The following is a 53,526-nucleotide window of genomic DNA, read 5'->3' as shown; positions in this document are numbered from 1 at the left end:
ACCACCCCCCGGGTCATGGGCGACAGGGGGACATAGTCATGCCGGGCCAGAAGGCCGGGAGCCCCAAGATCGGGGCCGTCTAGAAGGTAACGGGGTCGGTCTCCGTCTTCTTGGGTGGGTGGTGGTGTCTGTCATTGGTCGAGGAGGCCGTGGCGGATTGCGTGGGTGACGGCGGCTGTGCGGTCGGTGACGCCGAGTTTGCCGAAGGCGCGCAGCAGATGGGTCTTCACCGTCGACTCGCCGATGAACAGGCGTCGGCCGATCTCCGCGTTCGTGCAGCCCTCCGCGACCAGCCGCAGCACGGACGTCTCCCGTTCCGAGAGCCGGGGGCGCTCCGGCCTGGCGCGGAGCTGGTCCACCAGGCGGGCCGCCACCGACGGGGCGAGGACCGTCTCGCCGCGCGCCGCCGCCCGTATCGCCTCCGCCAGTTCGGCGCGCGGCATGTCCTTGAGCAGATAGCCCGCCGCGCCCGCCTCGACCGCGCGCAGGATGTCCCGGTCCGTCTCGTACGTCGTCAGGACGATCACCCGGCACGGCAGATCCGCCTCGCCCATCCGCACGATCGAGTCGACGCCCCCGCCGCCGGGCATCCGCAGGTCCATCAGGACGATGTCGGGCCGCAGTTCCGCCGCCAGCGCCTCCGCCCGCGGCCCGTTCGCCGCGTCGGCGACCACCTCCAGATCCGGCTCGGCGCTGAGCATCGCCCGCAGACCCTCCCGTACGACGGGATGGTCGTCGGCGAGGACGATCCGGATCATCGAGCGCTCCTCACGGGCGAGATGGGCAGGCTGACCGTCACCGTCGTGCCGTCCCCCGGTGTGCTGCGGATCCGTGCGCTGCCGCCGACCTCGGTGGCCCGGGCGCGCAGCCCCGCCAGGCCGTAGCCGGCGCACGGCGTGCCGGGTTCGAATCCGCGGCCGTCGTCCCGCACGGAGAGGGTCAGGGTGTCGTCGGCATAGGTCAGCGCGATACTCACCATCGCCGAACTCCCGGCGTGCTTACGGGCGTTGGCGAGGGCCTCCTGGCAGGAGCGCAGCGCGACGACCTCGGGGCCGGCCGGCAGCGGCCGTACCGGACCGGTCACCACCAGCGTCGCCGCGTGGCGGGCGGCGAGGCGGCTGAGGGCGTCCGGCAGGGACGCGCCGTCGAGGTCGGCGGGGGCGGTCCCGGCGACGAGGGCACGGGCCTCGGCGAGGTTCTGCCGGGCGGTCTCGTCCATCAGGGCGAGGTGGCGGCGGGCCTGCGGAAGGTCGTGGTCGAGTTCGGCCTCCACCGCCTGGATCAGCATCAGCAGACTGGTGAAGCCCTGCGCGAGGGTGTCGTGGATCTCCCGGGCCATGCGCTCCCGCTCGGCCAGGGCGCCATGGGCGGCCGACAGCCGGGAGACCTCGTGCCGGCTGGCGTCCAGCCCGGCGATCAACTCGGCCCGCTCCACGCTCTGTTCGATGATGCGGATGATCCAGCTGCCGATCACGATCGAGAAGACCAGCATCATCCCGGAGAACAGGAAGTTGGAGAAGACCTGTTCGCCGCTCGGCCGCCGCAGCAGGGCCCAGCCCACCACCGGCGCCAGGTTGATGAAGGACACGGTGACCAGGGCCCAGCGCATGCGCAGGGTCATGAAGCACTGCGGGATCAGCGCGAACGCCACCAGCCGCGTCTCGTCGACCAGGATCGCCGACGGCAGGAACAGCGCCATCGCCGCGGCCAGATAGCGCAGCGCCCGCCCCTGCTCCGGCGGATCCTCCTGGATCAGCGCCCGGCCCACCCCCACGTACAGCGGCACCAGCGGGACGAGCAGCCCGACCGCGACCAGTCGCACGGTCCAGCTCTGCTGCGCCGCGCCCAGCACGAAGGCGGCCGTGGCCACCCAGGCGAGGGCGAAGTACAGATCCCAGAGCCGGACCGAGCGGTCCCAGGCGTGCGCCTCGGGCGCGGCACCCGGCAGGGTCATCCCGTGCGCCGGTCCTTCCAGCGGAACGTCAGCAGACACAGCACCAATCCTCCGACGGACCAGGCGGCCAGCACCAGCGCGACCTTCCCGAACTCCCAACTCCCCGCCTGTTCCAGGACCTTCGCGGAGTCCGGCAGGAACACGCCCCGCAGCCCCTGGCACAGCCACTTCAGCGGGAACAGGGCACCGATGTTCAGCATCCAGTCCGGAAGGGTGTCGATGGAGATGTACACCCCGGAGATGAACTGCAGCACCAGGAACGGCAGGACGACCACCGAGCTGGCGCTCTTCGCCGACCTGGGCACCGAGCTGATCGCGATGCCGAGCAGCGCGCACCCGGTCAGGCCCAGCACGAAGATCCAGGCGAAGTCGAACCACCGGGAGGCGTCGGTGGGCAGATCGACGTCGTACAGGGTGGTGCCGACGAGCAGCAGGATCGCCGTCTCCACCACACCCGTGAACAGCACCAGCCAGATCTTGCCCAGGAAGTAGGCGGACGGCGGCATCGGCGTCCCGCCCAGCCGGCGCAGCACCTTCTCGTCCCGTTCGACGGCGATCGAGATGCCCAGGGACTGGAAACTCGTCGACATGATGCCGGAGGCCATCATCGCGGGCACGTACAGCTGCGAGGCGTCGACCCCGGTGCCGGGCACGCCGTCGCGGAAGATCGACGCGAACAGGAACAGGAAGACGACCGGGAAGCAGAAGGAGAACACCACCTGGTCGCGCTGCCGGAAGAACTGCCTGATCTCCAGCCCGCCGCGCCGCATGCCCAGACCCCACGCCCCGGGCAGCCGCTCCGCGGGCGCCTCGGTCCGGCTCCGTACGGTGGTCGTCGTCATCGCGCGTCCTCCTGTCCGGTCAGCCGGAGGTAGACGTCCTCCAGCGTGGGGCGGGTCACCCTGAGGCCCGGGATCTCGCCGTCGAAGCGGTGCGTCAGTTCGGCGACCGTCCGGGTCGGCGTGTGCGTGCGCTCGGTGCGCGTGACGCCGTCCGGCTCGGTCCACTCGACGGTGGCCTCCGTGCCGTGGCGCCCCCTCAGGGCGGCCGGTTCGCCCTCGGCGACGACCCGGCCGCGCGAGACGATCGCGAGCCGGTCGGCGAGCGCCTCCGCCTCCTCCAGATAGTGCGTGGTCAACAGGATGGTGGTGCCCTCCTCGGCGAGCAGCCTGATCAGGTCCCAGAACTGCCGCCGGGCCGCCGGGTCGAAGCCGGTCGTCGGCTCGTCCAGAAGCAGCAGTTCGGGGTCGCCGATCACGCCCAGCGCCACGTCCAGCCGTCGGCGCTGACCGCCCGAGAGCGCCTTGATCCGGCTGTCCGCCTTCGCCTCCAGACCCACCAGGCGGATGACCTCCTCAGGGTCGCGCGGACTCGGGTAGTAGCGGGCGAAGTGCCGTACGGTCTCGCGGACCGTCAACTCCGCGGGCGCCGATTCGTCCTGCCAGACGATTCCCACACGGGACCTCCACGCGCGCGTGGAGGCCTCCGGATCCGAACCGAGCACCGACACCTCGCCCCCGTCCCGGGAGCGGTTGCCCTGGAGGATCTCCACCGTCGTGCTCTTGCCCGCGCCATTGGGTCCGAGCAGGCCGAACACCTCACCGCGCCGGATGCCGAGATCGACGCCGTCCACCGCGGTGACGTCCCCGTACCGCTTGCGCAGCCCCCGGACATCCACCGCGAGTTCGTACGCGTGTGCTGTCATGCGTCGAGCATCGTCCGGAACCGAACGCACGGGGACGACCGTGCGTACTTCCTTATGTCCACCGAACGGTGGACAGGGGCCGCGGTGCGGCACAATGGCCCCTGCCCGAAGAACGTCCCCCTCCTCAGCAGACGGAATCGACGTGATGAGCAAGACCACAGTCAAAGACGTCTCCACCGAGCCCGAGCCGAACAGCGCGGCCCCCGGGGCGCGCACGCTCGGCGGCAGCCGCGCCTTCGCCCTGCTGCTGATCATCACCGGGGCGGCCGGCCTGCTGGCCGCGTGGGTCATCACGATCGACAAGTTCAAGCTTCTCGAGGCCAAGGTCGAGGGCAAGACCTTCACCCCGGGCTGCAGCCTCAACCCGGTCGTCTCCTGCGGCAGCGTCATGGAGTCCAAGCAGGCCGCCGCCTTCGGGTTCCCCAACCCGATGCTCGGCCTGGTCTGCTACGGCATCGTCATCTGCGTCGGCATGAGCCTGCTGGCCCGCGCCCGCTTCCCCCGCTGGTACTGGCTGACCTTCAACTTCGGCACGCTCTTCGGCGTGGGCTTCTGCACCTGGCTGCAGTTCCAGTCCCTGTACCGGATCAACGCGCTGTGCCTGTGGTGCTCGCTGGCCTGGGTCGCCACGATCACCATGTTCTGGTACGTCACCTCCTTCAACATCCGTAACGACTTCCTGCCGACCCCCCGCTGGCTGAAGAGCTTCTTCGGCGAGTTCACCTGGGTCATGCCCGTGCTGCACATCGGCATCATCGGCATGCTGGTCCTCACGCGCTGGTGGGACTTCTGGACCAGCTGACATCGCCGGCCGCGTTGTCAGTGCCGTGATTTAGGGTTTCAGCGTGGAGCCCGACCTGTTCACCGCCGCCGCAGAAGAACGCCAGGAGAAGGATCCGGCAGGAAGCCCCCTGGCGGTACGGATGCGCCCGCGCACCCTCGACGAGGTGGTGGGCCAGCAGCACCTGCTCAAGCCCGGCTCACCCCTGCGCCGCCTGGTCGGCGAGGGCGCGGGCGGCCCGGCCGGACCGTCCTCGGTGATCCTCTGGGGCCCGCCCGGCACCGGTAAGACGACTCTGGCGTACGTCGTCTCCAAGGCCACCGACAAGCGCTTCGTCGAGCTCTCGGCGATCACCGCGGGCGTCAAGGAGGTCCGCGCCGTCATCGACGGCGCCCGCCGCGCCACCGGGGGATACGGCAAGGAGACCGTCCTCTTCCTGGACGAGATCCACCGCTTCAGCAAGGCCCAGCAGGACTCCCTGCTCCCCGCGGTCGAGAACCGCTGGGTCACCCTGATCGCGGCCACCACCGAGAACCCGTACTTCTCGGTGATCTCCCCGCTGCTGTCCCGCTCCCTGCTGCTCACCCTCGAACCGCTCACCGACGACGACATCCGGGGCCTGCTCAAGCGGGCGCTCGGCGACGAGCGCGGCCTGAAGGACGTCGTCACCCTCCACGAGGACACCGAGGACCATCTCCTGCGCATCGCCGGCGGCGACGCCCGGCGCGCCCTGACCGCCCTGGAGGCCGCCGCGGGGGCCGCCCTGGACAAGGGCGAGACGGAGATCGCGCTGACGACCCTGGAGGAGGTCGTCGACCGGGCGGCCGTCAAGTACGACCGCGACGGCGACCAGCACTACGACGTCGCCAGCGCCCTCATCAAGTCCATCAGGGGCTCGGACGTCGATGCCGCCCTGCACTACCTGGCCCGCATGATCGAGGCCGGCGAGGACCCCCGGTTCATCGCCCGCCGCCTGATGATCTCCGCGAGCGAGGACATCGGCCTGGCCGACCCGAACGCGCTGCCGATCGCGGTCGCCGCCGCCCAGGCCGTCGCCATGATCGGCTTCCCCGAGGCCGCCCTCACTCTCAGCCACGCCACCATCGCCCTCGCCCTGGCCCCGAAGTCCAACGCCGCGACGACCGCGATCGGCGCCGCCCTGGACGACGTACGCAAGGGGCTGGCGGGCCAGGTGCCGCCGCACTTGCGTGACGGGCACTACAAGGGCGCCGCCAAGCTCGGGCACGCGCAGGGGTACGTCTATCCGCACGACCTGCCCGAGGGCATCGCCGAGCAGCAGTACGCCCCGGACACCGTCAAGGACCGCGAGTACTACACCCCGACCCGGCACGGAGCCGAGGCACGGTACGCGGACGCCGTCGAATGGACCAGGAAGCACCTGGGTCGGAGGCGGTCCTGAGCACCCTGTAGAATCCGTCGGAGTGCCGAGTCCCGCGCAGTCAGAGCGGGACAGCCGGCCGGAACCCCCAGCGGGTTCCAGGAGCGTCGCGCACCGTCGAACGGTGTCGCGGGCAGCCCACCATCACTCGTCGCAGGACGGGACCGGTCGGTGGGCCACTCGCGTGCTGCACGTATGTGCCCAGACCAGGGGAGCGGCTGCCCACCCGGTCCGTAACGGACCAGGCGGGATTCCCCGGCTGCGGATGCGACCTCCCCTAACCCTGACAAGCCGAATATCAGAAGGAAGAAAGAGACAGTGGCGAACCAGTCCCGCCCCAAGGTCAAGAAGTCGCGTGCCCTCGGCATCGCGCTGACCCCGAAGGCCGTCAAGTACTTCGAGGCCCGCCCCTACCCGCCGGGTGAGCACGGCCGTGGCCGCAAGCAGAACTCGGACTACAAGGTCCGTCTGCTGGAGAAGCAGCGTCTGCGCGCGCAGTACGACATCTCCGAGCGCCAGCTGGTCCGTGCCTACGAGCGTGCCTCCAAGGTGCAGGGCAAGACCGGTGAGGCCCTGATCGTGGAGCTCGAGCGCCGTCTCGACGCCCTGGTGCTGCGTTCGGGCATCGCCCGCACGATCTACCAGGCCCGTCAGATGGTCGTTCACGGCCACATCGAGGTCAACGGCCAGAAGGTCGACAAGCCGTCGTTCCGCGTCCGCCCCGACGACGTCGTGATGGTCCGCGAGCGCAGCCGCGAGAAGACCCTCTTCCAGATCGCCCGTGAGGGTGGCTTCGCCCCCGACGGCGAGATCCCGCGCTACCTGCAGGTGAACCTCAAGGCCCTGGCGTTCCGCCTGGACCGCGAGCCGAACCGCAAGGAAGTTCCGGTCATCTGCGACGAGCAGCTCGTCGTCGAGTACTACGCCCGCTGATCACCGGCAGGCCGTAGCACCACCTCAGCCCGCCGTCTCCCCGCCCTTGTGGGCGCGGGAGGCGGCGGGCTGCTGCGTCAGCGAGCCCGCTGTCGTGTGCCGCACCGGTCCGCGCGGGGCGGGCAGTGCGCCCAGCGGCCGCTCCGTCGCCCGGGACACCGCCGCCTCCCACACCAGTCGCGCCCCTTCGCCCACGCACTCCTCGTACCGCTCGTCGCCCAGCCGCTCCCGGGCCGTCGCCTCGCACAGCTCGTGCGGGGCGTAGTAGTACGCCGAGCCGAACAGCGGCAGCCCCACCGACCGCCACATCCGGCCCGCCGCCCCCTGCAGCACCGCCGCCTCCGCGGCGTCGCCCTCCACCGCCGTGACCAGCGCCAGCAGCTCCACCGCAAGCACCGAGCCGAGCAGGTCGTGGAAGGCGTGGGCGCTGCCCAGACACTCGGTCAGCAGGGCGCGGGCCCGCGCGAGGTCGCCGTCGGCCCAGGCCGCGTACGCCAGGACGAACAGCGCGTAGGAGCGGGTCCACCGCTCGCCGTGGTCCTCGCACACCCGGCGCACGTCCTCGCACAACCGCACCGCGCCCGGCAGATCGTCCTGGAAGGCGCGGGTCATCGCCAGCTCGACCTGGCCCATCAGCACGTTGCTGTTGAGCTCGCCGATCTCGTGGTAGCGGTCAAGCGCCGAGCGCAGCAGCGTCTCCGCGCGGGCCATGTCGTCCGTGACCAGGGCCAGACAGCCGGTGCGGTGCTCGGCGTAGGCCACCGCCGTCGGGTCGCCGGAGCGCTCCGCCTCCTCACGGCATTCCTGGAGCGCGGCCAGCGCGGACACCGTGTCGCCCTGCAGGATCGCCACATAGCCGAGCACCCACAGCGCCTTCAGCCGGGACTGGTCGTGGCCCGAGTCCATCCGGACTACCTGCTCCAGCCAGTGCCGGCCCTCCGACAGCCGCCCGCAGCCCGCCCAGCAGAACCACAGCGAGCCCGCGAGGTACTGGCCCAGATGCGCCTCCTCCGGCTCGCTCAGGCAGTGCTCCAGCGCGCGGCGCAGATTCGGCAGCTCCGCCTCCACCCGCGCGGCCACCTCGGCCTGGCGCGGCGAGAACCAGTCCAGCTCGCACCAGGTCGCCAGCCCCAGGTACCAGTCCCGGTGCCGCCGCCGCAGCCGGGCCGCGTCGCCGCTCGCCTCCAGCCACTCGGCGCCGTACGCCCGCACGGTGTCGAGCATCCGGTAGCGCACCCCGGCCGGCGTCTCCTCGCGTGCGAGCACCGACTGCGCGAGCAGCTCGGTGAGTACGTCGAGGACGTCGTCGGCGTCCAGACCGTGCCCCGCGCACACGTACTCGACCGCTTCCAGGTCGAACCGGCCGGCGAACACCGACAGCCGCGACCACAGCAACCGCTCCCGCGGTGTGCACAGTTCATGGCTCCAGCCGATCGCCAGCCGCAGCGTCCGGTGCCGGGGGAGTGTGTCCCGCCCGCCGCCGGTCAGCAGCCGGAACCGGTCGTCGAGCCGCTCCAGCAACCGCCCCGGGGACAGTGCCCGCAGCCGCCCCGCCGCCAGCTCGACCGCCAGCGGGATGCCGTCGAGACGCCGGCACAGCGCGCGAACGTCCTGCTCGTCCGTGACCCGCACGCCCTGCAGGGCGGCACGCTCGGTGAACAGCTCCACCGCCTCGTCCTCGCCGAGCGGCCCCAGCGGGAACACCTGCTCTCCCGTCACGGCCAGCGGTCGGCGCCCCACCGCCAGGACCCTGAGCCCCGGCGCCTCGCGCAGCAACTCGCCCGCCAGCTCCGCACACGCCTCCACCAGATGCTCGAACCCGTCGAGAACCAGGAGGAGTTGGCGCTCGGCGAGATGGGCGAGCAGCGTCTCGCGCGGCAGCCGTGTCGTGTGATCCGTCAGGCCCAGCGCCTCCACGACCGCGTGGTCGACGAACTCCGGATCGCGCACCGGCGCCAGCTCCGCCCGCCACACCCCGTCACGCGGCGCACACCGCGCAGCGGCCCGGGCCGCCAGCCGCGACTTGCCGACCCCGCCGGCGCCGGTCACCGTCACCAGACGCGCGGAGTCGAGCGCCCGTGCGAGCCCGGCGAGTTCGGCCGAACGCCCCACGAACGCGTCGAGCTCCAGGGGCAGATTGCCCAGGACCGGGCTGTCGCCGCACTGATGATCCCGCATGGAACACGGAGCGTACTGAGTCGTGTTCAGTCCGTACAATCGCCGGGCGCAACTCGGCAGCGCGCCCGTCGGAATCCGGTACGGAGCGCCGTGCCCGGCGCGATAGGCTCGGTCCACTGCTGTTCCAATGGTTCCGATGTTCAGAGCAAGTTCAGGGAGCGGGTGCGCGTGGTGTCCGGTGGCGAGGTGGCCGGGATCCTGGTGGCCGTGTTCTGGGCGATCCTGGTCTCCTTCCTCGCCGTGGCGCTGGCGAGGCTGGCCCAGACGCTCAGGGCGACCACCAAGCTGGTGGCGGACGTGACCGACCAGGCCGTCCCCCTGCTGGCCGACGCCTCCGCGGCGGTGCGCTCCGCGCAGACCCAGATCGACCGGGTCGACGCGATCGCCACCGACGTCCAGGAGGTCACTTCCAACGCCTCCGCCCTGTCCACCACCGTCGCCTCCACCTTCGGCGGCCCCCTGGTCAAGGTCGCCGCCTTCGGCTATGGCGTCCGCCGGGCCCTGGGAGCCCGCCGCGAGGACGTGCCCGCCAAGGAGTCCTGGCGTACCGTGATCGTGGGCCGGACCGTGCCGGCGCCGCGGCGGGGCAAGCGGAAGAAGGACTGAGACCTAGCGATGTTCCGCCGTACGTTCTGGTTCAGCACGGGCGTCGCCGCCGGTGTGTGGGCCACCACCAAGGTCAACCGCAAGCTGAAGCAGCTGACCCCCGAGAACCTCGCGGTCGGCGCGGCCAACAAGGCGCTCGAGGCCGGTCACCGCATCAAGGACCGCGCGGTCGGCTTCGCGCTGGAGGTCCGCGACAACATGGCCCGGCGGGAGGAGGAGCTGGGCGAGGCCCTCGGCATCAACGCGGCCCCCGAGCTCCCCGCGCCCCGCCGGTACGCCGCCATCGAGAACCGCAACAACCCGAAGTACGTCGACGGTTCGACGTACCAGACGTACTCGTACAACCGGAATGAGGACCACTGATGGAGTCGGCCGAGATCCGCCGCCGCTGGCTGAGCTTCTTCGAGGAGCGCGGGCACACCGTCGTCCCTTCGGCGTCGCTCATCGCGGACGACCCGACTCTGCTCCTCGTCCCGGCCGGCATGGTGCCCTTCAAGCCCTACTTCCTGGGTGAGGTCAAGCCGCCCTTCGCCCGCGCCACCAGCGTCCAGAAGTGCGTGCGCACGCCGGACATCGAGGAGGTCGGCAAGACCACCCGGCACGGCACCTTCTTCCAGATGTGCGGCAACTTCTCCTTCGGCGACTACTTCAAGGAAGGCGCCATCAAGTACGCCTGGGAGCTGCTCACCACGCCCCAGGACAAGGGCGGTTACGGCCTGGAACCCGACCGTCTGTGGATCACCGTCTACAAGGACGACGACGAGGCCGAGCGCATCTGGCACGAGGTCGTCGGGGTGCCGAAGGAGCGCATCCAGCGCCTCGGCATGAAGGACAACTACTGGTCCATGGGCGTCCCCGGGCCCTGTGGCCCCTGTTCCGAGATCAACTACGACCGCGGCCCCGAGTTCGGCGTCGAGGGCGGCCCCGCCGTCAACGACGAGCGGTACGTGGAGATCTGGAACCTCGTCTTCATGCAGTACGAGCGCGGCGAGGGCATCGGCAAGGACAACTTCGAGATCCTCGGCGAGCTCCCCAGCAAGAACATCGACACGGGCCTCGGCCTGGAGCGTCTCGCCATGATTCTGCAGGGCGTGCAGAACATGTACGAGATCGACACCTCCATGGCCGTCATCAAGAAGGCCACCGAGCTGACCGGTGTCGCGTACGGCGACGCCCACGCCTCGGACGTCTCCCTGCGCGTGGTCACCGACCACATGCGTACGTCCGTGATGCTCATCGGCGACGGCGTCACCCCGGGCAACGAGGGCCGCGGCTACGTCCTGCGCCGCATCATGCGCCGCGCCATCCGCAACATGCGCCTGCTCGGTGCCACCGGTCCGGTCGTGCTCGACCTGGTCGACACCGTGATCGCCATGATGGGCCAGCAGTACCCGGAACTGGTCACCGACCGCGAGCGCATCGAGAAGGTCGCCCTCGCCGAGGAGAACGCCTTCCTCAAGACGCTGAAGGCCGGCACCAACATCCTCGACACCGCCGTCACCGAGACCAAGCAGGCCGGTGGCACCGTCCTCGCCGGTGACAAGGCGTTCCTGCTCCACGACACCTGGGGCTTCCCGATCGACCTCACCCTGGAGATGGCCGCCGAACAGGGCCTCTCCGTGGACGAGGACGGCTTCCGCCGCCTGATGAAGGAGCAGCGGGAGCGCGCCAAGGCCGATGCCCAGGCCAAGAAGACCGGGCACGCCGGCGCCGGCGCCTACCGCGAGATCGCCGACAAGACCGGCGAGACCGACTTCATCGGCTACGGCGACACCGAGGGCGAGACCACGATCGTCGGCATCCTCGTCGACGGCGTCTCCTCCCCGGCCGCCAGCGAGGGCGACGAGGTCGAGATCGTCCTGGACCGCACCCCCTTCTACGCCGAGGGCGGCGGCCAGATCGGCGACACCGGCCGGATCAAGGTCGACTCCGGTGCCGTCATCGAGGTCCGCGACACCCAGAAGCCGGTTCCGGGCGTCTACGTCCACAAGGGCGTCGTCCAGGTCGGCGAGGTGACGGTCGGCGCGAAGGCCCACGCCTCCATCGACGCCCGCCGCCGCACGGCCATCGCCCGCGCCCACTCGGCCACCCACCTCACCCACCAGGCGCTGCGCGACGCGCTCGGCCCGACGGCCGCCCAGGCCGGTTCCGAGAACCAGCCCGGCCGCTTCCGCTTCGACTTCGGCTCGCCCTCCGCCGTCCCGACGGCCGTGATGACCGACGTCGAGCAGAAGATCAACGAGGTCCTCGCCCGCGACCTCGACGTCCGCGCCGACATCATGGGCATCGACGAAGCCAAGAAGCAGGGTGCCATCGCCGAGTTCGGCGAGAAGTACGGCGAGCGGGTCCGCGTGGTGACCATCGGCGACTTCTCCAAGGAGCTGTGCGGCGGCACGCACGTCCACAACACCTCCCAGCTGGGCCTGGTGAAGCTGCTCGGCGAGTCGTCGATCGGTTCCGGTGTCCGCCGTATCGAGGCCCTGGTCGGCGTCGACGCCTACAACTTCCTCGCCCGCGAGCACACGGTCGTCGCCCAGCTCCAGGAGCTGATCAAGGGCCGTCCCGAGGAGCTTCCGGAGAAGGTCTCCGCCATGCTCGGCAAGCTGAAGGACGCCGAGAAGGAGATCGAGAAGTTCCGTGCCGAGAAGGTGCTCCAGGCCGCCGCCGGTCTCGCCGGGTCCGCCAAGGACATCCGCGGCATCGCCGTCGTCACGGGGCAGGTCCCGGACGGTACGACCCCCGACGACCTGCGCAAGCTGGTCCTTGACGTCCGCGGCCGCATCCAGGGCGGACGGGCCGCCGTGGTGGCCCTCTTCACGGTCAACAACGGCAAGCCGCTCACGGTCATCGCCACCAACGAACCTGCCCGCGAGCGGGGTCTGAAGGCCGGTGACCTGGTGCGCACCGCCGCCAAGACCCTCGGCGGCGGCGGTGGCGGCAAGCCGGACGTCGCCCAGGGCGGCGGCCAGAACCCGGCCGCCATCGGCGAGGCCGTCGACGCGGTCGAGCGGCTGGTCACGGACACGGCGAAGTGACCATGCGCCGAGGCCGACGGCTCGCCATCGACGTCGGGGACGCCCGGATCGGGGTCGCCTCCTGCGACCCCGACGGGATCCTCGCCACCCCGGTGGAGACCGTCCCCGGCCGTGACGTCCCGGCGGCCCACCGCCGGCTGCGTCAGCTGGTCGAGGAGTACGAGCCGATCGAGGTCGTCGTCGGACTCCCGCGCTCCCTCAAGGGGGGCGAGGGACCGGCCGCGGTAAAGGTTCGGGCCTTCGCCCAGGAGCTGGCCAAGGGCATCAAGCCCGTCCCGGTCCGTCTCGTCGACGAGCGGATGACCACGGTGACGGCCAGTCAGGGACTGCGCGCCTCAGGGGTGAAGGCCAAGAAGGGCCGCTCGGTGATCGACCAGGCAGCCGCTGTGATCATCCTCCAGCAGGCCCTGGAATCCGAACGGGTGTCAGGTAAAGCACCCGGCGAGGGCGTCGAAGTGGTCATCTGATCGCGATACGGTAACGTTCCGCGCGACTGCGCCGCTGATTCGAACAGCCGGTGCACAGCAAGAGGCGGAACGGTGAGCGGGCCCGACGAAGGCCACGTGATCGCCCCGCCTCGCGGCTCTAGGGGTTTGATGACTGAGTATGGCCGGGGCCAAGGCTCCGAACCGTGGCATCCGGAGGACCCGTTGTACGGGGACGACGGATGGGGTGGACAGCAGGCCCACGCGGGCCAGCAGTCCCCCTACGGCGGCCAGCCGCAGCATTATCCGGAGCAGCCGCAGCAGCAGCAGTACTACGACGGCGGCTGGGGCGAGGGCCAGCAGGCCCACTACGGTCAGGCGCAGCAGTACCAGCAGTACGACCAGCAGTACTACGCGGGTCAGGGACAGCAGCAGTCGTACGACCAGCAGGCCTGGGGCCAGGGCGCACATACACATGTCCAGTACACTGACCCCCAGGACCCCTACGCCCAGCAGGCGTCCGCCGGGTACGGCGGCGAGCACTCCGACTACTACGGCACCCAGGACGCCTACCCGCCGCCCGAGCCGCCGAGCCGCCGCCAGGCCGAGCCCGAACCGCCGCAGACCGACTGGGACCCGGGTCCCGACCAGGGCGAACACGCCTTCTTCGCCGGTGACGGCGACGGCGATGCGGACGAGGAGGACGAGGACGTCGACCCGGGTGAGGGTCGCAAGGGCCGCGGCGGGAAGAAGCCGAAGAAGAAGAGCCGCAACGGCGTCGCCTGTCTCGTCATCGTGCTGGTCTTCGGCGGCGGTGCCGCCGGTGTGGGCTATTTCGGCTGGCAGTTCTACCAAAATCGTTTCGGCCCGGCGCCGGACTACGCGGGCCAGGGCGACGGCGCCCAGGTCACGGTCGTCATCCCCAAGGGTGCCGGCGGCTATGTGATCGGGCAGAAGCTGAAGGAGGCCGGCGTCGTCAAGAGCGTCGACGCCTTCGTCTCGGCGCAGCAGTCGAACCCCGACGGCAAGAAGATCCAGGACGGCGTCTACACGCTCGAGAAGCAGATGTCGGCCGCCAGCGCGGTCGAACTGATGCTCAGCCCGAAGAGCCGCAGCAATCTGATCATCCGCGAAGGCCTGCGCAACTCCCAGGTCTACGCCCTGCTCGACGCCCGTCTGGGCTTGGCGGCAGGCACGACGGCGAAGGTCGCCAAGAACGACTACAAGAAGCTCGGCCTGCCCTCCTGGGCGCTGAACCACCCCAACCTCAAGGACCCGCTGGAAGGGTTCCTCTACCCCTCCAGCTACGCGGCCACGAAGGGCCAGAAGCCCGAGGCCGTCCTGAAGGACATGGTCACCCGGGCCAACGACAAGTACGAGGAACTGGGCCTGCGGACCAAGGCAAAGAGCCTCGGGCTCGACAGTCCCTGGCAGCTGCTCACCGTGGCGAGCCTGGTACAGGCCGAGGGCACGAGCCACGACGACTTCCGCAAGATGGCCGAGGTCGTCTACAACCGCCTCAAGCCCGGCAACCCCGAGACCTACGGCTCGCTTGAGTTCGACTCGACGTACAACTACGTCAAGAACCAGAGCAAGATCGACCTGAGCATCGCCGAGCTGCGCAAGTACAACAACCCGTACAACACGTACTACGTCAAGGGACTGCCGCCCGGCCCGATCGACAACCCCGGCGAGGAGGCGATCAAGGGCGCGCTCGACCCGACGCACGACGGCTGGTACTACTTCATCTCCCTGGACGGCAAGACCAGCAAGTTCACCAAGACGCTGGCCGAGCACGACAGGCTGGTCCAGGAGTTCAACGCGTCGAGGAACAAGGACTGATGGCAACACCCCACCGGGCGGCCGTGCTCGGCTCGCCCATCGCCCACTCCCTGTCGCCCCGGCTGCACACCGCGGCGTACCGGGCGCTGGGCCTGGACGACTGGTCGTACGACAGGTTCGAGATCGACGAGGCGGCACTGCCCGGTTTCCTCGGCGGGCTCGGTCCCGAGTGGGCCGGGCTGTCACTCACCATGCCGCTCAAGCGCGCGGTCATCCCGCTGCTGGACGAGATCACCGACACGGCGGCCTCGGTGGAGGCCGTGAACACCGTGGTCCTCCGTCCGGACGGGCGGAAGGCCGGCGACAACACCGACATCCCGGGTCTGATCGCCGCCCTGGAGGAGCGGGGCGTGGAGAAGGTCGAGTCGGCGGCCATTCTCGGCGCCGGGGCCACCGCGTCCTCGGCTCTCGCGGCCCTGGCCAGGCTGTGCAGCGGCGAGGTCACCGTGTACGTGCGCAGCGAGCGGCGCGCCGACGAGATGCGGCAGTGGGGCAGCAGGCTCGGTGTGCAGGTCCGCCCCGCGGACTGGGCCGAGGCGGTACGGGCCTTGGAGGCGCCCCTGGTGATCTCGACGACGCCCGCCGGAGGCACCGACCAGCTCGCCGCGTCGCTCCCCGACCGGGTCGGCACACTCTTCGACGTCCTGTACGACCCCTGGCCCACCCCGCTCGCCGCCGCCTGGCGGGACCACGGCGGGCAGGTGCTCAGCGGCCTCGATCTGCTGGTGCACCAGGCCGTCTTCCAGTTCCACCAGTTCACCGGGGACCCGCGTTCTCCGCTGGCCGCGATGCGCGAGGCCGCCAGGCAGGTCTGATCTGTCCGTCTGCCGGACTCGGATCTGAGCCGTCCCCGGGACGTGGGAGGATCGGAGGTGGCGGGCCGGATCCGCGCACCTGGTCGCGCCGTCGCCGTACGCGAGGACGCGCGTACGCGGCAGTACCAGGGCGCGAGCACTGAGGAGCACCGTTGAGCAGGTTGCGCTGGCTGACCGCGGGGGAGTCCCACGGTCCCGCACTCGTGGCGACGCTGGAGGGTCTTCCCGCCGGCGTGCCGATCACCACGGAGATGGTGGCGGACCACCTGGCCCGGCGCCGGCTCGGTTATGGACGCGGTGCGCGCATGAAGTTCGAGCGTGACGAGGTCACCTTCCTCGGCGGTGTGCGGCACGGTCTGACCCTCGGCTCGCCGGTGGCGGTCATGGTGGGCAACACCGAGTGGCCCAAGTGGGAGCAGGTCATGGCCGCCGACCCCATCGACCCCGAGATCCTCGCCGGGCTGGCCCGCAACGCTCCGCTGACCCGTCCCCGGCCCGGTCACGCGGATCTGGCGGGCATGCAGAAGTACGGCTTCGACGAGGCCCGACCGATCCTGGAGCGCGCCTCGGCGCGGGAGACCGCGGCCCGGGTGGCGCTGGGCGCGGTGGCCCGGTCGTACCTGAAGGAGACGGCCGGCATCGAGATCGTCTCCCATGTCGTGGAGCTGTGCTCGGTGAAGGCCCCGCAGGGTTCCTACCCCACCCCGGCCGACGTCGAGAAGCTGGACGCCGACCCGCTGCGCTGCCTGGACGCGGACACCTCCAAGGCGATGGTCGCGGAGGTCGACCAGGCCCACAAGGACGGCGACACCCTCGGCGGTGTGGTGGAGGTGCTGGCCTACGGCGTTCCGGTCGGTCTCGGTTCGCACGTGCACTGGGACCGCCGGCTGGACGCCCGGCTGGCGGGTGCGCTGATGGGCATCCAGGCGATCAAGGGCGTCGAGGTGGGCGACGGGTTCGAGCTGGCGCGGGTGCCGGGTTCGAAGGCGCACGACGAGATCGTGGGCACGCCCGAGGGCATCCGGCGTGTCTCGGGCCGTTCCGGCGGCACCGAGGGCGGTCTGTCCACCGGTGAGCTGCTGCGGGTACGGGCGGCGATGAAGCCGATCGCGACCGTGCCGCGGGCTTTGAAGACGGTGGACGTGGCCACCGGCGAGGCGACGCAGGCGCACCACCAGCGGTCCGACGTCTCGGCCGTCCCGGCGGCCGGTATCGTCGCCGAGGCGATGGTGGCGCTGGTGCTGGCGGACGCGGTGGCGGAGAAGTTCGGCGGTGACAGCGTGGCCGAGACCAGCCGCAACGTGCGCTCGTACCTCGACAACCTGGCCATCCGGTGAGCGGGCCGCTTCTCGTCCTGGTCGGTCCGATGGGCGTGGGCAAGTCCACCGTCGGGCAGCTGATCGCGGGGCGGCTCGGGGTGGGCTACCGGGACACGGACGACGACATCGTCGCCGAGCAGGGCCGCAGCATCGCGGAGATCTTCGTCGACGAGGGCGAGCCGGTCTTCCGGGCGGTCGAGAAGGCGGCCGTGCACCGGGCGCTCGGCGAGCACGAGGGGGTGCTGGCGCTGGGCGGCGGCTCGATCCTGGACGCGGACACCCGCGCGCTGCTGGCCGGGCAGCGGGTGGTCTACCTCTCGATGGACGTCGAGGAGGCGGTCAAGCGCACCGGGTTGAACGCGGCCCGTCCGCTGCTCGCGGTCAACCCGCGCAAGCAGTGGCGTGAGCTGATGGAGGCCCGGCGGCATCTGTACGAGGAGGTGGCCACCGCGGTGGTGGCCACCGATGGCCGCACGCCCGAAGAAGTCACCCAAGTCGCCCTGGACGCACTGGAGTTGAAGGAAGCATGAGCGAGGCAGTCACCCGGATCCAGGTCGGCGGGAGCGCGGGCAGCGACCCGTACGAGGTTCTGGTGGGCCGTCAACTGCTGGGCGAGCTGGCCGGGTTGGTGGGGGAGAAGGCCAGGCGGGTGGCCGTGATCCACCCCGAGGCGCTCGCCGAGACCGGTGACGCGCTCCGCGCCGACCTGGCCGAGCAGGGCTACGAGGCCGTCGCCATCCAGGTGCCCAACGCGGAGGAGGCCAAGACCGCCGAGGTCGCCGCCTACTGCTGGAAGGCACTCGGCCAGTCCGGGTTCACCCGCACCGACGTCATCGTCGGCGTGGGCGGCGGCTCGACCACCGACCTGGCCGGATTCGTCGCCGCGAGCTGGCTGCGCGGTGTGCGCTGGATCGCCGTCCCCACCACCGTCCTGGCGATGGTGGACGCGGCCGTCGGCGGCAAGACCGGCATCAACACCGCCGAGGGCAAGAACCTGGTGGGCGCCTTCCACCCGCCGGCCGGTGTCCTGTGCGACCTGGCGGCCCTCGACTCCCTCCCGGTCAACGACTACGTCTCCGGACTCGCCGAGATCATCAAGGCGGGCTTCATCGCCGACCCGGTGATCCTGGAGCTCATCGAGTCCGACCCGGAGGCCGCCCGCACCCCGGCCGGCCCGCACACCGCCGAGCTCATCGAGCGCTCGATCCGCGTCAAGGCCGAAGTGGTCTCCTCGGACCTGAAGGAAGCGGGTCTCAGGGAGATCCTCAACTACGGCCACACGCTCGGCCACGCCATCGAGAAGAACGAGCGCTACAAGTGGCGGCACGGTGCCGCGGTCGCGGTCGGCATGCACTTCGCCGCCGAACTCGGCCGTCTGGCGGGCCGGTTGGACGACGCGACGGCGGATCGCCACCGTACGATCCTGGAATCCGTCGGCCTCCCCCTCCACTACCGCTACGACCAGTGGCCCAAGCTGCTGGAGACGATGAAGGTCGACAAGAAGTCCCGCGGAGACCTCTTGCGCTTCATCGTCCTGGACGGCCTCGCCAAGCCGACCGTCCTGGAGGGACCCGACCCGGCCGTGCTGCTCGCCGCGTACGGCGAAGTGGGCGAGTAAGTCTCCCCACGCACCATCCGTCCGATCTGCCTTGCCCATAAGGGCACTTCACACCGCCCCCGGCCGTTCACCAAACGGCGGCCGGGGACGGTACCGTTCGGTAGGGAGCGGGGTGCCACCCCGCTGCCAGCGCCAATTTGCCTGACGAGACGGAGTGGCACCGGATGCAGCACGCAGTGGGTTCTCCGCTGCCGCCGCCCCACCAGCCGGGGCAGGGACCGGCCGTCGGCCGGCCACCGGCCGCACAGCACCCGGGCCACCCGAGCCCGCACCAGGGCTCGGCCCCCGTTCCCCCGCCACCCCCCGCCCGGGCCTTCCCCGGAGCACCCGCGGCCCCGGTCCCCCCGGCCCCGCACCACGCGCCACCGCCGCCGGACACCACGGGCCATGTCCCACTGCCCCCCGGTGCCCCGGTCGCCGTACCCAGCGCCCCGCCCACCACGGCGACGGCCCCCGACCCCACCGGCACGACGCTCGCCGTGCTGCTGATCGGGCCCGCGGGCGCAGGCAAGACCAGCGTCGCCAAGTACTGGGCCGACCACCGGCGCGTGCCCACGGCCCACATCAGCCTCGACGACGTCCGCGAATGGGTCCGCTCGGGCTTCGCCAACCCCCAGTCCGGCTGGAACGACAACTCCGAGGCGCAGTACCGGCTCGCCCGCCGCACCTGCGGATTCGCCGCCCGCAACTTCCTCGCCAACGGCATCTCCTGCATTCTCGACGACGCCGTCTTCCCCGACCGCCCGGTGGTCGGCCTCGGCGGCTGGAAGCGCCACGTGGGCCCCGGTCTCCTGCCGGTCGTCCTCCTCCCCGGCCTCGAGATCGTCCTGGAACGCAACGCGGAACGCTCGGGCAACCGCCGCCTCACCGACGAGGAGGTGGCCCGCATACACGGCCGTATGGCGGGCTGGTACGGCTCGGGCCTGCCGATCATCGACAACAGCCAGCTGGACATCCCCCAGACGGCCCGGGTCCTGGACGACGTCCTCGCCCGCTCGATCGCGAGCCCCCCGAGCTGGTAGACCGGGGGACGAGCCGATGCGCTGCCTCTCTCCCCGGCACCCGGTCCCCCGAACGGCACCCTCCCAACCGGCACAAATCGCCCACCCCTCCTACGCTCATCTCATGTCAGAGATGTACGCGATCCGCCGAAACCGGCTAAGGGAGCAGTGCAACGCCGCCGGCAACGCGGCAGCGATCGTCTCCCGCCCCGCCAACGTCCGCTACCTCGCGGGCCCCGCCCCGCGGGGCGCCGTCCTCCTGCTGGGCAGGAGCGAGGACGTCCTGGTCCGCCCCTACGAGGAGCGCGCGACCGACGGGCGTCCCGACGACAACCTCAGGCTCCACGCCCTGCCCGGCCCCGGCGATCCGGCGGTGGCCGCCGCCGGTCTGGCGAAGGCACAGGGCATCGACTCCCTCGCCCTGGAGGAACACCACCTCACCGTCGCCCGCCACCGCGAACTCCGCTCGGTCGTACCGAGGCTCCGCCTCGCGGACATCGGCGGCGCGGTCGAGCAGCTCAGGGTCGTCAAGGACGAGGAGGAGATCTCCTGCCTCCGCATCGGCGCCGAGATCGCCGACCAGGCCCTGGGCGAACTCCTGGAGTCCATCCTCGTCGGCCGCACCGAACGCCACCTCGCCCTCGAACTGGAACGCCGTCTCGTCGACCACGGCGCCGACGGCCCCGCGTTCCCCACCTCCGTCGCCACCGGCCCCAACGCCGGCCGTCGCGCCCACCGCCCCACCGACCGCCGGGTCGAGGAGGGCGACTTCCTCTCCGTCTGCCTCGGGGCGACCTACCGCGGCTACCGCTGCGAGATCGGCCGCACGTTCGTCATCGGCACCTCGCCCGCCGACTGGCAGATCCAGCTCTACGACCTCGTCTTCGCCGCTCAGCGCGCCGGGCGCGAGGCGCTGGCGCCGGGAGCCGCCCACCGTGACGTGGACCGGGCGGCTCGGCAGGTACTGGACTCCGCGGGGTACACCCAGGGCCTGCCCCCGCTGATCGGCCACGGTGTCGGGCTCGAAATCGACGAGGACCCGCAGCTGGCCCCTTCAGCCATGGGTAAACTGGACGCTTGCGTGCCGGTCACCGTCGAACCGGGGGTCCACCTCCCGGGCCGGGGCGGCGTCCGGATCGATGACACGCTCGTCGTCCGCCCCGAGGCGGACGGCGGACCCGAGCTACTCACCATCACGACCAAGGAGCTGCTCGCACTATAGGCAAGGTGCGTGCGCCGGGGTCGTCCACGTCAGTCCAGGAGATTCCGCAACCGTGGCTTCCACGAACGACCTCAAGAACGGCCTTGTGCTCAAGCTCGAAGGCGGCCAGCTCTGGTCCGTCGTCGAGTTCCAGCACGTCAAGCCCGGCAAGGGCCCGGCCTTCGTGCGCACCAAGCTCAAGAACGTGCTCTCGGGCAAGGTCGTCGACAAGACCTTCAACGCCGGCGTCAAGGTCGAGACGGCCACTGTCGACAAGCGCGACATGCAGTTCTCGTACATGGACGGCGAGTACTTCGTCTTCATGGACATGGAGACCTACGACCAGCTGATGGTTGACCGCAAGGCCGTCGGCGACGCCGCCAACTTCCTCATCGAGGGCTTCACCGCCACCGTCGCCCAGCACGAGGGCGAGGTGCTCTTCGTCGAGCTGCCGGCCGCCGTCGAACTCGTCGTCCAGGAGACCGAGCCGGGCCTGCAGGGCGACCGCTCCACCGGCGGCACCAAGCCCGCCACCCTGGAGACCGGCCACCAGATCCAGGTCCCGCTCTTCATCACCACCGGTGAGAAGATCAAGGTCGACACCCGGACCAGCGACTACCTCGGCCGGGTGAACAGCTAACCGTGGCCGCCCGCAACACGGCCCGCAAGCGCGCCTTCCAGATCCTCTTCGAGGGCGACCAGCGCGGAGTCGACGTCCTGACGGTCCTCGCGGACTGGATCCGGCTTTCCCGGGACGACCCCCGTCAGCCGCCGGTGAGCGAGTACACGATGCAGCTGGTCGAGGGCTACGCCAAGCAGACGAAGCGGATCGACGAGCTGATCGCGCAGTACTCGGTCGGCTGGACGCTGGACCGCATGCCGGTCGTGGACCGCAACATCCTGCGCCTGGGCGCCTACGAGCTGATCTGGGTCGACGAGGTCCCGGACGCCGTGGTCCTCGACGAGATGGTGCAGCTCGCCAAGGAGTTCTCCACGGACGAGTCGCCGGCGTTCGTCAACGGCCTGCTGGGCCGGCTCAAGGAGCTCAAGCCCTCGCTGCGCCGCGAAGAGGCGTAACAGAGGTACGGCATCGCCAGGGGGCCCGCAGCGTGACTGCTGCGGGCCCCCTGGCGTTCCGGGGCCGAAGCGGGCTCCGGGAGGCTGACAAAGCCGCCGGGGTGGCCGGAACCATGAAGTCCCGGCCACCCCGGCGGCACGTTTCTGCTAAGGAGCCGTGCGGCTCAGCCCTCCTCGTGGGAGGCCACCGCGCGACGCGCGTCGGCGTCCAGCACGCCCCAGCTGATCAGCTGCTCGGTGAGGACCGAGGGCGACTGGTCGTAGATGACGGCGAGTGTGCGCAGGTCGTCCTGGCGGATCGAGAGCACCTTGCCGTTGTAGTCACCGCGCTGCGACTGGATCGTGGCCGCGTAGCGCTGCAGGGGGCCCGCCTTCTCGGCCGGCACGGTGGCCAGCCGCTCCAGGTCGAGGACCAGCTTCGGCGGGGGCTCGGCCGCGCCGCCCGGCGTGGTGCCCGGCAGCAGCTCCTGAACGGGAACGCCATAGAAATCCGCCAGTTCGGCAAGACGCTGTACGGTCACCGCGCGGTCACCGCGCTCGTACGAACCGACCACGACCGCCTTCCAGCGTCCCTGGCTCTTCTCCTCGACACCGTGGAGGGAAAGGCCCTGCTGGGTGCGGATGGCCCGGAGCTTGGCCCCGAGCTGTTTGGCGTATTCGCTGGACATATAGCTCCCCGGACACTGTGTCGACGCGGCTGCGGAGGTTCCGCGGCCGCGCGTCTGGTAACTCACTGTGAGGTTACGCAGCGTGATTCTTCTGCGTCAAGCCGAATGGTCCACCCCGACTCTTCCGTGGTGGCGGTGGCCGACTGGGCCAGGGGGGTGATCAGGCGTGTCGTGGCGGCCTGCTACCGTTGATGGCGCAAACCCGACGTCCTTTAAGGTCCGTCCCGTGAGGCGGAGAAGGAGGTCCGTTTCGTATGGACACGCAGGACACGTCCGGGATTCCGGCGTCCGATGCCCGGCCCGTGCTCGAAGGCCCTGACATCGCGCGGGTACTGACCCGCATCGCCCACGAGATCGTCGAGCGCGCCAAGGGCGCCGACGACGTGGTGCTGCTCGGCATTCCGACCCGAGGCGTCTTCCTCGCCCAGCGGCTCGCCGCCAAGCTCGAGGAGATCACCGACCGCAAGATCCCGTGCGGTTCGCTCGACATCACCATGTACCGCGACGACCTGCGCATGCATCCGCCGCGTGCGCTGGCCCGCACCGAGATCCCCGGTGACGGCATCGACGGCAAGCTGGTCGTCCTCGTCGACGACGTGCTGTTCTCCGGCCGGACCGTCAGAGCCGCCCTCGACGCCCTGAACGACGTCGGGCGCCCGCGCGCGGTGCAGCTGGCGGTCCTGGTCGACCGGGGCCACCGCGAACTGCCCATCCGCGCCGACTACGTCGGCAAGAACCTCCCCACGTCGCTGCGGGAGACGGTCAAGGTCCAGCTCGCCGAGGAGGACGGTCGCGACACCGTCCTGCTCGGCGCGAAGCAGACCGCGCAGTAGCAATCCGGGTGCTCGGCCACCGCCGAGCCGTGCACCCGCTTGCCCGGCTGTGCCCTGTGGGGACACCCCCACACCCCCGCCTTCCCGAATTGCCTTACGGAGCCTGACAGATGCAGCGTCATCTCATCTCGGCCGCCGACCTCACCCGCGACGACGCCGTCCTGATCCTCGACACCGCCGAGGAGATGGCCCGGGTCGCGGACCGGCCGATCAAGAAACTGCCGACCCTGCGCGGCCGTACGATCGTCAACCTCTTCTTCGAGGACTCCACGCGCACGCGTATCTCCTTCGAAGCCGCCGAGAAGCGCCTCTCGGCCGACGTCATCAACTTCTCCGCCAAGGGCTCCAGCGTCTCCAAGGGCGAGTCCCTGAAGGACACCGCCCAGACCCTGGAGGCCATGGGCGTCGACGCCGTGGTCATCCGGCACGGCGCCTCCGGCGCCCCCTACCGCCTGGCCAACTCCGGCTGGATCGACGCGGCCGTCATCAACGCCGGCGACGGCACCCACCAACACCCCACCCAGGCCCTGCTGGACGCGTTCACCATGCGCCGTCGGCTCGTCGGCCGGGACGCCGGGCTCGGGCAGGACCTGTCCGGCCGGCGCATCACCATCGTCGGCGACATCCTGCACAGCCGGGTCGCCCGCTCCAACGTCGACCTGCTGCACACGCTCGGCGCCGAGGTCACCCTGGTCGCCCCGCCCACCCTGGTGCCGGTCGGCGTCGAGACCTGGCCCTGCGAGGTGTCGTACGACCTCGACTCCACGCTCACCAAGTCCGACGCGGTGATGATGCTGCGGGTCCAGCGCGAGCGCATGAACGCGGCCTTCTTCCCGACCGAGCGCGAGTACTCGCGGCGCTACGGCCTCGACGGCGACCGCATGGCGCGGATGCCCGAGCACGCCATCGTGATGCACCCCGGTCCGATGGTCCGCGGCATGGAGATCACCGCCGAGGTCGCCGACTCCGACCGCTGCACCGTCGTCGAGCAGGTCGCAAACGGAGTCTCCATCCGGATGGCCGTCCTGTACCTGCTGCTCGGCGGCGCCGAGCCCGCCGTCACCCACGCCCGTATCGAGGAGAAGTAAGACAGATGAGCAAGATCCTGATCCGTGGCGCGAAGGTGCTCGGCGGCGAGGCGCAGGACGTCCTGATCGACGGCGCCGTCATCGAGGCGGTCGGCAGCGGGCTGTCGGCCGAGGGGGCGGAGGTCGTCGAGGCCGACGGCAAGGTGCTGCTGCCCGGCCTCGTCGACCTGCACACGCATCTGCGCGAGCCGGGACGCGAGGACTCCGAGACCGTGCTGACCGGTACGCGCGCGGCCGCGAGCGGCGGCTACACGGCCGTCTTCGCCATGGCCAACACCTTCCCGGTCGCCGACACCGCCGGTGTCGTCGAGCAGGTCTACCGGCTCGGCCGGGAGCACGGCTACTGCGACGTACAGCCCATCGGCGCCGTCACCGTCGGCCTGGAGGGCAGGAAGCTCGCCGAGCTGGGCGCCATGCACGAGTCGGCCGCCGGGGTCACCGTCTTCTCCGACGACGGCAAGTGCGTCGACGACGCAGTTATCATGCGGCGCGCCCTGGAGTACGTGAAGGCCTTCGGCGGGGTCGTCGCCCAGCACGCGCAGGAGCCGCGGCTGACCGAGGGCGCCCAGATGAACGAGGGGATCGTCTCCGCCGAGCTGGGGCTCGGGGGCTGGCCGGCGGTGGCCGAGGAATCGGTCATCGCCCGGGATGTCCTGCTCGCCGAGCACGTCGGCTCCCGCGTGCACATCTGCCACCTGTCGACCGCGGGCTCGGTCGAGATCGTCCGCTGGGCCAAGTCCCGCGGCATCGACGTCACCGCCGAGGTCACCCCGCACCACCTGCTCCTCACGGACGAGCTGGTGCGCACCTACAACCCGGTCTACAAGGTCAACCCGCCGCTGCGCACCGAGCGCGACGTGCTGGCCCTGCGCGAGGCGCTGGCCGACGGCACGATCGACATCGTCGCCACCGACCACGCCCCGCACCCGCACGAGGACAAGGACTGCGAGTGGGCCGCGGCCGCCATGGGGATGGTGGGCCTGGAGACCGCGTTGTCAGTGGTGCAGGAGACCATGGTGGAGACGGGCCTGCTGGACTGGGCCGGGGTCGCCGAGCGCATGTCCTTCAAGCCCGCGCGGATCGGGCGGGCGCAGGGACACGGGCGTCCCGTCTCGGCTGGTGAGCCCGCCAACCTCACGCTCGTCGACACGGCATACCGTGGGTCGGTGGACCCCGCGGGCTTCGCCTCGCGCAGCCGGAACACCCCGTACGAGGGGCGTGAGCTGCCGGGCCGTGTGACGCACACGTGGCTCCGGGGCAAGGCCACGCTCGTCGACGGGAAACTCACGTGACACCAGTAACCCTGCTCGCCGCCTCACTCGCCGCCGAGAAGAAGTCGGCCGAGGTCACCGACTGGGCCGCGCGGGTCGGCTGGCTGGTCGGCCTCGCCCTCTTCGTCGCACTCGTCTACTGGCTCATGCGCGAGGGCTGGAAATGGCGCGGCACGCTCCAGGGGGACATCCCCGAACTGCCCGCGTCGCCGGAGGAGCCCGGCGAGGCCAGACTGACGATGAGCGGCCGCTACCACGGCTCCACGACCGCCGGTGAGTGGCTCGACCGCATCGTGGCGCACGGCCTCGGCACCCGCAGCCGGGTCGAGCTCACCCTGACGGACGCGGGACTGGACGTCGTGCGCCCCGGCGCGACCGACTTCTTCGTCCCGCTGGCGCAGCTGCGCGAGGCCCGGCTCGACAAGGGCATCGCCGGCAAGGTGCTGACCGAGGGCGGCCTGCTCGTGGTGACGTGGGCGCACGGCGAGAGGCTGATCGACTCCGGGTTCCGCTCGGACCACGCGGCCGAGCACACCGAGTGGGTCGACACCCTGAACCAGATGATCAACAAGACGGAAGGCGCACGATGACAACCTCCACCAGGGGAGCCACCCGGGTTCCCGCCGTACTCGTCCTGGAGGACGGCCGGACCTTCCGCGGCCGCGCCTACGGGGCCGTGGGGGTGACCTTCGGCGAGGCGGTCTTCTCGACCGGCATGACCGGCTACCAGGAGACCCTCACCGACCCGTCGTACGACCGCCAGATCGTCGTCGCGACCGCCCCGCAGATCGGCAACACCGGCTGGAACGACGAGGACGACGAGTCCAAGCGGATCTGGGTCTCCGGCTACGTCGTGCGCGACCCCGCGCGCGTGCCGTCCAACTGGCGCGCCAAGCGCTCCCTGGACGACGAACTTCTCGCGCAGGGCATCGTGGGCATCAGCGGCATCGACACCCGTGCCCTCACCCGCCATCTGCGCGAGCGCGGCTCCATGCGCGCCGGGATCTTCAGCGGCGACGCCATCGCCGCCGAGGACGAGCTCCTCGCGCGCGTGCAGGCCCAGCCTCAGATGAAGGGTGCCTCGCTGTACGAGGAGGTCGCCACCCAGGAGGCCTACGTCGTCCCGGCGGTCGGCGAGAAGAAGTTCACCGTCGCCGCGATCGACCTCGGCATCAAGGGCATGACCCCGCACCGCATGGCCGAGCGCGGCATCGAGGTGCACGTCCTGCCCGCCACGGCCACCGCCGACGAGGTCTACGCCGTCAACCCCGACGGGGTGTTCTTCTCCAACGGCCCCGGCGACCCGGCCACCGCCGACGGGCCGGTCGAGCTGATGACCGCCGTCCTGGAGCGCAGGACGCCGCTGTTCGGCATCTGCTTCGGCAACCAGATCCTGGGCCGCGCCCTCGGCTTCGGCACCTACAAGCTGAAGTACGGCCACCGCGGCATCAACCAGCCCGTGCAGGACCGTACGACCGGCAAGGTCGAGGTCACCGCGCACAACCACGGCTTCGCCGTGGACGCGCCGCTCGACAAGGTCACCGAGACGAGGTTCGGACGCGTCGAGGTCTCCCACGTGTGCCTGAACGACAACGTGGTCGAGGGCCTCCAGCTGCTCGACCAGCCTGCCTTCAGCGTCCAGTACCACCCCGAAGCGGCCGCCGGCCCGCACGACGCCGCCTACCTGTTCGACCGCTTCACGTCTTTGATGAGCACAGTCCTGATGGAGGGCCAGCGTGCCTAAGCGCACCGATATCCAGTCCGTCCTGGTCATCGGCTCCGGCCCGATCGTCATCGGCCAGGCCGCCGAGTTCGACTACTCCGGCACCCAGGCGTGCCGTGTCCTGCGGTCCGAGGGCCTGCGGGTCGTCCTGGTGAACTCCAACCCTGCGACGATCATGACCGATCCGGAGATCGCCGACGCCACCTACGTCGAACCGATCACCCCGGAGTTCGTGGAGAAGATCATCGCCAAGGAGCGGCCCGACGCCCTCCTGCCCACGCTGGGCGGCCAGACGGCCCTCAATACGGCCATCTCGCTGGATGAGAACGGCGTCCTGGCCAAGTACGGCGTCGAGCTGATCGGCGCCAACGTCGAGGCGATCCACAAGGGCGAGGACCGTGACCAGTTCAAGCTGGTCGTCGAGGCCGTCCGCCAGAAGATCGGGCACGGCGAGTCCGCCCGCTCGGTCATCTGCCACTCCATGGAGGACGTGCTCGCGGGCGTCGACACCCTCGGCGGCTACCCGGTGGTCGTCCGCCCGTCCTTCACCATGGGCGGCGCCGGCTCCGGCTTCGCGCACGACGAGGAGGAGCTGCGCCGCATCGCCGGCCAGGGCCTCACCCTCTCGCCGACCACCGAGGTGCTCCTGGAGGAGTCCATCCTCGGCTGGAAGGAGTACGAGCTGGAGCTGATGCGCGACAAGCACGACAACGTCGTGGTCGTCTGCTCCATCGAGAACTTCGACCCCATGGGCGTGCACACCGGCGACTCCATCACCGTCGCGCCCGCGATGACGCTCACCGACCGCGAGTACCAGATCCTGCGGGACATCGGCATCGCCGTGATCCGCGAGGTCGGCGTCGACACCGGCGGCTGCAACATCCAGTTCGCGGTGAACCCCGAGGACGGCCGCGTGATCGTCATCGAGATGAACCCGCGCGTGTCGCGTTCCTCGGCCCTCGCCTCCAAGGCGACCGGCTTCCCGATCGCCAAGATCGCCGCCAAGCTCGCCGTCGGCTACACCCTCGACGAGATCCCGAACGACATCACCCAGGAGACCCCGGCCTCCTTCGAGCCCACGCTCGACTACGTGGTCGTCAAGGCCCCGCGGTTCGCCTTCGAGAAGTTCCCGCAGGCCGACTCCACGCTGACCACCACCATGAAGTCGGTCGGCGAGGCCATGGCCATCGGCCGCAACTTCACCGAGGCCTTCCAGAAGGCGCTGCGCTCGCTGGAGAAGAAGGGCAGCCAGTTCACCTTCGTCGGCGAGCCCGGCGACAAGGGACAGCTGCTGCAGGCGGGGGTCCGCCCGACCGACGGCCGGATCAACACCGTCATGCAGGCCATCCGCGCGGGTGCCACGCCCGAGGAGGTCTTCGAGTACACGAAGATCGACCCCTGGTTCGTCGACCAGCTCTTCCTGATCAAGGAGATCGCCGACGAGCTGGCCGAGGCCGTGGAGCTCACGCCCGACCTGCTGGCCGAGGCCAAGCGGCACGGTTTCTCCGACCAGCAGATCGGCGAGATCCGGGGCCTGCGCGAGGACGTCGTGCGCGAGGTGCGGCACGCGCTGCGCATCCGCCCGGTCTACAAGACGGTCGACACCTGCGCCGCCGAGTTCGCGGCGAAGACGCCGTACTTCTACTCCTCCTACGACGAGGAGACGGAGGTCGCGCCGCGCGAGAAGCCGGCCGTGATCATCCTGGGCTCCGGTCCGAACCGCATCGGCCAGGGCATCGAGTTCGACTACTCCTGCGTCCACGCCTCCTTCGCGCTGAGCGACGCCGGGTACGAGACCGTGATGGTCAACTGCAACCCGGAGACCGTCTCCACGGACTACGACACCTCCGACCGCCTGTACTTCGAGCCGCTGACGCTCGAGGACGTGCTGGAGATCGTCCACGCCGAGCAGCAGGCCGGCCCGGTGGCCGGTGTCGTCGTCCAGCTGGGCGGCCAGACCCCCCTCGGCCTCTCGCAGGCCCTCAAGGACAACGGCGTGCCGATCGTCGGCACGTCCCCGGAGGCGATCCACGCCGCCGAGGACCGCGGCGCCTTCGGGCGCGTGCTCGCCGAGGCGGGCCTGCCTGCCCCCAAGCACGGCACCGCCACCACCTTCGCCGAGGCCAAGGCCATCGCCGACGAGATCGGCTACCCGGTCCTCGTGCGGCCGTCGTACGTCCTCGGCGGGCGCGGCATGGAGATCGTCTACGACGAGACCCGGCTCGCGACCTACATCGCCGAGTCGACCGAGATCAGCCCTTCCCGGCCGGTCCTCGTCGACCGCTTCCTCGACGACGCCATCGAGATCGACGTCGACGCGCTGTACGACGGCGAGGAGCTCTACCTCGGCGGCGTCATGGAGCACATCGAGGAGGCCGGCATCCACTCCGGCGACTCGGCCTGCGCGCTGCCGCCGATCACGCTGGGCGGCTTCGACATCAAGCGGCTGCGGGCCTCGACGCAGGCCATCGCCCGCGGGGTCGGCGTGCGCGGCCTGATCAACATCCAGTTCGCGCTGGCCGGCGACATCCTGTACGTCCTGGAGGCCAACCCGCGGGCGTCGCGTACGGTCCCCTTCACCTCCAAGGCGACCGCGGTGCCGCTCGCCAAGGCCGCCGCCCGAATCTCCCTGGGCGCGACCGTCGCCGAGCTGCGGGCGGAGGGTCTGCTCCCCGCCTCCGGCGACGGCGGCGAGCTCCCGCTGGACGCGCCCATCTCCGTCAAGGAGGCGGTCATGCCCTGGTCGCGCTTCCGTGACATCCAGGGACGCGGCGTGGACACCGTCCTCGGCCCGGAGATGCGCTCCACCGGCGAGGTCATGGGCATCGATTCGGTCTTCGGCACGGCGTACGCCAAGTCGCAGGCCGGCGCCTACGGCCCGCTGCCCACCAAGGGCCGCGCGTTCATCTCGGTCGCCAACCGCGACAAGCGCTCGATGATCTTCCCGGCGCGCGAGCTGGTGGCGCACGGCTTCGAGCTGCTCGCCACCTCCGGCACGGCCGAGGTCCTCAAGCGCAACGGCATCAAGGCCACGGTCGTGCGCAAGCAGTTCGAGGGCACCGGGCCGAACGGTGAGAAGACCATCGTCCAGCTCATCCACGACGGCGAGGTCGACCTCATCGTCAACACCCCGTACGGCACCGGCGGCCGCCTCGACGGCTACGAGATCCGTACGGCGGCCGTGGCGCGGTCGGTCCCGTGCCTGACGACGGTCCAGGCGCTCGCCGCCGCCGTCCAGGGCATCGACGCCCTCAACCACGGTGACGTGGGCGTCCGTTCGCTCCAGGAACACGCGGAGCACCTGACCGCGGCCCGCGACTAGCAGCCGACGAGGGGGACACCGGAAACGGTGTCCCCCTCCGCATGAGGACCCATTCGAGGACACGTCTGAGATGTACAAGCTTTTCTTCCGTCTGGTTTTCACACGGATGGACCCGGAGCGGGCCCATTACCTGGCCTTCCGCTGGATCCGCCTCGCCGTCCGCATTCCCGTGCTGCGCACCTTCGTCGCCGCCCTGGCCCCCCGCCACAAGGAGCTGCGCACCGAGGCCTTCGGGCTGCGCATGCACGGCCCCTTCGGGCTCGCCGCCGGCTTCGACAAGAACGCCGTCGCCGTGGACGGCATGTCGATGCTCGGCTTCGACCATGTCGAGATCGGCACGGTGACGGGGGAGGCCCAGCCGGGCAACCCCGGAAAGCGGCTGTTCCGGCTCGTGAAGGACCGGGCGCTCATCAACCGCATGGGCTTCAACAACGAGGGCTCGCTGGCCGTGGCGGCCCGTCTGGCGGCCCGTGAGCCGGTCTTCAGGACCGTCGTGGGCGTCAACATCGGCAAGACCAAGGTCGTCCCGGAGGCGGAGGCGGCCGGCGACTACGTGAAGTCGACCGAGCGGCTGGCGCCGTACGCCGACTACCTGGTCGTGAACGTCTCGTCGCCGAACACGCCCGGCCTGCGCAACCTGCAGGCCACCGAGGCGCTGCGGCCCCTGCTGAGCGCCGTCCGCGAGGCCGCGGACCGGGTGGTGCGCAGCCGTCGGGTACCGCTCCTGGTGAAGATCGCCCCGGACCTGGCGGACGAGGACGTCGACGCCGTCGCCGACCTGGCCGTCGAGCTCGGCTTGGACGGGATCATCGCCACCAACACCACCATCGCGCGCGAGGGCCTCGGTCTGACATCCGACCCCACCCTCGTGAAGGAGACCGGCGGCCTGTCCGGCGCCCCCCTGAAGGCGCGCTCCCTGGAGGTGCTGCGCCGCCTCTACGCGCGCGTGGGCGACCGCGTCACCCTGGTGGGCGTCGGCGGCATCGAGAACGCCGAGGACGCCTGGCAGCGCATCCTCGCCGGGGCCACCCTCGTGCAGGGCTACAGCGCGTTCGTCTACCAGGGGCCCTTCTGGAGCCGGGCCGTCCACAAGGGACTCGCCGCGCGCCTGCGCACGAGCCCCTACGCCACCCTCGCCGACGCGGTCGGCGCCGACGTGAGGAAGACGGTATGACCTCGTACGAGCCCTTCGGTGCCCGGCTGCGCCACGCCATGGACGAGCGCGGGCCCCTGTGCGTCGGCATCGACCCGCACGCCTCCCTGCTCACCGAGTGGGGCCTCAACGACGACGTGGCGGGTCTGGAGCGGTTCAGCCGCACCGTCGTGGAGGCGCTGGCCGACCGGGTCGCCGTCGTCAAGCCGCAGAGCGCGTTCTTCGAGCGCTTCGGGTCCCAGGGCGTCGCCGTACTGGAGAGGACCGTGGAGGAGGCCCGGGCGGCCGGCGCACTCGTCCTGATGGACGCCAAGCGCGGCGACATCGGCTCCACCATGGCCGCGTACGCCGAGGCCTTCCTGCGCAAGGACTCCCCGCTGTTCTCGGACGCGCTGACCGTCTCGCCGTACCTCGGCTACGGCTCGCTCTCGCCGGCGATCGCCCTCGCGCGCGAGAGCGGCTCGGGGCTTTTCGTGCTCGCCCTGACCTCCAACCCGGAGGGCGGCGAGGTGCAGCACGCGGTCCGGGCGGACGGCCGGAACGTCGGAGCGACGATGCTGGGCCACCTGGCGGCCGAGAACACCGGGGAGGAGCCCCTGGGGTCCTTCGGAGCGGTCGTCGGCGCCACGCTGGGCGACCTGTCGTCGTACGACCTGGCGATCAACGGCCCCCTCCTCGCGCCCGGCGTCGGCGCGCAGGGCGCGACAGCCGCCGATCTTCCCGGTGTGTTCGGGGCGGCCGTCCGCAACGTCGTCCCGAACGTCAGCCGGGGTGTGCTGCGGCACGGTCCGGACGTCGCCGCTCTGCGTTCCGTCTCGGACCGCTTCGCGGACGAGATCCGGACCGCTGTGACGGCCTCCTGACCACCGTCAGGGGTGTTCGAGCCGCTCGATCGAGTCCTCCGATGAGTGGTTCGAGGCCCGCTTGAGTCTGAATACATCCTCAAATCCGGGGCATTATGTCCTAAATGTCCGGCCTGGCGGAGGCTGACCAGGACTTTTCCGCTGTTCTCGCTGACTCTGGCGGAGTTGGCCGCTAGTCTCCGACGAGAGTCACCGGGCGAGCGTGTTGCTCGTGGCTCCCCAGGTGTGGGGCGACTAGGTTCCTCACCGGTCCGTATCCGACAGTTCGACATCCGAGGTGACGTAGGCGTGGCTCTTCCGCCCCTTACCCCTGAACAGCGCGCAGCCGCGCTCGAAAAGGCCGCCGCGGCTCGCCGGGAGCGGGCCGAGGTCAAGAATCGACTCAAGCACTCCGGCGCCTCCCTGCACGAGGTCATCAAGCAGGGCCAGGAGAACGACGTCATCGGCAAGATGAAGGTCTCCGCGCTGCTCGAGTCACTGCCGGGCGTGGGCAAGGTCCGCGCCAAGCAGATCATGGAGCGACTCGGCATCTCCGAGAGCCGCCGCGTGCGCGGTCTCGGTTCCAACCAGATCGCTTCCCTGGAGCGTGAGTTCGGCAGCACCGGCTCCTGAGGTCCGCAACCTCCGGACCGGGAGTCCCGGGCACTCCGGGATTGCTGGAATAATCGCTGCATGAGTGAACGTCCGCGGCTGACCGTGCTCTCCGGCCCCTCCGGGGTCGGCAAGAGCACGGTCGTCGCCCATATGCGCAAGGAACACCCCGAGGTCTGGCTCTCGGTGTCGGCGACGACCCGCAGGCCCCGCCCGGGCGAGAGGCACGGAGTCCACTACTTCTTCGTCACCGACGAGGAGATGGACAAGCTGATCGCCAACGGTGAGCTGCTGGAGTGGGCGGAGTTCGCCGGCAACCGCTACGGCACGCCGCGTGCGGCCGTGCTGGAGCGCCTGGAGGCGGGCGAGCCCGTCCTGCTGGAGATCGACCTCCAGGGGGCCCGGCAGGTCCGCGAGTCGATGGCCGACGCCCAGCTGGTGTTCCTGGCTCCTCCCTCCTGGGAGGAGCTCGTACGCAGGCTCACGGGACGTGGCACCGAGCCGCCCGAGGTGATCGAGCGTCGCCTCGACGCGGCGAAGGTCGAACTGGCGGCCGAGCCGGAGTTCGACATGACCTTGGTCAACACCTCCGTCGAGGACGTGGCGCGCGAGCTGCTAGCCTTGATGGATGTCGTGTGATCGTGCCTGACCGTTCAGGTGTGATCGTCCGCACTGATTCTTTCCCATCCATCGGAAGGTAGAGCGTGTCCTCTTCCATCTCCGCGCCCGAGGGCATCATCAACCCGCCGATCGACGAGCTCCTCGAGGCCACCGACTCGAAGTACAGCCTCGTGATCTACGCGGCCAAGCGTGCCCGCCAGATCAACGCGTACTACTCGCAGCTCGGCGAGGGCCTCCTCGAGTACGTCGGTCCGCTCGTCGACACCCACGTGCACGAGAAGCCGCTCTCGATCGCCCTGCGCGAGATCAACGCGGGTCTGCTGACGTCCGAGGCCGTCGAGGGCCCCGCGCAGTAGTACTTTCACATTGCAGTTGGCTTTTCCACAGGCCCGGCAGCGCGACTGTCGGGCCTGTGGTGTGTGATGGACCCGTACGTTGCCGAGCCGGGGAGAGACGGTGGACAAGCCCAAGGTCGTGCTGGGGGTCAGCGGTGGCATCGCCGCCTACAAGGCGTGTGAGCTGCTGCGCAGGTTCACCGAGTCGGGCCACGACGTCCGCGTCGTCCCCACCGCCTCCGCGCTGCACTTCGTCGGCGCCGCCACATGGTCCGCCCTCTCCGGCAACCCCGTCTTCACCGAGGTCTGGGACGACGTCCACGAGGTCCCGCACGTCCGTATCGGACAGCAAGCCGACCTGGTCGTCGTCGCCCCCGCGACCGCGGACACGCTGGCCAGGGCCGCTCACGGCCTGGCGGACGACCTGCTCACCAACACGCTCCTGACCGCCCGCTGCCCGGTCGTGTTCGCACCCGCGATGCACACCGAGATGTGGGAGCACCCGGCCACCCAGGAGAACGTGGCCACGCTGCGCCGACGGGGCGCCGTCGTCATCGAGCCCGCCGTCGGTCGTCTCACCGGTGTCGACACCGGCAAGGGCCGGCTCCCCGACCCCGCCGAGATCTTCGAGGTCTGCCGCCGTGTCCTCGCCCGGGGCGTGACGGAGCCCGACCTCGCCGGCCGGCACGTCGTCGTCAGCGCCGGCGGCACCCGCGAGCCGCTCGACCCCGTGCGCTTCCTCGGCAACCGCTCCTCCGGCAAGCAGGGCTACGCCCTCGCCCGCACCGCCGCCGCCCGCGGTGCCCGGGTCACCCTGATCGCCGCCAACACCGGCCTGCCCGACCCGGCGGGCGTCGACGTCGTCCAGGTGGGCACCGCCGTACAGCTGCGCGAGGCGGTGCTGAAGGCCGCGGCGGAGGCCGACGCGGTCGTCATGGCCGCCGCGGTCGCCGACTTCCGGCCGGAGACCTATGCGACCGGGAAGATCAAGAAGAAGGACGACCGCGACCCCGATCCCATCGTCCTCGTACGGAATCCGGATGTTCTCGCGGAGATCTCCGCCGACCGCGCCCGGCCCGGACAGCTCGTCGTCGGCTTCGCCGCCGAGACCGACGACGTCCTCGCCAACGGGCGGGCCAAGCTGGCGCGCAAGGGCTGCGACCTGCTGGTCGTCAACGAGGTGGGGGAACGCAAGACCTTCGGCTCCGAGGAGAACGAGGCGGTGGTGCTGGGGGCCGACGGCAGCGAGACGCCCGTACCCCACGGCCCGAAGGAGCATCTGGCCGAAATCGTCTGGGACCTGGTGGCGGAGCGCCTCACGTGAATGTTTCATTCGCTTCTCGGTCCCCTCAAACCTCTGCCACACGGGCGTGGCGACCCTGGTCAAGGCGCCGGTGCATTGGGCAGAATGCCCGTGCCGCAGGTCACGGCCCTCCCGAGAGGCGAGACAGGGAGGCCCTTGGCCGAGTACGACCGATAAACTGTTCTCGGACGGAGCCGGGCGCAGCCCCCGAGCCCGTCCGCCCATGATCAGCCAGCAGCCGCTGCAACCCCAGGGAGCGTTGTGTCCCGTCGCCTGTTCACCTCGGAGTCCGTGACCGAGGGTCACCCCGACAAGATCGCTGACCAGATCAGCGACACCATTCTCGACGCGCTGCTCAAGGAGGACCCGACCTCCCGGGTCGCCGTCGAGACGCTGATCACCACCGGCCTGGTGCACGTGGCCGGCGAGGTCACCACCAAGACCTACGCGGACATCGCGAACCTCGTCCGCAGCAAGATCCTCGAGATCGGTTACGACTCCTCCAAGAAGGGCTTCGACGGCGCCTCCTGCGGTGTCTCGGTGTCGATCGGCGCGCAGTCGCCGGACATCGCCCAGGGCGTCGACACGGCGTACGAGTCCCGGGTCGAGGGCGACGAGGACGAGCTGGACCGTCAGGGCGCCGGTGACCAGGGCCTGATGTTCGGGTACGCGTCCGACGAGACGCCCACCCTGATGCCGCTGCCGATCTTCCTGGCGCACCGGCTGGCCAAGCGCCTGTCCGAGGTCCGCAAGAACGGAACCATCCCCTACCTGCGCCCCGACGGCAAGACGCAGGTCACCATCGAGTACGACGGCGACAAGGCCGTCCGCCTCGACACGGTGGTCGTCTCCTCCCAGCACGCGAGCGACATCGACCTGGACTCCCTGCTCGCTCCCGACGTCCGCGAGTTCGTCGTGGAGCCGGAGCTGAAGGCGCTGCTGGACGAGGGCATCAAGCTCGACACGGAGAACTACCGTCTCCTGGTCAACCCGACCGGCCGCTTCGAGATCGGCGGCCCGATGGGCGACGCGGGTCTGACCGGCCGGAAGATCATCATCGACACGTACGGCGGCTTCGCCCGGCACGGCGGCGGCGCCTTCTCCGGCAAGGACCCGTCCAAGGTGGACCGCTCGGCGGCGTACGCGATGCGCTGGGTGGCCAAGAACGTCGTCGCCGCGGGTCTCGCCTCGCGCTGCGAGGTGCAGGTGGCGTACGCGATCGGCAAGGCCGAGCCGGTGGGTCTGTTCGTGGAGACCTTCGGCACCGCCAAGATCGACCACGAGAAGATCGAGAAGGCCATCGACGAGGTCTTCGACCTGCGTCCGGCCGCGATCATCCGCGACCTCGACCTGCTGCGTCCGATCTACTCCCAGACGGCCGCCTACGGCCACTTCGGCCGTGAGCTCCCGGACTTCACCTGGGAGAAGACCGACCGCGTGGACGCCCTGCGCAAGGCGGCGGGCCTGTAGGCCCCACCGCATGGCACGAGGCCCGGTTCCCTTCGGGGGGCCGGGCCTCGTCGTGTCCACGTGTCAGTGCCGTTTGGTAAGAATGCAAGGGTGAGCAGCGAGAACGGGCGGTCGGGCGGCGGGGCGGAAGGCGCTTCGGCCGAGCAGCTTGCGCTCATCCGGGAGACCGTGCGCAAGGCGGACGTGCCCCGGGCCAAGCCACGGACGTGGCGGGGGGCCGCGTTGGCCGAGGAGCTGCCGGTCGCGCGGGTGCTGGTGGACAAGGGGGTGCTGCATCTCGACCGGTACTTCGACTACGCCGTGCCCGAGGAGCTGGACGCGGACGCGCAGCCCGGGGTGCGGGTGCGGGTGCGGTTCGGGGCCGGGCGGCACCGGGTGCGGGAGGGGCGGCGCGAGGGCGGCGGGCTGATCGACGGGTTTCTCGTCGAGCGGCTGGCCGAGTCCGACTACTCCGGACCGCTGGCCGCGCTGGCCCAGGTCGTGTCGCCCGAGCGGGTGCTGAGCGAGGAGTTGCTCGGGCTCGCGCGGGCCGTCGCCGATCGCTATGCGGGCAGCCTCGCCGATGTGCTCCAGCTCGCCGTGCCGCCGCGCAGCGCGCGGGCCGAGCAGCGGCCCTCGCCGGAGCCGTTGCCGCCGCCGGGGAGGCCGGAGGCGGGGACCTGGGCACGGTACGAGCGGGGCACCGCGTTTCTGGAGGCGCTGGCGTCGGGCGGGGCGCCGCGCGCCGTGTGGAACGCGCTGCCCGGGCCCGAGTGGAGCGAGGAGATCGCCCGGGCCGTGGCGGCCACGCTGGCCTCCGGGCGCGGGGCGCTGGTCGTGCTGCCGGACGGGCGGGCGGTCGCTCGGGTCGACGCGGCGCTGACGTCCCTGCTGGGGGAGGGGCGGCATGCCGTGCTCACCGCCGACGCCGGGCCCGAGAAACGGTACCGGGAGTGGCTGGCCGTGCGCCGGGGAGCCGTGAGGGCCGTCGTGGGGACGCGTGCGGCCATGTTCGCGCCCGTCCAGGACCTGGGACTCGTCGCCATCTGGGACGACGGGGACGACAGCCACAGCGAGCTGCACGCACCGCAGCCGCATGCCCGTGAAGTGCTGCTGCTGCGGGCGGCCCAGGACAAGTGCGCCTTCCTGCTGGGCGGTTGGAGCTGCACCGTGGAGGCCGCGCAGCTCGTCGAGAGCGGCTGGGCGCGGCCGCTCGTCGCCTCGCGGGAGCAGGTCAGGGCGGCCGCGCCGCTGGTACGGACCGTGGGGGACGGGGATCTCGCACGCGACGAGGCGGCCCGTGCGGCCCGGTTGCCCACCCTCGCCTGGCAGGTCGTCAGGGACGGCCTGCGGCAGGGCCCGGTGCTCGTGCAGGTGCCCCGGCGGGGGTACGTGCCGCGGATGGCGTGCGCCAACTGCCGGGCGCCCGCCCGCTGCCGGCACTGCTCGGGACCGTTGGAGGGGCAGGACGGCGGATCGCTGCGGTGCGGGTGGTGCGGGCGCGAGGAGAGCGGCTGGCACTGCCCGGAGTGCGGCGGCTTCCGGCTGCGGGCCCAGGTCGTGGGGGCCCGGCGGACGGCCGAGGAGCTGGGGCGCGCATTCCCCGCCGTACCCGTGCGGACCTCGGGGCGTGAGCATGTACTGGACACCGTGCCGGGCGCGCCCGCGCTGGTGGTGAGCACACCCGGCGCCGAGCCCGTCGCCGAGGGCGGATACGCGGCGGCGCTGCTCCTGGACGGCTGGGCCATGCTGGGGCGGCCCGACCTGCGGGCCGGCGAGGACGCGCTGCGGCGCTGGATCGCGGCTGCCGCGCTGGTCCGGCCGCAGGGTGCCGGGGGTACGGTCGTCGCGGTCGCCGAGCCGACCCTGAGGCCCGTGCAGGCGCTGGTGCGGTGGGACCCCGTCGGTCTCGCGGTGCGGGAGCTCGGCGAGCGGGCCGAGCTGGGCTTCCCGCCGGTGTCGCGGATGGCCGCCGTCTCCGGGGCGCCGGAAGCCGTCGCGGAGTTCCTGCGCACGGTGGAACTGCCGGGCGAGGCCCAGGTGCTGGGCCCGGTCCCGATCCTGGTCACGACGTCCGGGCGCCCCCGACGGCCCGGCGCGCCGCCACCCGGGGAGCACTGGGAGCGGGCACTGGTACGGGTACCACCGGGAAGCGGCGCCGCGCTCGCCTCGGCGCTGAAGGCCGCCCAGGCGGCGCGGATGGCCCGGGGGGCCGGTGAGCCGCTGGTCCGGGTACGGATCGATCCACCGGACATCGGCTGAGCGGCCTGGGGGCACGGGTGACCGCTGGTGGTTGGGCGGGGCCGGTGCCTGGGGGCACGGGTGACCGCTGGTGGTTGGGCGGGGCCGGTGCCTGGGGGCACGGGTGACCGCTGGTGGTTGGGCGGGGCCGGTGCCTGGTGGATGGGTGGTGGCTGGTCGCCAGGCGGATCCGGTGCTTCGTGCACGGGTGACCCGCTGGTCCGCAGGTGGATCCGATGCCTCGTGCACGGCATGCGTATGCCCTCCCGGACGTGTGCCGGGAGGGTGAGAGGGCGTGGGTGGCTCAGCCGTTGCGGGGGCCGGGGAAAGCGGTTGGTCTGGTCTCCTCGCGGAGGACGGGGCTGCCCGCCGTCGGCTGGGTCGGCATCGAGCGGGCCGCGGGGACCGTCGGCACCGGGGGGATGCCGGTGCCGACGTTGACCGTCCGGGTGCCCGACGGCTCGGTCGCGCGCTCGGCCTCGGCGGCCGCCTGGGCCGCGGCCCGGCGCGCGCCGTAACGGCGGTGCACCGCCTGCTTGGTGACGCCCAGCGCGGAACCCACCGCGTCCCACGAGAAGCCGAGGGAGCGGTCGAAGTCGACCGCCGCCGTGACCAGGGTCTCGACACTGTCCCGCAGCTCCTGGGCGAGACGGACCGTCGGCGCGGGCGCGCGTCCGTAGACGACGAAGCCCGTGGACGGGCCGGAGCGGCGCGGGCGGTAGACGTTGCCCAACTGGGCGGTGAGCGTGCGCAGTGCGTCCACCTGCCGGCGGACCCGCTCGATGTCCCGCACCAGCAAGTGCAGGCTGGCCCGAGCCTGGGCGTCGTGGGTTGCGTGGTCGGCCATGAACAAGCCTCTCGAACCGGCGTGAAAAGGATCGGGCAGCGCCAATGCGGCCCTTGTGGTCAACTCTTTCTTGACCAACGCGGATTCGCTCCGCTGGTCACGCACAGGGGGCGTGAGGGCATATGCGCGCGCCCTGTGGAGGGAGGGCGCGCGGTGAGGGTGGTGTGCGGGTGGGTGCGTCGGCCGCGTTCTCATGACGGCGGACGGTCCGTCGGCCAACGCCGCCGGCGGCTTTCCCGTCGCTCCCGTCGAGGTCATAGACTTGTGCGTCGCCCGCAACCGTCGCCGTCCGAGAGGCCCGTAGCCACCCATGAAGCTCGTCTTCGCCGGGACCCCCGAGGTCGCCGTACCCGCTCTGGACGCTCTGCTCGCCTCCGGGCGGCACGAGGTGGCCGCCGTCGTCACGCGGCCGGACGCCCCGGCGGGGCGCGGGCGTCGGCTGGTCGCGTCCCCCGTGGCTCAGCGGGCGGAGGAGGCCGGCATCGAGGTGCTGAAGCCGCTCAAGCCGAGGGATCCGGAGTTCCTGGAGCGGCTGCGGGAGATCGCGCCGGACTGCTGTCCCGTCGTCGCGTACGGGGCGCTGCTGCCGCGCGTCGCCCTGGACGTCCCGGCGAACGGCTGGGTCAACCTGCACTTCTCGCTGCTGCCCGCCTGGCGGGGGGCCGCGCCGGTGCAGCACTCCATCATGGCGGGCGACGAGATCACGGGGGCGTCGACCTTCCTCATCGAGGAAGGGCTCGACTCCGGGCCCGTCTACGGCACCGTGACCGAGGAGATCCGGCCCACCGACACCAGCGGTGACCTGCTCACCCGCCTCGCCTTCGCGGGCGCCGGGCTCCTCGCGGCGACCATGGACGGCATCGAGGACGGCGCCCTCAAGGCCGTGCCGCAGCCCTCCGAGGGCATCACCCTCGCGCCGAAGATCACCGTCGAGGACGCTCACGTCGACTGGGCCGCACCGGCGCTCCGGGTCGACCGGGTCGTGCGCGGCTGCACCCCCGCCCCCGGCGCCTGGACCACCTTCCGCGGCGAGCGGCTGAAGCTGATCCAGGTCACGCCCGTACCCGAGCGGACCGACCTGGCGCCGGGGCAGCTCGCCGTCGGCAAGAACAGCGTCCACGTGGGCACCGGTTCGTACGGCGTGGAGCTGCTGTGGGTGCAGGCGCAGGGGAAGAAGCCGATGCGGGCGGCCGACTGGGCGCGTGGTGCGCGGATCGTCGACGGGGAGAGTCTCGGCCGCTGAGGCCGACGTACGCTGGGGGCGTATCCCTTGATTCCCCCAGGCGCATCCTCTGACCCCACAGGCGTATCGCCCGATCCCGCATCCGGAGCACCTTTTTCGTGAGCGACCAGCACCGTCGACCCGGCAAGCCCTACCGCAGGCCCAAGAAGGATCCCGTCCGCATCCTCGCCTTCGAGGCGCTGAGGGCCGTGGACGAGCGGGACGCCTACGCCAACCTCGTACTGCCGCCGCTGCTGCGGAAGGCGCGGGAGAAGGGCGACTTCGACGGGCGTGACGCGGCGCTTGCGACCGAGCTGGTTTATGGGACGCTGCGCCGGCAGGGGACGTACGACGCGATCATCGCCGCCTGTGTCGACCGGCCGCTGCGTGAGGTCGACCCGCCGGTGCTGGACGTGCTGAGCCTCGGTGCGCACCAGTTGCTCGGGACGCGCATCCCCAGTCACGCGGCGGTGTCCGCCTCGGTCGAGCTCGCCCGTGTCGTCCTCGGCGACGGGCGGGCCAAGTTCGTCAACGCCGTTCTGCGCAAGGTCGCGCAGGACGATCTCGACGGATGGCTGGCGAAGATCGCGCCGCCCTACGACGAGGACCCCGAGGACCATCTGGCCGTGGTGCACTCGCACCCCCGCTGGGTCGTCTCGGCGCTGTGGGACTCGCTCGGCGGCGGGCGCGCCGGCATCGAGGAGTTGCTGGCCGCCGACAACGAACGGCCCGAGGTGACCCTCGTGGCCCGTCCCGGGCGCGCCACCACCGAGGAGCTGCTCGCCGAGGAGTCCGCCGTGCCGGGGCGCTGGTCGCCGTACGCCGTGCGGCTGGCCGAGGGCGGGGAGCCCGGGGCCATCGAGGCCGTACGGGACGGGCGGGCCGGCGTGCAGGACGAGGGCAGCCAGCTCGTCGCGCTCGCGCTCGCGGGCGCGCCCCTCGACGGGCGGGACGAGAAGTGGCTCGACGGGTGTGCCGGACCCGGCGGCAAGGCCGCGCTGCTCGCCGCGCTCGCCGCCGAGCGCGGGGCCGTGCTGCTCGCCTCCGAGAAGCAGCCGCACCGGGCGGGCCTGGTGGCCAGGGCGTTGCACGGCAATCCCGGCCCCTACCAGGTCATCGCCGCCGACGGCACCCGACCGCCGTGGCGGCCCGGCTCCTTCGACCGGGTCCTGGTCGACGTGCCCTGCACCGGACTCGGCGCCCTGCGCCGGCGGCCCGAGGCACGGTGGCGGCGCCGCCCCGAGGACCTGGACGGGTTCGGCCCGCTCCAGCGCGGCCTGCTGAAGAGCGCGCTGGAGGCCGTACGGGTCGGGGGAGTCGTCGGCTACGCCACCTGCTCTCCCCACCTCGCCGAGACCCGGGCCGTCGTCGACGACCTGCTCAAACAGCACCCGGAGACCGAACTCCTGGACGCCCGGCCCCTGTTGCCGGGCGTGCCGGACCTCGGCGAGGGTCCGGACGTACAGCTGTGGCCGCATCTGCACGGGACCGACGCCATGTATCTGGCGCTCATTCGGAGGACTGGCTGACCTTCGCGCCGACCGCCTCCGCGGCGGAAGTCTCCCCGTCCGCGTGCGCCAGGTGGTGCGGCCACCACACCTTCTTACCCACGTCCAGGAAGAGCGACGTCACCAGCACGGAGCGCACCACGAACGTGTCCAGCAGGACGCCGAGGGCGACCGCGAAGCCGATCTCCGCGAAGCCGACCATCGGCAGGGTGCCCAGCGCGGCGAAGGTGCCGGCGAGGACCAGTCCCGCGGACGTGATCACCGCGCCGGTCGCGGCGAGGCCCGTGACCACGCCGGGGCGGGTGCCCTGGCGGATGGCCTCCTCACGGATCCGGGTGGTCAGGAAGATGTTGTAGTCGATGCCGAGGGCCACCAGGAAGACGAAGACGAACAGCGGGAAGGCCACGTCCTCGCCCGCGTAGTCGAAGACATGACGGAAGGCGAGGGCGCTCAGGCCCAGTGCGCTCGCCAGCGACAGGCACACCGTCCCGATCAGCAGGAGCGGGGCGACGAGGGCGCGCAGCAGCACGCCGAGCACCAGCAGCACGACGGCCAGGACGAGCGGGATGACCAGGTAGTTGTCATGGGTCTGGGCGTTCTCCATGTCCAGCAGGGCGGCCGTACCGCCGCCGACCTTCGCGTCGGCGCCGGGCACGGCGTGCACCGCGTCCCGTACCCGCTGCACGGTCGCCTTGGCCGCGTCGCTGTCGGAGGGCGCGCGCATGGTCGCCTCGAACAGCACCTGCCCGTCGTGCTCGGGCGCGGTGCCCGGCGGTACGCCGATGCTCTGCGGCACGACCCCGCGGTCCGCGGCGACGGCACGGCCCACCGAGACGGCCTGGGCCTTGTTGGAGACGATCACGAGCGGGTCTCCGGTGCCCGCCGGGAAGTACCGCGCCGACACCTTCTGCCCCACGATCGAGTCGGGCGTGTGGGTGAAGGCGTCCGCGTTGGCGATGCCCGCCGCGCGCAGCTGCAACAGGCCCATGGACAGGACGACCAGTACCGCGGCGGTGATGGCCCAGACCATGCGGGGACGGTGGGCGAAACGGCGGCCCATGCGGGCCCAGACGCCGCGCTCGACCGGATCGGCCGAGCCCTCGTGCGGGATGGCGGGCCAGAAGATCCAGCGGCCGAAGACCAGCAGCAGGGCGGGGAAGAGCGTCAGCATGGCCAGCAGGGCGACCATCACGCCGATGGCCGCCACCGGGCCCAGGCCCCGGGTCGAGTTCATCTCGGCGACCAGAAGGACCAGCATGCTGAGCACCACCGTCGCCCCGGAGGCGAGCACCGCCGGGCCCGCCCGGTTCATGGCGAGCTCCATCGCCTCGTGCCGGTCCGTGTGCCGGCGCAGCTCCTCCCGGTAGCGGGCGACCAGTAGCAGCGCGTAGTCGGTGCCCGCGCCGAAGACGAGGACCGTCAGGATGCCGGCGCTCTGGCCGTTGACGGTCAGGCCGGCGTGTTTCGCCAGCACGTAGATCAGCGCCTGCGCCGTGAACAGGGCCACCACCACCCCGACCAGGGGCACGAACAAAAGGGTCGGGCTGCGGTACGTGAACAGCAGGATCACGATCACGATCACCATCGCGGAGAACAGCAGCGTCGAGTCGATGCCCTCGAAGGCCTTGGAGAAGTCGGCGGACGTGCCGCCGGGTCCGGTGATGTGCACCGCGAGCCCGCCGCCGCCCCTGCCGACCTGGTCGCGGATCGAGTCGACCGCGGGCGCGATGCGCTGCCAGCCCTGCGCGTCCATCGTGATCGGCACGTAGATCTGGGCGGCACGCGGGGCCGTCGTACGGTCGTAGACCGGGCCGCGGGTCTCGGCGCCGCGGATGCCGTGGTCGTGCAGGGTCCTGAGCTGCCGGGCGTCCTCGGCGATCTGACGCCGGTCCTGGACCGTCAGTCCGCTCGCGCGCGCGTAGACGACGACCGCGGGGATCTGCTCCGGCCTGAAGTGCTCGGAAGCGTTCAGGACCTGGGTGGACTCGGCGGAGCCGGGCAGCCAGGACTGGGCGTCGTTGTCCTGGGCGCTGTTGAGCTTGGAGCCGAACGGCGCCGCGATCACCAGGACCACCAGCCACAGGATCACGATCAGCCACTTGGAGCGCCGTCCGCAGACGAACCGGATGGTGTTCCGCTTCCATGCGTCCAGTTGCCTCATGGCGACCCCCGTGGACGTACGTGGTGCCGGTGAGCGGCCCAGCATGGCACGCCGCGCCCGCGCACAACATCCGATGAACGGCTTAGGTCTGGACCGGCGCGAACAAACGTGCCCGGACATGGCAGGCTTGGGTCATGGCCGCGCAGATCAACCCCAGCATCCTGTCCGCCGACTTCGCCCGCCTCGCGGACGAGGCCAAGGCGGTCGACGGAGCCGACTGGCTCCACGTAGACGTCATGGACAACCATTTCGTCCCGAACCTCACGCTCGGTGTGCCGGTCGTAGAGTCCCTGGCCCGTGCGACGGACACCCCGCTGGACTGCCATCTGATGATCGAGGCCCCCGATCGGTGGGCGCCCCAGTACGTCGAAGCGGGTGCCGGTTCCGTCACCTTCCACGTCGAGGCGGCCACCGCTCCGGTCCGGCTGGCCCGGGAGATCCGGGCCAAGGGCGCCCGTGCCTCCATGGCGCTGCGGCCCGCGACGCCCATCGAGCCGTACGAGGACCTGCTGCCGGAGCTCGACATGCTGCTGATCATGACGGTCGAGCCGGGCTTCGGCGGGCAGGCGTTCCTCGACATCATGCTCCCGAAGATCCGGCGCACCCGCGAGTTGATCAGCAAGCACGGCCTCGACCTGTGGCTCCAGGTCGACGGCGGGGTCTCGGAGTCCACCATCGAGCGCTGCGCGGACGCCGGCGCGGACGTCTTCGTGGCCGGTTCCGCGGTGTACGGGGCCGAGGACCCCTCCGCGGCGGTCCGTGCTCTGCGCGCGCAGGCGGAGGGAGCCACGGCCAAGGCGTCCTGGGCATGCAACCACTGAGCCACAGGTCGGTGAACAGACGTGAACGGCGCCCATCAGGGCGGATCAAGTACGCCGAATCTGCAAGGATGAACGGCGAGTCCAGAGTGTGAACAGAAGTGAGGAGATCGCCGTGTCGGGTATGTCGGCGGGCCGGTCAGCAGTGCGGATGGGACCCGCTGAGCTGGTGCAGGCGGCGGCCATGGCCCGCCGCTTCTACCTCGAGGGCAAGTCCAAGATCCAGATCGCGGAGGAGTTCGGCGTCAGCCGCTTCAAGGTGGCCCGGGTCCTGGAGACGGCCCTCGAACGGGATCTCGTGCGCATCGAGATCCGCGTCCCGGCCGAGCTGGACGCGGAGCGCTCGGACGCGCTGCGCGCCCGCTACGGCCTCAGGCACGCCGTCGTCGTCGAGTCCCCGGCCGAGGCCGAGGACTCACCCGACCCGGAGAACCTCGGTGAGGTGGCCGCCGACCTGCTCGGCGAACTCGTCAATGAGGGCGATGTGCTCGGCCTTGCCTGGGGCCGCTCCACCATCCACATGGCCGCGGCCCTGGACAAGCTGCCGCCGTGCACGGTGGTGCAGCTGACGGGCGTGTACGACGCCGGGACCGCCGAGCGCGGCTCGGTGGAGGCCGTACGCCGGGCCGCCCAGGTCTCCGGCGGCGACGCCCACCCGATCTACGCGCCGATGCTGCTGCCGGACGCGGCCACCGCGGCCGCGCTGCGCAACCAGACCGGGATCGCGCGGGCCTTCGAGTACTTCGACAAGGTCACCGTCGCCTGTGTCTCCATCGGCTCCTGGGAGCCCGGGATCTCCACGGTGCACGACATGCTCAGCGACGAGGAGCGCGCACACTACGCCTCCCTCGGTGTCGCCGCGGAGATGTCCGCGCACCTCTTCGACGCCGAGGGGCGCCGGGTCGGACGGGACCTGGGGGAGCGGTGCATCACCGTCAAGACGGACCAGCTGCGCCGTATCCCCGAGGTCGTCGCGATCGCGGGCGGGGCGCGCAAGGCCGCCGCGATCGACGCGGTGCTGAGGTCGGGGCTGGTCACCAGCCTGGTGACGGACACGTCGGCGGCGGACGTCCTGATGACGGCCGGCCCGACACCGCGCTCGGCGCTCAACCGGGCGGACCCGGACGGCCCGTGACAGACGGTCGCGAGGGGACGGGCCGTGGCAGCATCACCTCATGCTGCTCCGGTCCGTCCCCCGCTTGCTTCTGTGTCTGCTGGTCTTCGTGGCGGGCTGCTCCGCCACCGGTTCCGGGTCCGTGTCCGCACGGGCCGACGGCACAGCGACCGTCCGGGTCGCCCAACTCCCCGCCGAGGCACGGCAGACGCTCGCCCTCATCGACCGGGGCGGCCCCTTCCCCTACGCCCGTGACGGTGTCGTCTTCGGCAACTTCGAGGGACTGCTGCCCCAGCACGAGCGCGGCTACTACCACGAGTACACGGTGCCGACGCCCGGCTCGCGCGACCGCGGGGCCCGGCGCATCGTCACCGGGCAGGGCGGCGAGATCTACTACACCGACGATCACTACAAGTCGTTCAGGGCGGTACGCAGATGACACAGCTGACGGTCACGCTGGACCTCGACGGGGTCACGGACAAGGCGGGCCTGATGGACCGGTGCGCCCGGGACCTGCGGCTGCCGGAGTACTTCGGCCGCAACTGGGACGCGCTGGCCGACGTCCTCTCCGACCCGGGTGTGTGGCCCGAGGAGGCGGCCGACAAGGGGCTGCTGGTCGTCGTGCACAACTGGCGACCGTACGCCGAGGCCCGTCCGGACGAGTGGGACACCGCGCTCGACGTGTTCGCGCACGCCTCCGCCGCCACGGTGGCCCTCGCCCTTGGAGGTTCCTCCCAAGACGCCTCTGACCTGCCTGGATGATTCTCCCGGGCAGTGCATTCCGGTCGGCATGGGACAATGAAGTACGTGCTCTTCCCCCTGGCTGACCTGTCCGGGGGCCACCTCTGATCGACTGGGATGTGCAGCACGTGCGTTTCCTCAACGACATCCAGCCCCCCTACGACCTGACGTACGACGACGTCTTCATGGTCCCGAGCCGCAGCGCGGTCGGCTCACGGCAGGGTGTGGACCTCAGCTCCCCGGACGGCACGGGCACCACGATCCCGCTGGTCGTCGCCAACATGACCGCCATCGCCGGCCGTCGGATGGCCGAGACGATGGCCCGGCGCGGCGGACTGGTGGTCATCCCGCAGGACATCCCGATCGAGGTCGTCACCGAGGTCGTCTCCTGGGTGAAGAGCCGGCACCTCGTCCTGGACACCCCGATCGTCCTCACCCCGCACCAGACCGTCGCCGACGCCCTCGCCCTGCTGCCCAAGCGGGCGCACAACGCCGGGGTCGTCGTCGACGAGGGGCACCGTCCGGTCGGTGTGGTCACCGACCGGGACCTGACCGGGGTGGACCGCTTCACGCAGCTCGAGGTCGTGATGTCCAAGGACCTGGTGCTGCTCGACGCCGACATCGACCCGCGCGAGGCCTTCAACCGCCTCGACGGGGCCAACCGCCGCTACGCGCCCGCCGTCGACAAGGAGGGCCGCCTCGCCGGCATCCTCACCCGCAAGGGCGCCCTGCGCGCCACGCTGTACACGCCGGCCGTCGACGCGAACGGCAGGCTGCGCATCGCCGCCGCCGTCGGCATCAACGGCGATGTTGCGGGCAAGGCCAAGCAGTTGCTGGACGCGGGCGTCGACACGCTCGTCATCGACACCGCGCACGGCCACCAGGAGTCGATGATCGGCGCGATCAAGGTGGTACGGGCCCTGGACCCGCAGGTCCCGATCGCGGCCGGCAACATCGTCGCCGCGGAGGGCGTCAGGGATCTCGTCGAGGCCGGCGCCGACATCATCAAGGTCGGTGTCGGGCCCGGCGCCATGTGCACCACCCGCATGATGACCGGCGTCGGCCGGCCGCAGTTCTCCGCTGTCCTGGAGTGCGCCGCCGAGGCGAGGAAGTACGGCAAGCACGTGTGGGCCGACGGCGGTGTCCGGCACCCGCGTGACGTGGCGATGGCGCTGGCCGCCGGGGCGTCGAACGTCATGATCGGTTCGTGGTTCGCGGGTACCTACGAGTCCCCGGGCGATCTCCAGCAGGACGCGAAGGGGCGTCTCTACAAGGAGTCGTTCGGCATGGCATCGGCCCGCGCCGTCCGCAACCGCACCTCCGAGGAGTCGGCTTACGACCGGGCCCGCAAGGCGCTGTTCGAGGAGGGCATCTCCACCTCCCGGATGTTCCTCGACCCGGCCCGCCCCGGCGTCGAGGACCTGATCGACTCGATCATCGCGGGCGTCCGCTCCTCCTGCACCTACGCCGGCGCCGGCTCCCTGGAGGAGTTCGCCGAGAAGGCGGTCGTCGGCATCCAGAGCGCCGCCGGCTACGCCGAGGGCAAGCCGCTGCACGCCAGCTGGAGCTGAGCCAAGTCCGTTGTCCGGGGCCCCCGTTGAAAAGCGGGGGCAACGGGCGTGCGCGAGGCTCTACGGTCGGGGCATGGAGATCGCCGTGTGCCGGCCGGAGGACGTCGAGGTCCTGGAGCGCTTCATGCCGTCGACGCTCGTCGACGGCAGTCATGCCGCCCGCTTCGCACGACAGGAGGCGGGCGAGAGCAGCTATCTCCTCCCGTGGATCGACGGAACTCCGGTGGGACACGCGGAAGTTCGCTGGACCGGCGGCCGGGCGCCCGAGGTCCGGGCCGCGCATCCGGACTGCCCGGAGATCAACGGCCTGTCCGTGTGGCCCGAGTCGGTCCGGTCCCTGGGCGTCGGCACGTCACTCATCCACGCCGCCGAGGAACTGGCGCTGCGGCGCGGTCCCGGGCTCATGGGCCTCGGCGTGGGGGAGGGCAACGCCCGCGCGGCGGCGCTGTACGCGAGGCTCGGCCATCTGCCCACCATGGTCTACCTGGACCCCCGTGCGCAGGTGGACGCGGAGGGCATCCGGCAGGAGTACGCCGAGCGGTGCCGGTTCCTGGTCAAGAAGCAGCGCTGAAGGGGCCGTTGCGACGGGACATGCGGACCGGGCGCAACGAATGGGCACTCGCCCGCGATGAACGCAAGGAACTTGCGCGGGTACGCAAGGTTGCTGCATTTCGTCTGCGAAGGGGCTGCCCGTAGGGTCATGCGCTGTACGTGGCGTGGCGGGGACCCCGCTCGGTGGGTCCCCGCAGGCGCGGGGGCGCCGCCGGTCCCCGCCGCCCGAACCGCCGTGACGAAGGAGTCAGCGCGTGCTGGACCAAGGCGCACCCCCGCGAAAGCGCACCCCGTCGGCCTCACCGTCCCCGGGCCTCGGTGCGCGTCTCATGCGGCGCAAGCCGGTGGAACACCTGGTCGCGGAGGGCGGCCAGGGCGAGGGAGGGAGCCTGAGACGCTCCCTCGGGCTGTGGCAGCTGACCATGATCAGCATCGGTGCCACTCTCGGCACCGGCATCTTCGTGGTGCTGGGCGAAGCCGTCCCCAAGGCCGGTCCGGCCGTCACCCTGTCCTTCGTGATCGCCGGGCTCACCGCCCTCTTCTCGGCCCTCTCGTACGCCGAGCTGGCCGGCACCATCCCGGTCTCCGGCTCCTCGTACTCGTACGCATACGCAACGATGGGCGAGCTGATCGCCTGGATCTGCGGCTGGTGCCTGGTCCTCGAGTACGGCGTGTCCGTGGCCGCCGTCGCCGTTGGCTGGGGCGAGTACCTCAACGAACTGCTCGACGGGACGATCGGCGTCACGATCCCGGACGCCCTGTCGGCCCCGCCCGGAGACGGCGGTGTCTTCAACCTGCCCGCGCTGATCGTCGTCCTGCTGGCCATGGCGTTCCTGCTGGGCGGTGCCCGTGAGTCGGCCCGCGCCAACACCGTCATGGTGTGCGTGAAGATCGCCGCGCTGGTGCTGTTCTGCGCCATCGGCATCCAGGGCTTCCGGTCCGGGAACTACACGCACTTCATGCCGCTGGGCATGGCGGGCGTCAGCGCCGCCGGGGCCACGCTGTTCTTCTCCTACATCGGCTTCGACGCCGCCTCCACCGCCGGTGAGGAGGCCAAGGACGCCCAGCGCGACCTGCCCCGCGCCATCATGCTGTCGCTGGTCATCGTCACCGCGTTGTACGTGCTCGTCGCGGCCGTCGCCGTCGGTGCCAAGCCCTGGCGGCGATTCAACGACTCCGAGGCCGCGCTCGCCCAGATCATGCGCGAGGTCACCGGTCAGAGCTTCTGGGGCACCCTGCTCGCCGCCTGCGCGGTCATCGCCATCGCCAGCGTGGTGCTGACCGTCCTCTACGGCCAGACCCGCATCCTCTTCGCGATGTCCCGCGACGGACTCGTGCCCAAGGTCTTCGCCAGGGTCCATCCGAAGACCGGCGCCCCCCGCGCCAACACGGTGATCGTGTCGCTGTTCTGCGGCGTCCTGGCGGCCGCGATCCCCCTCGGCCAGCTCGCCGACGCCACCAGTATCGGCACGCTCTTCGCCTTCGCGCTGGTCAACATAGCCGTCGTCGTACTGCGCCGGACCCGCCCGGGGATGCACCGCACCTTCCGCGTCCCGCTCTCGCCGGTGCTGCCCGCACTCGGCTTCGGGTTCTGCGTCTGGATGATGGGCAGTCTGTCCAGCGTCACCTGGGTCGTCTTCGGTGTCTGGATGGCCGTCGGGCTCGTGGTCTACTTCGGGTACGGCCATCGCCGCTCCCGTCTGGCAACACCGGAAAGCTGATCCACTCACCGTGCTGAACGATCTCGACGAACGCATCGTGCACGCCCTCGCCGAGGACGCCCGCCGCTCCTACGCGGACATCGGGCAGATCGTGGGCCTCTCCGCCCCCGCCGTGAAGCGGCGGGTGGACCGGCTGCGGGCCACCGGCGCCATCACCGGTTTCACCGTCCGGGTGGACCCCTCGGCCCTGGGCTGGGAGACCGAGGGGTTCGTCGAGATCTACTGCCGGCACAACACCTCGCCGGAGACCATCCGGCGAGGTCTGGAGCGGTACCAGGAGGTCGTCGCCGCCTCCACCGTCACTGGCGACGCGGACGCCATCGTGCAGGTCTTCGCCTCCGACATGCGGCACTTCGAGCGTGTGCTGGAGCGGATCGCCGGGGAGCCGTTCGTGGAGCGCACCAAGTCCGTCCTGGTGCTGTCGCCGCTGTTGCGCCGCTTCTCGTCGGGCTCACCCGGGTAATTCGGGGGACGGATCCGCCCGGCCCGCCTACCATCGGTGACATGACCTGGCGACATTGATCCTCCACCGCCGGCGCCCGCCGGATCATCACGACGCTGTACGGCTACGCGTTCCTGGACGACTTCGTCCTGCTCTACCCGGTGTACGCGCTGCTGTTCAGCGACAGCGGTCTGTCCGTCTGGCAGATCTCCTCGCTCTTCGTCATCTGGTCGGTGACCGGAGTCGTCCTGGAGGTGCCCTCCGGCGCCTGGGCCGACGCGGTCTCCCGGCGCCTGCTGCTCGTCCTCGGTCCGCTGCTCACCGCCGTCGGCTTCGCCCTGTGGGTGCTCGTGCCCTCTTACTGGGCGTTCGCCCTCGGCTTCGTGCTGTGGGGCGCCCGGGGAGCCCTGGTCTCCGGCGCGCTGGAGGCGCTCGTCTACGAGGAGCTGCAGCGGCTCGGTGAGAGCGAGCGGTACGCGCGCGTCATGGGCCGGTCCCGTGCGGCGGGGCTGGTCGCGGTGATGGCCGCGATGGGCCTGGCCGGGCCGGTCCTCGCCTGGGGCGGCTTCGCGGCCGTGGGTGCGGCGAGCGTGCTGGCGTGCCTGGCGAGCGCCGTCGTGGGGAGCCGATTCCGGGAACACCGGGCGGCCGCGGAGGGCGAGGCGGAGAGCTGGTTCGCGACCCTCAGGAGCGGGCTGGCGGAGGTCCGTCGCGAGCGCTCGCTGCGCGGGGCCATCCTGCTCGTCCCGGTTGTGACCGCCGTGTGGGGAGCGCTGGACGAGTACACGCCTCTGTTGGTGCGCGAGACCGGTGTGTCCGAGGCGCGCGTGCCCTATCTGCTGCTTCTGATCTGGGCGGGCGCCACGGCCGGCAGCCTGCTCGCGGGGCGCTGCGAACGGTTGGGGAGGAGGGGGCTCGCCCTGCTGCTCGGGGGAGCGGCCTTCGCCCTCGGGGCGGGTGCCGCGGCCGGGACGCCGGTCGCCCTCGGCCTGGTGGCCCTCGCCTTCGGCGGCTTCCAGCTGGCGACCGTCCTCGCCGACGTCCGCCTCCAGCAGCGCATCGACGACACCGGCCGGGCCACCCTCACCTCGGTCGCCGGCCTCGGCACGGAACTGCTCACCGTCGCCGTGTACGCCGGATACGCGGCGACAGCCACCCGAACCGACCACGCCACGGCCTTCACCCTGTTCGCCCTGCCGTACCTGCTGACGGCCCTCGTCCTGACGATCCGCGCCCGCGAGCGATAGCACCGGGCGCGCAGCGAATGCCCGCCGGACCGCCCGAGAGCCTGGTACGCCCGGGACGAGGGCTTTTGGAACACCTGCGCCCAGGGGACGCCCATGACGTCGCGCGGTCGCCCGTCGGTCGGGCGACCCTGCTGTGGCGTCAGGGCCTCGCACCGGGTGTGCAAACGGATCGTCGTCGGACCGTCCGGGAGCCCGGTACGCCTGGGGCGGGGGCTTTCGCGTGGCATGTCGG

Annotated in this window: 49 protein-coding genes; 41 read left to right on the top strand and 8 right to left on the bottom strand. The window is 71.1% G+C overall.

Annotation, left to right across the window (positions count from 1 at the left end):
* Positions 1 to 131: 131 nt before the first annotated feature.
* The 4 genes from ABZ453_RS30280 to ABZ453_RS30265 are packed head-to-tail and all read right to left on the bottom strand — an operon-like array spanning position 132 to position 3,659.
* Positions 132 to 758, bottom strand: a complete 627-nt coding sequence (locus ABZ453_RS30280; RefSeq protein ID WP_359019730.1) for a response regulator transcription factor — start codon at positions 756 to 758, stop codon at positions 132 to 134.
* Positions 755 to 1,954 (bottom strand): sensor histidine kinase, encoded by a 1,200-nt coding sequence (locus tag ABZ453_RS30275; RefSeq protein WP_359019737.1) that lies wholly within the window; start codon positions 1,952 to 1,954, stop codon positions 755 to 757. Before ABZ453_RS30275 ends, ABZ453_RS30280 begins: the two co-directional genes overlap by 4 nt.
* The gene (locus ABZ453_RS30270) at positions 1,951 to 2,796 is read right to left on the bottom strand and encodes an ABC transporter permease (RefSeq protein WP_359019728.1); all 846 of its coding nucleotides are present in this window, start codon (positions 2,794 to 2,796) and stop codon (positions 1,951 to 1,953) included. The genes ABZ453_RS30275 and ABZ453_RS30270 overlap by 4 nt, the downstream gene beginning before the upstream one ends.
* Positions 2,793 to 3,659 carry an ABC transporter ATP-binding protein gene (locus ABZ453_RS30265; protein WP_359019726.1) on the bottom strand — a complete coding sequence of 289 codons (867 nt, stop codon included), beginning with the start codon at positions 3,657 to 3,659 and terminating at the stop codon, positions 2,793 to 2,795. The genes ABZ453_RS30270 and ABZ453_RS30265 overlap by 4 nt, the downstream gene beginning before the upstream one ends.
* A 145-nt stretch (positions 3,660 to 3,804) precedes the next feature.
* Here ABZ453_RS30265 and ABZ453_RS30260 point away from each other — a divergent pair, with 145 nt between their 5' ends.
* From ABZ453_RS30260 to rpsD, 3 genes are all read left to right on the top strand, one after another.
* Complete coding sequence (locus ABZ453_RS30260) at positions 3,805 to 4,461, top strand: vitamin K epoxide reductase family protein (protein ID WP_359019724.1); 657 nt, start codon at positions 3,805 to 3,807, stop codon at positions 4,459 to 4,461.
* A 43-nt stretch (positions 4,462 to 4,504) separates the two neighbouring features.
* Positions 4,505 to 5,860, top strand: coding sequence for a replication-associated recombination protein A (locus tag ABZ453_RS30255; protein WP_359019722.1), 1,356 nt, complete (start codon positions 4,505 to 4,507; stop codon positions 5,858 to 5,860).
* Positions 5,861 to 6,157: 297 nt separating this feature from the next.
* Positions 6,158 to 6,772 (top strand): 30S ribosomal protein S4, encoded by a 615-nt coding sequence (gene rpsD, locus ABZ453_RS30250; RefSeq protein ID WP_359019720.1) that lies wholly within the window; start codon positions 6,158 to 6,160, stop codon positions 6,770 to 6,772.
* Between the two features lie 24 nt (positions 6,773 to 6,796).
* On the opposite strand, the gene ABZ453_RS30245 is transcribed toward rpsD, so the two are convergent.
* Positions 6,797 to 8,950, bottom strand: coding sequence for an AAA family ATPase (locus ABZ453_RS30245; protein WP_359019718.1), 2,154 nt, complete (start codon positions 8,948 to 8,950; stop codon positions 6,797 to 6,799).
* A 162-nt stretch (positions 8,951 to 9,112) separates the two neighbouring features.
* On the opposite strand from ABZ453_RS30245, the gene ABZ453_RS30240 reads away from it, so the two are divergent.
* The 13 genes from ABZ453_RS30240 to nusB all read left to right on the top strand — a co-directional run bounded on the left by ABZ453_RS30240 (position 9,113) and on the right by nusB (position 21,889).
* Positions 9,113 to 9,556, top strand: a complete 444-nt coding sequence (locus ABZ453_RS30240; protein WP_359019716.1) for a DUF948 domain-containing protein — start codon at positions 9,113 to 9,115, stop codon at positions 9,554 to 9,556.
* Between the two features lie 9 nt (positions 9,557 to 9,565).
* Positions 9,566 to 9,919: a hypothetical protein gene (locus tag ABZ453_RS30235; RefSeq protein ID WP_359019714.1), complete on the top strand. Its 354-nt coding sequence runs from the start codon at positions 9,566 to 9,568 to the stop codon at positions 9,917 to 9,919.
* Positions 9,919 to 12,591, top strand: a complete 2,673-nt coding sequence (gene alaS / locus ABZ453_RS30230) for an alanine--tRNA ligase (RefSeq protein WP_359019712.1) — start codon at positions 9,919 to 9,921, stop codon at positions 12,589 to 12,591. Before ABZ453_RS30235 ends, alaS begins: the two co-directional genes overlap by 1 nt.
* A gap of 2 nt (positions 12,592 to 12,593) precedes the next feature.
* Positions 12,594 to 13,058, top strand: coding sequence for a Holliday junction resolvase RuvX (gene ruvX / locus ABZ453_RS30225; protein ID WP_133045038.1), 465 nt, complete (start codon positions 12,594 to 12,596; stop codon positions 13,056 to 13,058).
* 129 nt (positions 13,059 to 13,187) lie between these two features.
* A complete protein-coding gene (mltG, locus tag ABZ453_RS30220) occupies positions 13,188 to 14,858 on the top strand; it encodes an endolytic transglycosylase MltG (protein ID WP_359019710.1) in 1,671 nt (556 codons plus the stop codon).
* Complete coding sequence (locus tag ABZ453_RS30215; RefSeq protein WP_359019708.1) at positions 14,858 to 15,673, top strand: shikimate dehydrogenase; 816 nt, start codon at positions 14,858 to 14,860, stop codon at positions 15,671 to 15,673. Before mltG ends, ABZ453_RS30215 begins: the two co-directional genes overlap by 1 nt.
* Positions 15,674 to 15,825: 152 nt before the next feature.
* Positions 15,826 to 17,010: a chorismate synthase gene (aroC, locus tag ABZ453_RS30210; RefSeq protein WP_359019706.1), complete on the top strand. Its 1,185-nt coding sequence runs from the start codon at positions 15,826 to 15,828 to the stop codon at positions 17,008 to 17,010.
* Positions 17,007 to 17,522: a shikimate kinase gene (locus ABZ453_RS30205; protein WP_359019704.1), complete on the top strand. Its 516-nt coding sequence runs from the start codon at positions 17,007 to 17,009 to the stop codon at positions 17,520 to 17,522. The genes aroC and ABZ453_RS30205 overlap by 4 nt, the downstream gene beginning before the upstream one ends.
* A complete protein-coding gene (gene aroB, locus ABZ453_RS30200; protein WP_133044863.1) occupies positions 17,519 to 18,610 on the top strand; it encodes a 3-dehydroquinate synthase in 1,092 nt (363 codons plus the stop codon). Before ABZ453_RS30205 ends, aroB begins: the two co-directional genes overlap by 4 nt.
* Positions 18,611 to 18,774: 164 nt before the next feature.
* Positions 18,775 to 19,632 carry a Pro-rich N-terminal domain-containing protein gene (locus ABZ453_RS30195; RefSeq protein ID WP_359019702.1) on the top strand — a complete coding sequence of 286 codons (858 nt, stop codon included), beginning with the start codon at positions 18,775 to 18,777 and terminating at the stop codon, positions 19,630 to 19,632.
* A 103-nt stretch (positions 19,633 to 19,735) separates the two neighbouring features.
* The gene (locus tag ABZ453_RS30190) at positions 19,736 to 20,833 is read left to right on the top strand and encodes an aminopeptidase P family protein (RefSeq protein ID WP_359019700.1); all 1,098 of its coding nucleotides are present in this window, start codon (positions 19,736 to 19,738) and stop codon (positions 20,831 to 20,833) included.
* Between the two features lie 52 nt (positions 20,834 to 20,885).
* A complete protein-coding gene (gene efp, locus ABZ453_RS30185; RefSeq protein WP_020117452.1) occupies positions 20,886 to 21,452 on the top strand; it encodes an elongation factor P in 567 nt (188 codons plus the stop codon).
* A 2-nt stretch (positions 21,453 to 21,454) separates the two neighbouring features.
* A complete protein-coding gene (gene nusB / locus ABZ453_RS30180; protein ID WP_359019697.1) occupies positions 21,455 to 21,889 on the top strand; it encodes a transcription antitermination factor NusB in 435 nt (144 codons plus the stop codon).
* A gap of 164 nt (positions 21,890 to 22,053) precedes the next feature.
* On the opposite strand, the gene bldD is transcribed toward nusB, so the two are convergent.
* Positions 22,054 to 22,557 (bottom strand): transcriptional regulator BldD, encoded by a 504-nt coding sequence (gene bldD / locus ABZ453_RS30175; RefSeq protein ID WP_030166512.1) that lies wholly within the window; start codon positions 22,555 to 22,557, stop codon positions 22,054 to 22,056.
* Between the two features lie 254 nt (positions 22,558 to 22,811).
* On the opposite strand from bldD, the gene pyrR reads away from it, so the two are divergent.
* The 14 genes from pyrR to ABZ453_RS30105 all read left to right on the top strand — a co-directional run bounded on the left by pyrR (position 22,812) and on the right by ABZ453_RS30105 (position 39,371).
* A complete protein-coding gene (gene pyrR, locus ABZ453_RS30170) occupies positions 22,812 to 23,390 on the top strand; it encodes a bifunctional pyr operon transcriptional regulator/uracil phosphoribosyltransferase PyrR (RefSeq protein ID WP_359019695.1) in 579 nt (192 codons plus the stop codon).
* A gap of 110 nt (positions 23,391 to 23,500) precedes the next feature.
* Positions 23,501 to 24,478 carry an aspartate carbamoyltransferase catalytic subunit gene (locus tag ABZ453_RS30165; protein ID WP_356764484.1) on the top strand — a complete coding sequence of 326 codons (978 nt, stop codon included), beginning with the start codon at positions 23,501 to 23,503 and terminating at the stop codon, positions 24,476 to 24,478.
* Positions 24,479 to 24,483: 5 nt separating this feature from the next.
* On the top strand, positions 24,484 to 25,770 hold the full coding sequence (locus ABZ453_RS30160; protein ID WP_359019692.1) for a dihydroorotase: 1,287 nt from the start codon (positions 24,484 to 24,486) through the stop codon (positions 25,768 to 25,770).
* Positions 25,767 to 26,339 carry a hypothetical protein gene (locus ABZ453_RS30155; protein WP_359019690.1) on the top strand — a complete coding sequence of 191 codons (573 nt, stop codon included), beginning with the start codon at positions 25,767 to 25,769 and terminating at the stop codon, positions 26,337 to 26,339. The genes ABZ453_RS30160 and ABZ453_RS30155 overlap by 4 nt, the downstream gene beginning before the upstream one ends.
* The gene (gene carA, locus ABZ453_RS30150; protein ID WP_359019688.1) at positions 26,336 to 27,493 is read left to right on the top strand and encodes a glutamine-hydrolyzing carbamoyl-phosphate synthase small subunit; all 1,158 of its coding nucleotides are present in this window, start codon (positions 26,336 to 26,338) and stop codon (positions 27,491 to 27,493) included. Before ABZ453_RS30155 ends, carA begins: the two co-directional genes overlap by 4 nt.
* On the top strand, positions 27,486 to 30,794 hold the full coding sequence (carB, locus tag ABZ453_RS30145; RefSeq protein ID WP_359019686.1) for a carbamoyl-phosphate synthase large subunit: 3,309 nt from the start codon (positions 27,486 to 27,488) through the stop codon (positions 30,792 to 30,794). The genes carA and carB overlap by 8 nt, the downstream gene beginning before the upstream one ends.
* A gap of 70 nt (positions 30,795 to 30,864) precedes the next feature.
* Complete coding sequence (locus ABZ453_RS30140; protein WP_359019683.1) at positions 30,865 to 31,968, top strand: quinone-dependent dihydroorotate dehydrogenase; 1,104 nt, start codon at positions 30,865 to 30,867, stop codon at positions 31,966 to 31,968.
* Positions 31,965 to 32,810 (top strand): orotidine-5'-phosphate decarboxylase, encoded by an 846-nt coding sequence (pyrF, locus tag ABZ453_RS30135; RefSeq protein ID WP_359019681.1) that lies wholly within the window; start codon positions 31,965 to 31,967, stop codon positions 32,808 to 32,810. The genes ABZ453_RS30140 and pyrF overlap by 4 nt, the downstream gene beginning before the upstream one ends.
* A 288-nt stretch (positions 32,811 to 33,098) precedes the next feature.
* Positions 33,099 to 33,422 (top strand): integration host factor, encoded by a 324-nt coding sequence (locus tag ABZ453_RS30130; protein WP_003977346.1) that lies wholly within the window; start codon positions 33,099 to 33,101, stop codon positions 33,420 to 33,422.
* Positions 33,423 to 33,482: 60 nt separating this feature from the next.
* Positions 33,483 to 34,040: a guanylate kinase gene (gene gmk / locus ABZ453_RS30125; RefSeq protein WP_359019679.1), complete on the top strand. Its 558-nt coding sequence runs from the start codon at positions 33,483 to 33,485 to the stop codon at positions 34,038 to 34,040.
* Positions 34,041 to 34,105: 65 nt separating this feature from the next.
* A complete protein-coding gene (gene rpoZ, locus ABZ453_RS30120; RefSeq protein WP_003988945.1) occupies positions 34,106 to 34,378 on the top strand; it encodes a DNA-directed RNA polymerase subunit omega in 273 nt (90 codons plus the stop codon).
* A gap of 100 nt (positions 34,379 to 34,478) precedes the next feature.
* Positions 34,479 to 35,681 (top strand): bifunctional phosphopantothenoylcysteine decarboxylase/phosphopantothenate--cysteine ligase CoaBC, encoded by a 1,203-nt coding sequence (gene coaBC / locus ABZ453_RS30115; RefSeq protein ID WP_359019676.1) that lies wholly within the window; start codon positions 34,479 to 34,481, stop codon positions 35,679 to 35,681.
* A gap of 240 nt (positions 35,682 to 35,921) precedes the next feature.
* Entirely contained in the window at positions 35,922 to 37,130 is a 1,209-nt protein-coding gene (gene metK, locus ABZ453_RS30110; protein ID WP_359019674.1) for a methionine adenosyltransferase, read from the top strand.
* A 90-nt stretch (positions 37,131 to 37,220) separates the two neighbouring features.
* On the top strand, positions 37,221 to 39,371 hold the full coding sequence (locus ABZ453_RS30105) for a primosomal protein N' (RefSeq protein ID WP_359019672.1): 2,151 nt from the start codon (positions 37,221 to 37,223) through the stop codon (positions 39,369 to 39,371).
* 283 nt (positions 39,372 to 39,654) lie between these two features.
* Here the strand turns inward: ABZ453_RS30105 and ABZ453_RS30100 are convergent, their stop codons facing one another.
* Positions 39,655 to 40,197 (bottom strand): hypothetical protein, encoded by a 543-nt coding sequence (locus tag ABZ453_RS30100; protein WP_359019670.1) that lies wholly within the window; start codon positions 40,195 to 40,197, stop codon positions 39,655 to 39,657.
* A 310-nt stretch (positions 40,198 to 40,507) separates the two neighbouring features.
* On the opposite strand from ABZ453_RS30100, the gene fmt reads away from it, so the two are divergent.
* Together fmt and ABZ453_RS30090 are read left to right on the top strand one after the other, a co-directional pair.
* Entirely contained in the window at positions 40,508 to 41,440 is a 933-nt protein-coding gene (fmt, locus tag ABZ453_RS30095) for a methionyl-tRNA formyltransferase (protein WP_359019668.1), read from the top strand.
* A 98-nt stretch (positions 41,441 to 41,538) separates the two neighbouring features.
* A complete protein-coding gene (locus tag ABZ453_RS30090) occupies positions 41,539 to 42,948 on the top strand; it encodes a transcription antitermination factor NusB (RefSeq protein ID WP_359019666.1) in 1,410 nt (469 codons plus the stop codon).
* On the opposite strand, the gene ABZ453_RS30085 is transcribed toward ABZ453_RS30090, so the two are convergent.
* Positions 42,929 to 45,088: an MMPL family transporter gene (locus ABZ453_RS30085; protein WP_359019664.1), complete on the bottom strand. Its 2,160-nt coding sequence runs from the start codon at positions 45,086 to 45,088 to the stop codon at positions 42,929 to 42,931. The two genes, ABZ453_RS30090 and ABZ453_RS30085, sit on opposite strands and share 20 nt — an antisense overlap.
* Before the next feature lie 134 nt (positions 45,089 to 45,222).
* Between ABZ453_RS30085 and rpe the strand changes: the two genes are divergently transcribed.
* The 9 genes from rpe to ABZ453_RS30040 all read left to right on the top strand — a co-directional run bounded on the left by rpe (position 45,223) and on the right by ABZ453_RS30040 (position 53,294).
* A complete protein-coding gene (gene rpe / locus ABZ453_RS30080) occupies positions 45,223 to 45,909 on the top strand; it encodes a ribulose-phosphate 3-epimerase (protein ID WP_359019662.1) in 687 nt (228 codons plus the stop codon).
* A gap of 88 nt (positions 45,910 to 45,997) precedes the next feature.
* On the top strand, positions 45,998 to 47,041 hold the full coding sequence (locus ABZ453_RS30075; protein WP_356770772.1) for a sugar-binding domain-containing protein: 1,044 nt from the start codon (positions 45,998 to 46,000) through the stop codon (positions 47,039 to 47,041).
* A 40-nt stretch (positions 47,042 to 47,081) separates the two neighbouring features.
* Positions 47,082 to 47,459: a ribonuclease gene (locus tag ABZ453_RS30070; RefSeq protein ID WP_359019659.1), complete on the top strand. Its 378-nt coding sequence runs from the start codon at positions 47,082 to 47,084 to the stop codon at positions 47,457 to 47,459.
* Complete coding sequence (locus ABZ453_RS30065; RefSeq protein WP_359019657.1) at positions 47,456 to 47,782, top strand: barstar family protein; 327 nt, start codon at positions 47,456 to 47,458, stop codon at positions 47,780 to 47,782. The genes ABZ453_RS30070 and ABZ453_RS30065 overlap by 4 nt, the downstream gene beginning before the upstream one ends.
* 107 nt (positions 47,783 to 47,889) lie before the next feature.
* Positions 47,890 to 49,332, top strand: a complete 1,443-nt coding sequence (locus ABZ453_RS30060) for a GuaB1 family IMP dehydrogenase-related protein (protein ID WP_359019655.1) — start codon at positions 47,890 to 47,892, stop codon at positions 49,330 to 49,332.
* Positions 49,333 to 49,405: 73 nt separating this feature from the next.
* Positions 49,406 to 49,903: a GNAT family N-acetyltransferase gene (locus ABZ453_RS30055; protein ID WP_359019653.1), complete on the top strand. Its 498-nt coding sequence runs from the start codon at positions 49,406 to 49,408 to the stop codon at positions 49,901 to 49,903.
* A 235-nt stretch (positions 49,904 to 50,138) separates the two neighbouring features.
* Positions 50,139 to 51,605 carry an amino acid permease gene (locus ABZ453_RS30050; protein WP_359019651.1) on the top strand — a complete coding sequence of 489 codons (1,467 nt, stop codon included), beginning with the start codon at positions 50,139 to 50,141 and terminating at the stop codon, positions 51,603 to 51,605.
* A gap of 10 nt (positions 51,606 to 51,615) precedes the next feature.
* Positions 51,616 to 52,068, top strand: a complete 453-nt coding sequence (locus ABZ453_RS30045; RefSeq protein ID WP_133044837.1) for an Lrp/AsnC family transcriptional regulator — start codon at positions 51,616 to 51,618, stop codon at positions 52,066 to 52,068.
* Between the two features lie 83 nt (positions 52,069 to 52,151).
* Positions 52,152 to 53,294 carry an MFS transporter gene (locus ABZ453_RS30040; protein ID WP_359019734.1) on the top strand — a complete coding sequence of 381 codons (1,143 nt, stop codon included), beginning with the start codon at positions 52,152 to 52,154 and terminating at the stop codon, positions 53,292 to 53,294.
* The last annotated feature ends 232 nt before the right edge of the window (positions 53,295 to 53,526 follow it).

This window comes from Streptomyces sp. NPDC005799 (assembly GCF_040630525.1).
GTDB classification, from domain to species: Bacteria; Actinomycetota; Actinomycetes; order Streptomycetales; family Streptomycetaceae; genus Streptomyces; species Streptomyces griseorubiginosus_B.
This window is presented reverse-complemented; position numbering and strand designations above follow the sequence as displayed.

Excerpts from the sequence above, each read along its gene's own strand:
- ABZ453_RS30280 (WP_359019730.1), bottom strand. The coding sequence starts at position 758 with ATGATCCGGATCGTCCTCGCCGACGACCATCCCGTCGTACGGGAGGGT.
- ABZ453_RS30275 (WP_359019737.1), bottom strand. The coding sequence starts at position 1,954 with ATGACCCTGCCGGGTGCCGCGCCCGAGGCGCACGCCTGGGACCGCTCG.
- ABZ453_RS30270 (WP_359019728.1), bottom strand. The coding sequence starts at position 2,796 with ATGACGACGACCACCGTACGGAGCCGGACCGAGGCGCCCGCGGAGCGG.
- ABZ453_RS30265 (WP_359019726.1), bottom strand. The coding sequence starts at position 3,659 with ATGACAGCACACGCGTACGAACTCGCGGTGGATGTCCGGGGGCTGCGC.
- ABZ453_RS30260 (WP_359019724.1), top strand. The coding sequence starts at position 3,805 with ATGAGCAAGACCACAGTCAAAGACGTCTCCACCGAGCCCGAGCCGAAC.
- ABZ453_RS30245 (WP_359019718.1), bottom strand. The coding sequence starts at position 8,950 with ATGCGGGATCATCAGTGCGGCGACAGCCCGGTCCTGGGCAATCTGCCC.
- ABZ453_RS30235 (WP_359019714.1), top strand. The coding sequence starts at position 9,566 with ATGTTCCGCCGTACGTTCTGGTTCAGCACGGGCGTCGCCGCCGGTGTG.
- alaS (WP_359019712.1), top strand. The coding sequence starts at position 9,919 with ATGGAGTCGGCCGAGATCCGCCGCCGCTGGCTGAGCTTCTTCGAGGAG.
- ruvX (WP_133045038.1), top strand. The coding sequence starts at position 12,594 with ATGCGCCGAGGCCGACGGCTCGCCATCGACGTCGGGGACGCCCGGATC.
- mltG (WP_359019710.1), top strand. The coding sequence starts at position 13,188 with ATGACTGAGTATGGCCGGGGCCAAGGCTCCGAACCGTGGCATCCGGAG.
- ABZ453_RS30215 (WP_359019708.1), top strand. The coding sequence starts at position 14,858 with ATGGCAACACCCCACCGGGCGGCCGTGCTCGGCTCGCCCATCGCCCAC.
- aroB (WP_133044863.1), top strand. The coding sequence starts at position 17,519 with ATGAGCGAGGCAGTCACCCGGATCCAGGTCGGCGGGAGCGCGGGCAGC.
- ABZ453_RS30195 (WP_359019702.1), top strand. The coding sequence starts at position 18,775 with ATGCAGCACGCAGTGGGTTCTCCGCTGCCGCCGCCCCACCAGCCGGGG.
- ABZ453_RS30190 (WP_359019700.1), top strand. The coding sequence starts at position 19,736 with ATGTCAGAGATGTACGCGATCCGCCGAAACCGGCTAAGGGAGCAGTGC.
- bldD (WP_030166512.1), bottom strand. The coding sequence starts at position 22,557 with ATGTCCAGCGAATACGCCAAACAGCTCGGGGCCAAGCTCCGGGCCATC.
- pyrR (WP_359019695.1), top strand. The coding sequence starts at position 22,812 with ATGGACACGCAGGACACGTCCGGGATTCCGGCGTCCGATGCCCGGCCC.
- ABZ453_RS30165 (WP_356764484.1), top strand. The coding sequence starts at position 23,501 with ATGCAGCGTCATCTCATCTCGGCCGCCGACCTCACCCGCGACGACGCC.
- ABZ453_RS30160 (WP_359019692.1), top strand. The coding sequence starts at position 24,484 with ATGAGCAAGATCCTGATCCGTGGCGCGAAGGTGCTCGGCGGCGAGGCG.
- carA (WP_359019688.1), top strand. The coding sequence starts at position 26,336 with ATGACAACCTCCACCAGGGGAGCCACCCGGGTTCCCGCCGTACTCGTC.
- ABZ453_RS30140 (WP_359019683.1), top strand. The coding sequence starts at position 30,865 with ATGTACAAGCTTTTCTTCCGTCTGGTTTTCACACGGATGGACCCGGAG.
- pyrF (WP_359019681.1), top strand. The coding sequence starts at position 31,965 with ATGACCTCGTACGAGCCCTTCGGTGCCCGGCTGCGCCACGCCATGGAC.
- gmk (WP_359019679.1), top strand. The coding sequence starts at position 33,483 with ATGAGTGAACGTCCGCGGCTGACCGTGCTCTCCGGCCCCTCCGGGGTC.
- ABZ453_RS30100 (WP_359019670.1), bottom strand. The coding sequence starts at position 40,197 with ATGGCCGACCACGCAACCCACGACGCCCAGGCTCGGGCCAGCCTGCAC.
- fmt (WP_359019668.1), top strand. The coding sequence starts at position 40,508 with ATGAAGCTCGTCTTCGCCGGGACCCCCGAGGTCGCCGTACCCGCTCTG.
- ABZ453_RS30085 (WP_359019664.1), bottom strand. The coding sequence starts at position 45,088 with ATGAGGCAACTGGACGCATGGAAGCGGAACACCATCCGGTTCGTCTGC.
- rpe (WP_359019662.1), top strand. The coding sequence starts at position 45,223 with ATGGCCGCGCAGATCAACCCCAGCATCCTGTCCGCCGACTTCGCCCGC.
- ABZ453_RS30070 (WP_359019659.1), top strand. The coding sequence starts at position 47,082 with ATGCTGCTCCGGTCCGTCCCCCGCTTGCTTCTGTGTCTGCTGGTCTTC.
- ABZ453_RS30065 (WP_359019657.1), top strand. The coding sequence starts at position 47,456 with ATGACACAGCTGACGGTCACGCTGGACCTCGACGGGGTCACGGACAAG.
- ABZ453_RS30055 (WP_359019653.1), top strand. The coding sequence starts at position 49,406 with ATGGAGATCGCCGTGTGCCGGCCGGAGGACGTCGAGGTCCTGGAGCGC.